Genomic DNA, 49,504 nt, shown 5'->3' with positions numbered 1-49,504 from the left:
GTAGTTAGCTAGACGCTTACGTTTAACTGCACTTAGAGGGGGACTTAACAGTACTCTTTAAAGAAAAACGCCCTAGGCCAAATAGACCTAGGGTCGTTAAGATGAATAAAAGCCGTTACCCTGTTAATCGTAATGCTCCTCCTCTAAAGTGAACAGCATTACGACTGATAGTCGAACTTTTTATTTGATGCTTAATCTTCTTCTATATTCTCTTTACCGGTGGTTTTCTCTGAAGAGTCTATCCGGTGATGAATTGCTGACTTGATCAGCATATATCCGCTAATCGGGGCAGTGATAAGTAAGAATAAAGAAATTAAAATCTCTTTTAGCGTAAACCCATCACCATATTGACTAAAGTACGCCATTGCAGCAAACAGCAAGCAGGCCATACCAAGTGTGGTTGCCTTTGTCGGGCCATGTAGGCGCATGAAAAAGTCAGGCATTTTAACCAAACCAATAGAGCCAACCAAAACAAGTGCTCCACCCATCAAAAGCAAAATTGAAATTAAAATATCCATCATTTGCCCTTACTCGATAATATCGCCACGAAGCAAATATTTACACACTGCAACTGTACTTACAAAGCCCAGTAACGCTATCAATAGTGCTGCTTCAAAATACAAAGATGTTCCCATACTCATACCGTACAAAATGATAAGCGCAATTGTGTTGATATACATTGTATCCAACGCCAATATTCTGTCAGGTACAGACGGGCCCACAACTAAACGCCATAAGTTTAGCAACAAAGCTAACCCAATCATGGCAAAAACAATCAAGATGATCGTATCTAACATTCAAAGATCTCCTTCAAAGGCGCTTCATAACGTGATTTGATGGTCGCTATCAATGATTCTTCATCATCCAAGTCTAAAACATGGATTAACAAAAACTTCTGACATGCTTCCTCTTCATCTTCAATCGTTTCTGGCCATGGATAAACTTCTGCACTTACGGTACCCGGCGTCAAAGAAACTGTACTCGCCAAAATTGTAATCGGCATGGCTTCTTGTAAATCCAACGGTACTTTTACGAACCCCGGCTTTAATTTTTTTGTCGGGCCAAGTATTTTTATGGCTACTTCAATATTCGCTGTCAAAATATCATATAGCACCAACATTAAATGCCTTAAGGCACGAAATGGTCTCACAACCAGAGGCTGCTTGGTTCTAAACGGGTGCGTAATTAATGGGATCACAATAGCCAAAATTACCCCTAGAATAACATGCCCAAGGGCAACGGTGTTATTCAGTAGCAGCCATACTAGAAATAGTAAAAGGCTTCTAAATGGAGTCGGTAGCCATTTATACCTAGCTTCTAATCTCATTTACTTGCCTCCTAATATATGTTGAATAAGGCCGTAAAAGTTATGTAATTCAACTGCGGCAAATTGAGCATAGTCAGACATTGGGCCCGCGAAAATGACCATCAAAGGCGATGCCGCTACAAGTAGTAGTACAGCAACAACCTGTACGGGGTGTGCCTTTTCTTCCGTATTAGCTTCCCCTTTACCTGTATGGTGCCAAAACACCGTACTGCCCGCTTTTGATACTGACACCAATACCGCTAAGCTGGCAATCAAATAAATTGGCCAAAACCAGTGTCCGTGTGCAGACTCTAATGTAGATTTAAGAATCCAAACCTTACCAACAAAACCTGATAAAGGCGGCATACCAATAACCGTTACCGCTGCAAATATAAACGCTCCACCTAAAAACAGTGGCTGAGCAACGGGTCTACCTGCTGTGATCCTATCTGCAACTTTACCCCTTTGTCTGCTAACTAAGTCCGCAATTAAAAACAACGCCGCGGAAACCAGCGTAGAATGTACAAGATAGTAAATAGCCGCTGCGCTGCTATCTATCGTTTGTGCTGCCACCAGAGCAACCAATGTACCCACAGACACAACCACTAAATTAGCAACCATCTTTCTCAAGTCTTGACTCGCTAATACACCAATAGCCCCCATTACAATAGTCGCTATCGCCAACCACCAAAGCCAATGTTGCGCCATATGGCTTAATTCGCCAGCTTGCTCTCCAAAGATCAATGTGTAAACACGCATCATCGAGTACACACCAACTTTAGTCATGATTGCAAACAGTGCCGCAACGACAGGCATGGCCGTCGAGTATGTATTTGGCAGCCATAAATGAAGTGGTAGTAATGCGCCTTTTAATGCAAATACGACAAGGAGCAGTAGACCACCTATTTTGGCGAGATAAACATCATCACCCTGCAACTCCATGACTTTAGTGGCCATATCGGCCATGTTAAGTGTGCCTAAGGTACCGTATAAAATACCCAAAGCTATCAGAAATACTGATGAACCGACGAGGTTCAAAATCACGTACTGTAGTGCTGCACGAGTATTGCGTTTGTCTCCACCGTGCATAAGCAGTGAATATGATGCAATTAACAGCACTTCGAAGAAAACAAACAGATTAAATGCATCACCTGTTAAGAATGCACCATTGACACCCAAAATTAGGAAATGAAGGAGTGGATGAAAGAAGCTTCCTAATTCATCATCACCTGCGCAGCTATACAAGGCACACACTAAGCCCAAAAATGAAGTCAATGAAACCAATAAAGTTGATAGTGGATCTGCAACTAAAACAATACCAAACGGCGCTGACCAATCACCAATTGCATAGACTTGTGTACCATGTGTTTTAACATATGCCAGCAAACTGACCGATGCAATCGTACTAACAAGCCCCATAAGCACAGAAACGTAACGTCTTATCTTAAGGTTTTTCCCACACGGCGGCATCAACATCAGAATTGCCGCCAGCATTGGCAATAAGACAGGTAAAGATGTTAAATGTTGACTCATGCTTTACCCTGCTCCTTAGCTTGTCGAGAAACTGCCTTAGGCTTATCCGGTACTGTGCCATTTACATGGTCATTACCCAGATCAGCACGACCACGAATTGCCAGTATTACAACAAAAGCTGTCATAGCAAATCCAATTACAATTGCCGTTAAAACCAGCGCTTGGGGAAGAGGATCTGCGTAGTTTTCGCTATACCCCAATACAGCTGCTTGGTTCATCGACAGCCTTCCTGATGCAAATAAAAACAAATTCACTGCATAGGACAACATTGTTAAACCAAGCACGACAGGAAAGGTCCTAGCGCGCAAAATCATAAACACGCCACAGGCCACAAGTAGGCCTACGCATGAAGAATACAAAAGCTCCATTAAATGTTCACCTCTTCTTTTGGTGTATTCGCAGTGACCTTACCTAAACTTGCTAAGATCATCAGAGTCGCGCCAACGACGGTAATGTACACACCTAAATCAAATACTAAGGCACTGGCGAGTTCAATTTCTCCAATCAAAGGAATATCAAAATAATCAAACCACGTTGTTAGGAATGGTCGGCCAAATGCCCAACTGCCAAGTCCAGACAACAGGGCAATGGCAATGCCCGAAGCAATTATCTTTCTGTAATTCAAAGTGAAACGTTCTGCAATCCAATTGGAGCCGTGCGCTATGTACTGCAAAATAAATGCAATAGCTGTGACTAAACCAGCAATAAAGCCCCCTCCTGGTAAGTTGTGTCCACGCAAGAAAATATAGAAAGACACAAGCAATGCAAGTGGTAACAGGCTTTGTGAGATAGACGCTAGCAATAATGGGTAACGCTCTTTAGCCCACGGTCTTCCTTCAGAATCACTTCCTGGCATAAATAACGGCAGATGGATAATTAACTTATAAATACCCAAAGCAGCGATACCTAACACTACGATTTCACCCAGCGTATCAAAACCACGGAAATCGACTAGGATCACATTAACAACATTGGTGCCGCCACCACCTGTTTTCGCATTAGCAACAAAGAAATCAGATATAGACGTCAATGGGCGTGTGATAAGCGCGTAACAAATACTACCCACAATGACACCGATTGCTGACGCAATGCCCAAGTCTCTTAACGTTCTAATTGAGCTTGATTCCTTGGGCGTTTTTTGTGGCAAGAAGAACAGAGCCAACATTAGTAGAATAATAGTAACAACTTCTACCGTGAGCTGAGTTAACGCGAGATCTGGTGCAGAGAAACGCGTAAACGCAACAGATACCATTAGGCCAACTACAGAAATCATCAGTAGTGCAACCATACGAGTACGATGCCAAATTACAGTACCAATAGCACCAATCATTAACAGACCCGCTCCAATCCCATTGTGAATATCAACCGGAGTTAACTGGTTTTGACCAACTAACTGACTCATTTCAAACAATGGCCAACCTGCGCTTAGTAATACCACTAACAGCATAAGCATCAGATAACGCTGAAGAGAACCGTTTTCAATGGCACTGATTTTATTTTGGCTCCATGTCACGACTGAGTGCATGGTTTTTTCAAAACCTTTTTTCGCGTTAATAGGTGGTAAAGACGCTTGGAATTGGAATAAGTATCTACGCTGAGTATAGATTAACAAACCACCACAAACTGCTATAGCACTCATCAATAATGGTAAGTTGAGGCCGTGCCAAATTGCGATATAAAACTCTGGTGGTTCAGTTCCCAATACGGAACCCGAGGCGAGCTGTAAAATACCGTCTACAACAAAATTTGGGAACATACCGACGATCAGGCACAACGCTACGAGTATCTCAATTGGCACACGCATATAACGCGGAGCTTCATGAGGCTCTTTAGGTAAATCAACGGGGTCACCGTTAAAGAATACGTCGTGAATAAAGCGAGCTGAATATGCAACAGAGAATGCACCTGCAATCGTCGCGAGAATTGGAATTAGCCATGACATTGAACCGAGTAATTGTTGATGCAAGGTCTCTGCAAAGAACATCTCTTTCGACAAGAAGCCGTTTAACAGTGGTACACCTGCCATCGATGCCGCTGCAACCATCGCTAATGTCGCGGTGTAAGGCATAAATCGCCACATGCCATTGAGTTTACGCATGTCTCGAGTACCCGTTTCATGATCAATGATACCCGTTGCCATAAATAAAGATGCTTTAAACGTTGCATGGTTGATAATATGGAAAATGGCAGCCACTGTAGCCAACTCAGTGTCAAGACCAAACAATAAGGTGATTAAACCAAGGTGACTGATAGTTGAGAAAGCTAAGAGCCCTTTTAAGTCATGCTTAAATAACGCAATGTAAGCACCGACTAACAAAGTCACAAGGCCCGTCAAGCTGACTAAGATAAACCAGATTTCAGTACCTGCTAACGCTGGGTAGAATCGCGCCAATAAGAAGATACCAGCTTTAACCATAGTCGCCGAGTGCAGATACGCACTGACTGGAGTTGGTGCGGCCATTGCGTGGGGCAACCAGAAATGAAATGGAAATTGAGCTGACTTAGTAAATGCGCCAAGTAGAACCAATACCAACGCAACTTCATACAGGCTATGAGATTGAATGAGTTCACGGCTGGCAAGAATAATATCTAAATCATAACTGCCAACAATGTGGCCGAGTAATAATAGCCCTGCTAGCAATGCCAAGCCACCACCACCGGTGATAGCCAGCGCCATTTTAGCCCCTTTACGAGCTTCAGATTTATGCCACCAATAGCTGATCAACAAAAACGAGCTGATGCTGGTTAATTCCCAAAATACCCATAATTGAATCACATTGTTGGACATAACAATACCCAACATTGCAGTCATAAATAACATCAGGTATGCGTACAGCTTGGGCATTGAATCATTTTCACTTAGGTAATAACGAGCATAAATAATAACTAATATACCAATACCTAAAATCATAAAAACAAATAAGAGTGCCAATCCATCCAAACGGAAAGACACATCCAGATCGAGTATCGGTACCCAATCTAAAGTAGCGCGGATCGCTTCCCCAGCAAATACTGCGGGAGCTAAATTGATGGCCAATAAAAGGGCCACAGTGGGTGCAATCAAGGTGATTGCAGTCGACTGATTGCGAGATAGCTTACCTGTAAATGAAGAGAGTAAACTGCCTAACAAGGATATCAAGGGTATCCAAAGCAAAGTCATAAAGAAGCCTTATATCTTCGATGCCGTTCATCACTATTAAACGCACGTTATGATTAAGTTATGGCGATCGTGTTCTGTTTATTTTTTACGTGCATTTTTATCACACATAACGTTTACCAGTTATACTTTATTAGTGTTTGACTTGTCTAGGGTTTCACATACTGGCTGTTGAAATTCTAGACAAAATTAACAAACAATTCAGACTCCATTCATAAATTGAGCGCTCATTTAACTAAAGCTAGATCTCTATTGACAAGTTTGTGGTAATAAACTTGATAATCACTTGGCTCCAATAAACTATGCTCTAATGCCTTTAACCATAAACCTAAATATTGGTTTGACAAGTCAATTGCGTGATATTCCATCTTAGACTGTACTTTACTCGGTTTGTATGATGTCAGCTTACCATGTAAGCAGGTTTTACTAACGTACCAGTTTTTTGGCGGATGCTCTCCAACGTATAGATTTGGCGCCTTTAACCCAGAGGAGGCACACAACCACTTCGCTTTATTGATTGGTACAGGGTATTCATCTTCAAAATGAGTAAAGTGCATCAGCTCATGTACGAATAACTCTAGTCCGTTGTTATGATTCAAAGCCATAACACCATGTCGTACATTAGCGAATCCCGATAGCTCTGACATAACGACCAAATGGCGCGCCTGCGCAAGCGCTGTAGTATCTAATACGTTTGCCAAGCTACATTGAATAAACTGCCCAGATCCTCCCTGACAGTGTAATAGGTCTCCAACATAAACTGGTTTACTGAGACAATATGGTAGTCGCTTACCCAATTCGCTCTGTTCATATGCTCGCTTCAGTTCATCAAGTTTTAGGGTACTCTCTAATGTATCACTCAATAGTAAAATGTGATGGGCGCACTGCTGAGGGTTCTCTTTAAGCATACTTAATGTGGTGATGCCAAGTTGAAACAGTGCATCCTGATTTAGTCCATCGACACCTTTACCCTGCGCAAGCTGGCTCATAGTATAATATGGCTCTATTTTAGGCTGAGCTTTAAATATCTCAGCCATGGCGTGATAGCGTTTTTGCTGCTGAAGTAACGCGAGCAACCTAATCTGCATTGACTCATCGACACCCCGCCAGAACCTCTCAAAGAGCAGCCTAGCTTGTCTATGCTTTCGTTGTTCGGTTAACCGTATAGCCCACTCAAACGAAAAGTGCGAGAAGCCCTGCTTGCGAAGCTGTTGTACTTGTTTGTCCGACATACGGTGGGAGCGTTTTGAAAGTTCAAGGTAGATTGGTGAAGAGATATTCAGGTTTTGACTAGTGTGCGCAATCAGTATCTCAACCTGAGCATCATTTAAATTTTTAAAATTTTGCGTGTAATGGCTGCTGCTAGGAACAGCCACAATTATAAAAACGAAGAATAATGCACACCGATGCAACATAGCACTAGTTTGATGCGTTGGCCAGTTGTTCTTCCCTGATTAACCTTAGCTCCAAACGCGCATACTTGTGCTCAACAAATTCAAAGACATTTGTTGCTAACGTCAACCTAAAAAATTCAGCTGCTTTCAAGTTGTTGCCAGTTGCTCTGTACCGTTTAGCAATATAGAAATAGGCTTCGCATAAACGCTCTGCATACTCTTTTTGAGATTTAACGCCAGTTGATACTTGTGCCAAAAATTTCGCTTCACTTATTTCGTTTAAATACAGCTTCACCAGTTGTGTAGACCAAATCTCATGGCTCAATGCGGTACTATTTTTCTGCAAAGATACTTTTGCCGCTTCAGGGTCAACTGCATGCTCTCCTATATACAGCCACATAACGCGATAAGCGTCATCAGGGGCATTTGCAAGAAAGCGCTTAAAGTCATCCACAGCAAGCTCTGGGCGGCTTCCATAATATAGTGCAATACCACGATTCAAATATGCATAATCATAACTGTCGTCCAGCTCGAGTACTGAGTCAAAACGTTCGTACGCCTCTCCATATTCTTGCCTCAAAGTATGATGTATTCCTAGAAAGTTATAAACTTCTGCCATGTCTGGCTGCAATTTAAGCGCACGATTAAAATCTATTTGAGCTAATTGAGACTGGCCAAGGCTATCGTACAGCTTACCGCGAATATGGTATAGCTCCGCTCGCTGTGAACGAGTCAATTCTGGGCTATTTAAAAGCTCACTGTATCGTGCAATCTCAATTTGTGTACGAGGATTTGCCTGTAATGGCTCTGTGAAAGGAATTGGCAGTACCGATTGTGTTACCTGTTGCTGTGTACTCTGACAGCCCATTAAGCTTAGTCCTAGCAAAGGTATTAGTAAAAATCTCAAGATATGTCCCTCATTGGGCTAGAAAGTACGTGTCTAGAGCCATTAAAGCATAAAAAAAGGGGCCATTCAGCCCCTTTTAACGAAACATATTGTTTCTTTACAAATTATTACTCACCTTTAGGTGCTTGCTCAGCAACTGGCTCAGAAGGCTCTAGCGCTTCTTTGATGCTCAGGCGAACACGACCTTGGCGGTCAACTTCAAGCACTTTAACTTTTACTTCTTGACCAACTTTAAGATGGTCAGAAACATTGTTAACGCGCTCTTTGCTGATTTGAGAAATGTGAACTAGGCCATCTTTACCTGGAAGTACATTCACAAATGCACCAAAGTCTACGATACGGTTAACTTTACCGCTGTAGATTGTGCCAACTTCTAGTTCAGCTGTAAGTGCTTCAATACGTGAAATCGCGTCTTGTGCGCTGTTACCGTTAGTTGCAGCAATCTTGACTGTACCGTCATCTTCGATTTCGATAGTTGTGTCAGTTTCTTCAGTTAGCTGACGGATTGTTGCACCACCTTTACCGATTACGTCTGCAATCTTCTTCGGTGGAATTTTCATTGTGTAGATGCGTGGCGCAAATTCAGATAGCTCTTGTGAAGGCGCTGCAATTGCTTGGTCCATTACAGTAAGAATGTGCATACGTGCAGCTTTAGCTTGGCGAAGTGCAATCTGCATGATTTCTTTAGTGATACCTTCAATCTTGATATCCATTTGAAGTGCAGTTACACCAGCGCTACTACCCGCAACTTTAAAGTCCATGTCACCTAGGTGATCTTCGTCACCAAGAATGTCTGAAAGAACAACAAAATCCTCACCTTCTTTAACTAGACCCATTGCAATACCCGCAACAGATGCTTTAACAGGTACACCTGCATCCATTAGTGCCAGTGAAGTACCACATACAGACGCCATTGAAGATGAACCGTTTGATTCTGTAATTTCAGATACAACACGTACTGAGTAAGGGAATTCTTCTAGGCTAGGCATAACAGCTTTAACACCACGCTTAGCTAGGTTACCGTGGCCTACTTCACGACGCTTTGGTGAGCCGATGAAGCCCGTTTCACCTACACAGAACGGAGGGAAGTTGTAGTGAAGCATGAAGTGATGTTTGTGAGTACCAACTAGGTCATCCATCATCTGTGCGTCGCGCTCAGTACCTAAAGTTGCAGTAACTAGTGCCTGAGTTTCACCACGTGTGAAGATTGCTGAACCATGAGTACGTGGCAGTACACCCGTCATCACGTCTAGTGCACGAACCATGTCTGGTTCACGGCCATCGATACGCTTTTCGCCCGAGATGATGCGACCACGAACAATTTTCTTCTCTAGAGAGCTGAAAAGTTTACCAACTTCTTGTTCATCTAACTCTTCGCCTTCAGTAAGCTCTGCTGTTAGCTTCTCTACAACTTCAGCTTTTGCTTCAGAAAGAGAGTCTTTACGCGCTACTTTGTCAGTAATACGGTATGCATCACCAACTTTCTGCTCTGCAATTGCAGCAACTTTGTCAGCTAGTACAACATTCTTCTCAGGAGCAGTCCACTCCCAATTAGGTTTGCCAGCTTCTGCTTTGAATTCTTCAATCGCTTTAATGATTGCTTGAGACTGGTCATGACCATATACAACAGCGCCTAACATTTCTTCTTCAGTTAGGATTTCAGCTTCTGACTCAACCATCAGTACCGCATTTTCAGTACCTGCAACAACTAGGTCTAGTTTACTTTCAGTTAGCTCTTTTAATGTTGGGTTAAGTACGTATTGACCATCAATGTAACCAACGCGTGCAGCACCGATTGGACCATTGAATGGAACACCAGAAATAGCTAGTGCCGCAGAAGTACCGATCAAAGCAACCATATCAGGTTGGATTTCAGGGTCTACAGAAACAACCGTCGCGATAACCTGAACTTCGTTTACGAAGCCATCTGGGAACAAAGGACGAATTGGGCGGTCGATTAGACGTGCTGTTAACGTTTCTGAATCTGAAGGACGGCCTTCACGCTTTAAGAAACCACCTGGAATACGGCCTGCTGCGTACATTTTTTCTTGGTAGTTAACTGTAAGCGGGAAGAAATCTTGACCCGGAGTAGCTTCACGCTTACCAACAACAGTTACTAGTACTGATGTATCACCGATGCTTGCTAAAACAGCACCGTCAGCTTGACGAGCGATAGCACCTGTTTCCAATGTTACGGTCTGTTGACCAAGTTGGAACTCTTTAATTATTGCTTGCACAAAAATATTCCTTAATAAATATATTAAAACGCCAACAACAACCAATTACAGTCTTAAATAGAACAACCAAAAAAGCGTTGGTACTCATATAGATCTACTTAAGTACTACAATTGGCAGAAGTATCGGCGTTTGCCTAGCACAATGCTAGAACGAGAGTAAGTATACTGCTAGTACACGCACAAAAAAAGGGGCGAATTCGCCCCTTTTTTATTGTCGGATAAAAATCCAACAATTCATCAAATTCTTAGCGACGTAGGCCAAGCTCTTTGATCAACGCAGCGTAACGCTCAACGTTTTTACCCTTAAGGTAGTCAAGAAGTTTACGGCGTTGGCTAACTTTACGTAGTAGACCGCGACGAGAGTGGAAATCGTGCTTGTGGTCAGCAAAGTGGCCTTGTAGTTTGTTGATATCAGCAGTAAGTAGTGCAACTTGTACTTCAGGTGAACCAGTGTCGCCTTCTACACGTGCAAATTTAGCTACGATTTCTGCTTTTTCTTTGTTACTTAGTGACATAATAAACTCCAAATTACATAAATTTAATACTTCAGCCGATCACTAATTCAGCCAAAGCGACAAAGCGGCGGCATTGTATCAGTATTTAAGGCTGCTGACAAAACTATTGTGCACTCGATAACGCTCGCTTGGCTTTTAGATGTCCGTGCTTGTTGCGCTCACCTATGCCAATGAATATATCTTCAGCCATCACTTTGATTACACCCTCAGGTACTTCGCCGACCACAACCGTCTGACCATGGCTAAATGCAATGCCCTGTTCTTGGGTCAAGGTAATCGTTGGTAAATCAACAAGGGCTGTGTCCATTGGTAGTAGCAGTTCATCAATATAAACTGATGGCTCTAGCTCTTCATCTTTAGCTTGCTGTAACTTTGCTTCCAATTGTTCGATGGTTACCATCTTGTCTGATGGGTAGTGCCCCACCTCACTACGATGAAGCATTATTACGTGCGCACCACAACCAAGCTTTTCACCTAAATCATCAACAATCGTCCTTATATAGGTACCTTTTGACACATGAACTGTCATCTGAATTTGTTGTGACTCAACATCATACTCATCGAGTGTAATACTATACACATTGATCTTTCTGCATTTACGAGGCACTTCAATGCCTTCGCGGGCATACTTATACAAAGGTTGACCTTGGTATTTCAGTGCTGAGTACATAGATGGATACTGATCCGATTCACCGTGGAAAGCTTCAACGGCTTGCTCTAGCTGAGATTGAGTAATCTCTACAGAGCGAGTTTCCACAATCTCACCATCAGAATCAGATGTCGTTGTTCTCTCGCCGAGTTGAGCTCGAACAACATAGGTTTTATCGGTATCTAACAAGAATTGAGTAAACTTGGTGGCCTCACCAAAGCATATCGGTAGCATACCAGTGGCCAGCGGATCTAATGCTCCTGTATGGCCAGCTTTTTGAGCAAAGTAAATACCTTTAGCTTGTTGCAAAGCTTTATTAGAGGAAATACCTTGAGGCTTGTGTAATAGCACAATGCCATCCACAGGACGGCCTTTACTACGACGCGCCATTACTCGTCACCATCCTCTACTGAATTTGCGTCATCACCGCGCTTTTCTTTGTCAGTACGGATCACTTCATCAACTAAGTTTGAAATGCGCATACCTTCCATCAGTGAGTTATCAAGTACAAACTTTAACTCAGGCATAATACGCGCGCGAATACGTTTACCCAGCAATGAACGGATATAACCCGTTGCATCATTCATAATTGCTAGATTCTTCTTAGTATCATCGTCGCTTTTACTATTTAATACAGTTACAAATATTTTTGCGTATGATAAATCACGAGATACTTCAACTGCAGACACAGTCACCATACCTAGCCTTGGATCTTTAATTTCACGTTGCAAAATAACCGCAATTTCTTTTTGAATTTGCTGTGCAACACGATCCGTACGAGAAAATTCTCTCATTGTCACCACTTATATAAACTATTGATTTTTATGTTATAAAAATCCAAAAAACACAAACACAAATGGGGGCTAACGCCCCCATTTCAAGGTTTAAACCCAGTTAAAACTACAGTGAACGCTGTACTTCAACAGTTTCAAATACCTCTATCTGATCGCCAACTTTAACGTCATTGTAGTTCTTAACACCGATACCACATTCCATACCGTTACGAACTTCTTGAACGTCATCTTTAAAGCGACGAAGTGACTCAAGTTCACCTTCATAGATAACAACGTTTTCGCGAAGTACACGGATAGGTGCGCTACGTTTAACGATACCTTCAGTAACCATACAACCGGCTACTGCACCAATCTTAGGCGACTTGAACACGTCACGAACTTCGGCAAGACCAATAATCTCTTGCTTGAATTCTGGTGCAAGCATACCTGCCATTGCTTGTTTAACTTCTTCAATCAAGTCATAGATTACGCTGTAGTAACGAAGATCTAAGTTTTCAGCTTCAATAACTTTACGCGCTGATGCATCCGCACGAACGTTGAAACCTACGATGATTGCATTTGAAGCTGCAGCTAGTGTTGCATCCGTTTCAGTGATACCACCAACACCGCTACCCACGATCTTAACTTTAACTTCGTCGGTAGATAGTTTAGTCAGTGAGTCAGAAATCGCTTCAATTGAACCTTGTACGTCCGCTTTAAGAACAACATTAACCTCAGAGATATCACCTTCAGTCATGTTTGTGAACATGTTCTCAAGTTTCGCTTTCTGCTGGCGCGCAAGCTTCACTTCACGGAATTTACCTTGACGGTATAGTGCAACTTCACGTGCTTTACGCTCGTCTTTAACGACAGTTGCTTCATCACCAGCAGCAGGCACACCAGAAAGACCTAAGATCTCTACTGGAATAGACGGGCCAGCTTCTGTGATTTCTTTACCGTTTTCGTCTCTCATTGCACGTACACGACCGTACTCTAAACCACAAAGTACAATGTTACCTTGCTCTAGCGTACCAGCTTGTACAAGTACTGTAGCAACTGGACCACGACCTTTATCTAGACGCGATTCAATAACAACACCTTGAGCCATGCCTTTTTCTGGTGCAGTAAGCTCTAGTAGCTCAGCTTGCATCAAGATTGCTTCAAGTAGGTCATCGATACCTAGGCCTGTTTTCGCAGAGATATGAACAAACTGCGTATCACCGCCCCACTCTTCTGGAATAACATCCAGTTGAGCAAGCTCGTTTTTAACGCGATCAGGGTCGATACCCTCTTTATCCATTTTGTTAACTGCGATAATAAGCGGTACTTCAGCAGCTTTTGCGTGTTGTACAGCTTCTTTAGTCTGAGGCATCACACCATCATCTGCTGCAACAACAAGTACTACGATATCTGTCGCTTTCGCACCACGAGCACGCATCGATGTGAACGCCGCGTGTCCTGGAGTATCAAGGAAAGTGATCATATTACCGTCAGTTTCAACGTGGTATGCACCAATGTGCTGTGTAATACCACCAGCTTCACCGTCAGCAACTTTTGCTTTACGAATATAGTCAAGTGTTGACGTTTTACCATGGTCAACGTGACCCATTACCGTAACAACCGGAGCACGAGGACCTACACTTTCAGTATCACCGCGATCACTAAGTACTTTTTCTTCAAGCTCATTTTCTTTAACAATGATAACCTTGTGACCCATTTCCTCTGCTACATATTGTGCAGTTTCCTGGTCAATAACTTGGTTGATAGTTACCATTTCGCCAAGCTTCATCAGGGTTTTAACAACTTCAGCACCTTTCACAGCCATGCGCGATGCAAGCTCTGATACGGTAATTGTTTCACTGATACGCACTTCTTGCTTAACTTCTGCTGCTGGTTTTTGGAAACCGTGCTGAAGTGATGTAGGTGCTTTTAGCCTGCCTTTTCTACCACGTGACTGCTGAGTGCTGGCCTCTTTAGCTTGTGGCTTTTTCTTCTTCTTGCGACGTGCACTCTTTTCTTCACGTGCATCAGACTCGTCTTCAGCTTCACGTGCAAATGTAGAAGTTGTCATATGATGGTCAGCTGAAGCTTCGCGACGTTTACGCTCTTCTTCTTCTGCTTTCCAACGTGCTTCATTTTCTTCTGCTAGACGGCGAGCTTCTTCAGCTTGACGATTGGCTTCTTCCTCAGCTTTCTTTAAGGCTGCTGCTTCTGCTTCTGTACGAAGACGTTCTGCTTCGATTTTCTCTTGCTCTTGTTGGGCGCTATCCACTTCTATACTCTGCTGTTCTTTCGCTTGACGTTCTGCTTCTGCTTTACGTTTGGCTTCTTCTTTAGCTTTGCGCTCAGCTTCCTCTTTGGCTTTTCGCTCTGCCTCCTGTTGGGCGTTGCGTTCAGCTTCTTCTTTCGCTTTTTGCTCAGCTTCTTGTTGAGCTTTCAATTCTGCTTCTTTGCGCGCAGCTTCCTCTGCAGCTAAGCGTTCTTGCTCTTTTTGCTGCTCGATTGCGCTCTTTTTAACGTAAGTGCGCTTTTTACGTACTTCTACCTGAACCGATTTAGCTTTACCAGTCGAACCAGTAACACTTAGGGTACTCTTGCTTTTACGCTGAAGAGTCATACGTTCAGGGCCATCAGAACCTGTGCCGCCATGTTGCTTGCTCAAAAAGTCAAGCAACTGGGCTTTTTCAGATTCACTGACCTGATCGCCTTTGGCTTTGGAGATCCCTGCATCTGTTAACTGCTGCAGTAATTTATCAACAGTTGTACCAATGTTCTCGGCTAGTTTCTCTATGCTCACGTCTGCCATATTATGCGTTACCTCCCGTTAATAAACTACTCTTCACTAAACCAGCAAATGTTACGAGCAGCCATAATAAAATCGCCTGCTTGCTGTTCAGATAATTCAGTGATCTCAACTAATTCGTCGATACCTTGCTCTGCTAAATCTTCTAGGGTGATTACGCCTTTGCTCGCCATCACAAACGCTAAGTGACGGTCAAGACCTTCAAGGTCTAGCAAGTCTTGTGCAGGCTCAGCACCTTCTAAAGACTCTTCGTCACGTAACGCTTTAGTTGTCAATGCATCTTTAGCACGCTTACGCAGCTCTTCAACAGTTTCCTCATCCAGACCTTGAATTTCTAAGAATTCAGCAACTGGTACATAAGCGACTTCTTCAAGCGTAGAGAAACCTTCATTGATCAGGAACTGAGCAAAGTCGTCATCAATATCCAAGTTATCGGTAAACAAACTGATAAGCTTGTCTGACTCTTCAGCGTTTTTACGCTCCATGTCTTCAACCGTCATCACGTTAAGCTCCCAGCCAGTCAATTGGCTTGCTAGACGAACATTTTGACCGTTACGACCGATAGCTTGTGCTAAATTGTCTGCTTCTACCGCAATTTCCATTGTGCGAGAATCTTCATCCATCACAATTGATGCAACCTCTGCAGGTGCCATTGCATTGATAACGAACTGTGCAGGGTTGTCGTCATATAATACTATATCAACGCGCTCTCCGCCTAGTTCCGTAGAAACTGCTTGCACACGTGCACCACGCATACCAACACACGCACCTACTGGGTCGATACGCTTGTCATTAGATTTAACCGCAATTTTCGCGCGAGAACCTGGGTCACGAGCTGCCCCTTTAAGCTCAATCATCTCTTCACCAATCTCTGGTACCTCGATTCTGAATAGCTCCATTAGCATCTCAGGCTTAGAACGTGTCACAAATAACTGCGCACCGCGTGCCTCTGGTTTAACTTCGTATAGTAAACCACGAACACGGTCGCCAGGTCTGAAGCTCTCGCGTGGTAACATATCTTCACGGTAGATAACCGCTTCAGCATTGTTACCAAGGTCGATGACTACTGTGTCGCGCGATGCTTTCTTTACTACACCGGTAACCAATTCACCTTGTTGATCTTTGTACGCATCCACAACAAGCGCACGCTCAGCTTCACGTACCTTTTGCACGATAACTTGCTTCGCCATTTGCGTTGTAATACGGTCAAACTGAATTGATTCAATTTGCTCTTCTACATAATCACCAAGTTGTAAATCAGGTTCTTCTACCTGAGCTGCCTCAATCGTGATTTCAGAATATGGGTTTTCAAGTGAACCATCTTCTAAAGTTTCAGCAACCTGCCAACGACGGAAAGTATCATATTCACCCGTTTTTCTATCAATAGAAACACGAACTTCGATTTCACCATCATGCTTTTTCTTTGTTGCAGTCGCCAGTGCGAACTCTAACGCTTCAAAAATTTTCTCTCTTGGGACTGCTTTTTCATTGGATACAGCTTCTGCAACCAACAAGATCTCTTTTGCCATAGGTTTTGCCTCGCTTGCCCTGGTCCTTCGCACTCAATCTTAAAATTTGGCGATGATATTAGCTCGTTCGATATTGCCAAGCATAATAAGATGCTCTTGCCCATCAACCGTTAGCGTAATCATATCGCCATTAACTGCTACTAGATCACCTTTAAAATTACGGCGACCATCTTGTGGAAGCTTCGTACGCAAACGTACCTCTTCACCTTGCGCTTCCTCATAATGAGCTTGTTTGAATAATGGTCTATCAACACCTGGTGAAGACACTTCTAAGTTGTATTCATTTGTAATGGGATCTTCTACATCCAAAATAGCACTCACCTGACGGCTGACTTCCGCGCAATCATCAACATTAATGCCATTTTCGTGTTCAATATAAACTCTAAGTGTAGAATGACGTCCAGCTTGTACAAACTCTAGACCACGTAGCTCATAGCCACAGGCTTCAACAGCCGGCTCTAGCATCGCAGTTAAATCTTGCTCGAGTTTTGACACAAATTACCTCCATACAAACAAAAAAAGGGCTTATAGCCCCATAAATTCAGCTGTTCGCTCTTGGGCCCAAATTGCTATTATCTAGCACCAGACACAACAACGCCCCGAACCAAGCGGGGCGTCACACCAAAAACAAACTGTGTGGCCAAAGGCCGAGCTTGGTTGCGGGCTGTATCAGCCTAAATTAAGCTTGCGCTTAAACGCAAAACGCGCATTACGAAGAATGCGCGACCTTTAGAAATTCAGCGATTTCTTACATTGGTTGCGGGAGCCGGATTTGAACCGACGACCTTCGGGTTATGAGCCCGACGAGCTACCAGGCTGCTCCATCCCGCGTCCATATGCAGTGCTACACTGCTCAATTGGCGAGTATTATAGAGATTGTTCCATTAATACGCAACCACAAACTAGATAAATTCAAAACCATGAACAACTTCACCTACCAGGCAAAAAGGCTTTAACAATCATTAACATTGAGCCTTTGTACCTATAGATAATCCATATATACTTCACTTTTATTACAATCAGGAGAAGTTTATATGAAAAACAGAACAGCTCAGCTTACCTTAGCAGCGTTATCATCACTCTTAATTAGCAGCACCGTTGCCGCTAATTCTTGCGCAAGTGCAGGCCCTCAAACCCCACGTGATATTGATAACCTACATGGCGAAAATAAACGTATTTTCAGCATAGCGCCACCCTCTGAGCAAATGAACCTTTGCAATATCCACTTCCACAAAAATGCTGAGCATAAAGCCAAAGACTTTTCGGTATTTGCCGGTGATGGGAAGTATGGTGGCTATCAGTGTAATGCAACCGCAGACTTAACCCCAGCAGAGTTGCGCGCACCAAAGGGCAAAGTGTGTAAGAACGTGAAGCCTGGTGACACCATTGAAGTTCATTGGGTGCACAGCTCTTGTGATGTAAAACCAGGCAAGGGACTTGGTTCATGCTTAAATGACCAATGCGCTAACCCAGATTTGCGCGTAGAAACTCAAGTGTTTCTTGTCGTCAACGATGAAGATGCACTGGACTTTAATGACTTATCGTACGATGGCAACATTACCAATGGCTACCATCAACCGAAACATATACCTGACAATACCGGTAAACCAGTTGAATTCTTAGGCTCCACTACGGGCCCAAGCTACAACGACAAGCAGTGCTCGCCATTACAAGTGACATGGAGCGTTCGCCCGGCTTGTGCAAAGGTTGATATCAACAGTTTGGCAAAGTGGTGTGAAGGCAACGCGTTTGAAGAAGATCATGCGCATGGGGTAAGACAGCTTGTGACAGATCCTAAGCTGCTATCTCCAATGAACTAATTTACCGCTTTGTGTAGAAGTGTATTCTATACACTTCTACATTTCTTTGTTGTTTTGTTTGCAATAGCAAAAAGTTCCAGCCTATACTCAAAATTAGGGCCTATTTTAAAACTGAAGAATACAGCCCCTACGAGAACAATTTCCCAAGTTTTTTACGTTTTGTTAGTTGTACCTATTATTTTAATTATGACGAAACAAATTTGATCTAAACTTGAGCACGGATCCGCTCTAATCGTATTGGAGCGATTATGAGTATTTCACCTTATCAATATCAATTACTTAACCAGACTTTTTCTACCATAAAGCCTAATTTCCACTGCTTTTGTGTCAGTTTCAATCACCGTTTGAACATGCACCCAATGTCAATGCATATCCCCTCTGCCGAACACCAAATTCTAGCTATCGAATATCAATTAAGGGCTTTTATTCAACAAAGCTTACTGCGAATTGCAAACCAAAAGGAATTATGCCGATATATTGTTGAGAATATAGGGTCAATCAAGGCGCTTAGGCCCTCTGTATGTGATATAAAAATACTATGCAACTGCTTTTTAGACACACTTAAAGTGCATTTGGGCAAGCAATATACGTTAGCCGTGCGAAATGCTTGGAAACGCGCCTTACACATTGTCGCTAATGTGATGAAATCGGAGCTATTTGGCATTACTAGTGTCGTTTACCTTGAGCACTTTAGACTGAAAAGGCAATTACACCATTCCTAATCAAGGTGACATTCCAAAAGGGAAGCATTACACTGGCCCTAAATTAGGTTATTTAAGGTGAGTTTATGAAACGTATCGTTATTTTAATGGGTCTGAGCGCAGTATTCGCGACTGGATGTGATGTATTTGAAGACTCCAAAGCCCAAATTGAAGCACAGTACCTGTCAGAAAACCAAGAGTTACAAGCTGTGGTCAAGCAAATTCGTGAACAAGGCTTAGAAGCGATGAGTCAAAGCGCTCAAGCAGGTTCGTTAGCTGGCTGTGTCGTGGGGAAACTAGATGGTGACCCAATGGGTGCTCTGGTTGAGGTTGAAGGTGCGTTACAAGACAGTGCCAGTGTTGCCGATTTAGCCAACTCAATTGCGAGTTTAGGCGACCAAGAGATTAGTTTAGAAACTATACCTGAGTTACTAAAAGCGGGTGCAGAGACGGTTACTTATTTGAAGACACTACTAGAAGCTTACGACCTTGCTGAATTACAAAATCAATTTGGCACTTTACTAGAACAAGGTCAAACAAAAACAGAAGACATCGGTACACATTTACGCGGCTTAATTGAGCAATGTAATTAATTGCCAAATCAAAATGCTCAGGCTGCCAATTGGTGCTGAGCATTCGTGACCAACAAGCATGGGTTAGAACAGCCTCCAGCGACGCTTTTTAGCACGTACTTTGTGCACCCAGTTTACTTCTATCGTAGTTACCGCCAGTGTGTCACTCTGAGCTTTTGAAATAAGCTCATAACTAACGCTTTTTGCGGAACCAAAATTCAATGTATATTCAAAGTTTGCTGTGTTTGCCCAACACTGGATAATTCGCTTCGACTCACTCTCTCTAAGGCAATAATCACCTGCTTGCGGTGCTGAGATTTCAAAAATCACATCAGCATAACAGGTACGTCCTTGGTTAAGAGCAACACATTTACTGGGTGTCGCGTTTAGTATTCCTTTACGCTGTTCTTTTGCTGATAAGCTAAATGATATCAACACGAAGAACATTAAAATTACCTGAGTGAGTCTAAAATACATATTTCACTCCAGTAAAGATGACACGTGCATAGTTAGACTCAATCAATGGGCTACTTTTAACTCCACCTGATCCGACCAATACAGACACGCCTGCACTGTATACCCAATCTTGTGCAATTGGATAGTTTAATTGAGTTTGCACAAATGCTGTTGCACCGTCTCCTGCGGTGAAGCCATACAAATAGTCGTTCACTTCTGACTGGTCAACACCATAAAAGTAGTCATTAAAGTTTTGAGAATAATAATTAGCACCAAAGTTAAGCCATAGGTCCCAGTTTCTTAATTCAAAGTTGCGCGTCGCTTCCATATGAAAAACCCAACCATTGGACTCCCCAAAAACATCGTAAACAAGCTCAACAACAGCTAAATACTCACCAACGTTTTGGTAATATGCGAAACCGATAGACTGGTCGACCTTACGCTTTTTAATGCCCTCTAATTCCTTTACTTTATCATCATTGGAATAGTAACCATTTTCCGAAAATGGGATCTGATAGTTACCAAAAATGACATCGAGCCCCCAATCTTCTCGTTGAACCAATTGATAGCCCAAATCGGACCCACCAAAAAAATCCCCGGAGTGTGTATTGAGGTAAAAGTTCTTATACTGAAGTTTTGCATCTATTAATGGAGCAAGAGAAGAAAACTCATGCTTAGCACCTATCAGCTTGGGCAGTTTAGTATTTACATAAAACGCCCCCAAGCTCAATTGCCACTCAAATTCGTCTTCATCATACCAGGGTTCAGCATGAACCCTCCCCGTGATGGCTAAACACGCAGCAAAGATTACATATACTATTATTTTCATTGTTTATTATCTTTTTTACGCAGCTCTTGTGCCTATATTAAGTCCCAGATCATACCTGAGCACTTCTCATCCAACAAGAAAACATTTTCAATTCAAAAATTAACACTTTTTAAATCACTTTGTCACAAATAAATTTTTAAATGCGTCTTCTCACAATCGAGTAAACATTCAAATCGAGGAAACGATGAAAAAACTCCTTTTTCTTTCTGCGCTTATGGTAAGCACTGGGAATGCGCATGCATTTAGTCAAGAAACGCATAAACGCATCGTTATTGACGCTGTTAATTATATGGCACAAAACCCAAATACAACAGAGTTTAATAAGTTACAAAGTTTTGCACAGTCAAAAGGAATGACAGTGACACAGCTAGGCGAGTTAATGGGCCAGGCCGCCTTCGATGTTGACGACTTTGAAGACACTTTTTTCTGCGGTGCAATCACTGGGGATTGTGTACAAGCTCCGGTCTGGGGCGTAGCAAAAAGTATCGTAAAATATACAAGCTACTGGCACTTCCAAAACCATACCCAAGGTGCAGACCAACATGGTAACGACTTTGGCGGCTACAACTACGACAAACTTACCGTATGGGGAACAATTGACAATATGGCTGCTACTTGGCTTAAGGGAGACTACCTAGATGACGGCCCTGGTGGAGAGACCGGTTGGTTTAATGCCGATGACAGTGAATATAATACCTACGGCGTTACAGAGAAAAACTATCGTATTGATAGCCACTCAAACTACAACATGTATGACGATTTTGAAGAAATGCCATTCCAGCCAATTGATAACTTAGGGCAATACTGGTACCAAAGCTACTTGCAAACGGGTAACCCACAGGTACTAGGATTTGTATTTCATACCACAGACTTACTGCAACCTCACCATACTTGGACGACCTCAGACCTCAATCATGCTGATTGGGAATCATGGGTAAAAGATTACTATGATAGAGAAAACCTTAATGATATGCACTTAGTAGCTCAAGCTATGCAAAACTTTTCTCCTATCAATGCCAGAGAGTCTGATATTCGCCCTTTGCTGACTCAAGGTGGAGCATTTTCATATGCACAAGGTGGGATCGTACTTAATTCAAAAGACCATCATGACAGATTAAATACCGCTAAGTTGGTTATTCCAAATGCTATTGCGATGGTGGTGAATTTACTTAATCACGCTATGGTAGCTCGCTAATGCGCAGTTTTCTCTACCTTATGGCAGGCTTTTTTAGCCTGCCTTGTTTCGCTGCCTTGACCCACATAACGAAAACTGAATTAGACTTGATGCATTCCCTTTATCAAGCGCAGGATAGGGATATCTCAAAGCAGGCGCTCTATAAACGACTTTTAGAAAACCAGTTCCTGATTGCGCAAGCAGATATACGCTCTTTACCTTTAATAGCAAGACATTCTGATGTCGGATTTAGCAATGACTACCATGTGAGACGGTATTTGCAGGCCATGTTGATACATCAAAATCCAAAACTCGTTGAGCAACTGAACAAAGCGGCTTCTTTAAACTGGACCTCAGATCGGCTAATTTCTATCTTGGCTAGATACCCAGATTCCGGTAAATACAGCGAAAAGCAATTACAGAGTTGGTACGACGTAGAGCTGGTAAAATCACCTCGACTAACACTCGGAGACGTAATCAACGATCAGTCGATGCAGGGACGCTTTGCACTGCACAGTGGTGATATCGCACAGCTGCAAACTGCCGTTAATGAGCATGTTCAGTTTCACAATCTAAAAACTCGCGCAAATAAAACGCTTGCCAAACATAGTCTAACTCTAGAAAGACTCAAACTATTAGCACTTGGTGAACTGCTGCGACCGCCTATGCAGACCTATTTAGGCATAAAAGATGAAATGCATGGAGAGCGCAGCGACTATGTTGAAGCAATTAAAGCGTCACTCTCTACCGAAGAAGTAAATCAGTTTTACAAACATAACAAAAAGGATTTTAAGTACCTTGATAACTTATTTGCTACGGCTGTCATTTTTTCAGATCAAAAGCATGCACACACAGTGTTTGAAGAGGTAAAGCGTACATCAATTTCCTCAGCAATGAAGCGACATCGTCTAACTAATCAATTTGCTATGCCTGATAAGACACAAGAGCTTGTCAAAATAACAAGGCAGCATACGCTAACTTGGCTTGCACAATTCGCCTTTAGTAGTCAACTTGGTCAAGTTTCAAGGCCTATTCGTATGCCTAATGGATTGTGGGCCATCGTTTATACTAAACAGCCGACTTTTAAGTTTCATGCTCCTGATAGTGAGACCGTGTACTATAGAGCTTCGCTGTCTTTGACTAGGGAAAAAGCAATAAGTGCTTATGAAAAGTTATTTGCTGATTGGCAAAAAAGTAACGGTATCATGCTATGAATCAGGTGAAATTCGTATTTTGCTTAATATTGTTTAGCTGCATTATCACTTTGGTATGGTGGTTGGCTAACGCCACCATCAAACCGCTGGAAAGTGAACCTTTACAAAATTCAGACTCTGCAAAACCTGAAAGCACTCAACTGTTCACACCCGCTGCTACAAACGAAATATCCATACAACAAAAGCGTCTTCCCACACTCAATACCAAGCTTGCCGTTGCATCGCAGCCCTCCACCAAATTAACATCACAAGAGAATATGTATATTCCGCCTATAACACATGCTGCTAAGGCAGGTTCTGCGCCGAGATATCGTGGCGATCTGAGTGATCATGAGAATTATAACGACTTTTTACTTGAGCAAGAGCAAACAATAAAAAAAGACTATATTGCTGCCGTTGATAAAAAGGTTGAGCGGCTATCCCAACTACTCCAAAAAGGAGTTAATGTAGGTCTTCCTCAGTCGCAGCTAACCGAAGCGAGGGAAAAAATTGCAGCACTAAAAGAAATGAAAGCGCATTTAGAAAAAGAGCTAAAAGCACAACGGTAGCATTTAATTTGGTGTGCTTTAGGCTCGCACACCAATCTCTATTATTTAGTCTCAAAAAAATCTTGCAGAATACGTAAGTAGATCGACTCTATTATGTCCAAATCCGCAATTGAGACATGCTCATTTACTTGGTGAATAGATTCGTTCTTAACGCCACATTCGACGACCTGTGTATCATCATTTGCAAAGAAGCGTCCATCTGAAGTACCACCAGCGGTACTTAAAGCAGGAAAATGACCTATCTCCTTAGATATTGCATGTTCAACAAGCGAAAGAAAACAGTTGTCGTCTTTTTTACCTGTATAAAAAGATTCACAAGGCCGCTCCCATTGTAACTGGGCAGCAAATTTTGCTTGTTGAGTCAAAGACTCAACTATTTCGCATACTTCCTGACTTTTATATGCATGGCTGTAGCGAATATTAAATGTCACTTCACAGCTCGCAGGTACTAGGTTATCAACAATATTGGGTACTGTAATGCCAGTTACTTGAAGCGTAGTTTGAGATCCGGGGACATCTTTCAGCCAGTTAAGAGTGGTAAGCTTTGTTACTAACTCTCCGGCAATATGCGCTGCATTTATAGCTTTTTCAGGGTATGCAACATGCCCAGCTTTACCATAAATTGTTAAACGTCCTGAAATAGCGCCCCTGCGACCATTTTTGATGGTGTCGCCTACGGTTTTGTTTGACGTTGGTTCACCAACTAAACAAGCATCTAATCTTACGCCTTTACTTTGTAAATACTGAGCAATTTCTAAAGAGCCATATTCAGCCTCACCTTCTTCATCGGATGTAATGAGCCAGTAAAAGGTGCCTGCACACGGGTTCGCTGCCACACAAAAATGCCGAGTCGCATTCAACATCGCTGCTATCGATCCTTTCATATCAGCAGCACCGCGACCATACATTACCCCATCGATAACCTGACCAGAAAATGGATCCACAAGCCAGCCTTCTGGCTGTGCCGGCACCACATCAACATGACCTGAATAAGCAAGCGTTGGACCATCACCAAAATGCCGTTTTGCAATGAGGTTTTTTACACCATTACACACGAATTGCTCCACCGAAAAGCCCTGCTTTTTAAGTTGAGATTCAAGAAAACTTAGGGTACCCGCATCATGTGGCGTAATCGAACGAGCTTGTATCAAATACCTTAATACATCGACAGTCGATGAATAAGATCCTGTAGAAGTTTGCAGTGGGTGAGACATCACGATTTGCCATTCAACCTATTTTAGTCCATTAAACGACTTAAAAATGTCCGGTATATGTCTAGTTGATGGCAATTTTATTACTCAAATAGATTTTATGTGGTGCTTTAGCAGATGTACGCACTTAGACATTACTTGCAAAAATGTGAAAACTTAATCTAAATCAAACTTTCAGATATTTCTGAAACCTGACAAAGTAAAGTTGATCTAGAACAGTTTTTCAATTTCTTCTTCCCCTTAATATGGGCACATCAAAAAGATTTACCTTGCATAGGTTCAGGAGATGAAAATGAATAAATTAACAGCTGCATTACTTTCAACCCTGCTAGTAACTGCGCCACTTGCACAAGCTCAATTTAGCGTTAACGTTGGTGCGATTCACGTTAACCCAGCCGATAGCGCATCTGCTATTAAAGAAAATACAGCACTCGGACTGTCGGCAGACTCAGACACACAGCTTGGTATTACTTTCGACTACCAATTCAATGACAACATTGTGTTCGAACTTGTAGCCGCAACCCCTTTTTCTCACACCGTTGAAGGGCAAGGTGGATTGGCTGGTAACGATATAGCTAAGATTAAACATTTACCACCAACACTGCTCGCTCAGTACCACTTTTTCGACGCAAGTGCTAAATTCCGTCCTTTTATCGGCGCAGGTTTAAACTACACAGTATTCTTTGATGAAGAAGCAAGTGCAGCGTTAAAGCAAACTTTACAAACCGATGATGTGAAAGTAGATTTAGACAACTCATTTGGATTAGCACTACAAGTGGGCTTTAACTACGAGATTAATGACAAATGGGGTTTGCATGTCATGGTATCTAAAATGGACATAGATACTGATGCGACAGTCTATGCAAATGGCGTTCAAGCACTGACTTCAGATGTAGAAATAGACCCGTTTGTTGCAATGATTGGTGCAAAATACAAGTTCTAAGTACGGTAGCTGCCCGCAAGGGCAGCAAATTTAGCAGGGATCGCAACCTCAATCCCCTTGGCCACTTAAGTGGCCTTTTTGTTATTCACTTTCTTTTGTTCTAACATCTCTTTCCAATGAACTACTTCATCAGGCAAAGTAGGTACTTCACCATCAAACCCGGCGAGTGCTAGTAGGTCATCTACAGCGACAACCCCTTTTCTACTTTTAAAAACGCCTCGTACGTAAGCAATAGCGTGCAGCCCGCTCGGAGAGTGAAACTTCTGCTCGATGTAAAAGTACTTATGATCCCAGCCAACAACTTGTGTCGTAACAGAAAATTTTTGTAATGGTTTAATGTCACGGATATAGGTAATAGCCGTTGCATTCACTATTGGAAACCACTTCTTTTTTAAAATCTTGCCAAGCAAGCCAATTCGCTCGGTCATCCAAGTTCGAGCAATATCCATCATGGCTAAATAACGAGAGTTGGTCAGATGAAGATTTATGTCACAATCACTTGGCAGTGCTCTAAAGTCAATTGTTGTCGGGTCTAGCATTCCCTCATAGGTTTTGTTCTTTTTAATTTTCCAAAACAATAGCAATAATCGAAAATATAAATTCATGTTTCAAATGGTCTAACCAGTAAATTGTTGAGCCAGTGTATCATAGCTCTTAGTAGCAACAAGCGTGTTCAGTAAGCTAATTCACTTTCTCTTTAAATTCGGCTACTTGCTTAATTTTAGAAACTGAATTAAGTTTTCAGTAACTTCAGAATCAGTGTGTGTTTATGAATAATATATTCAAACTTGGCTTTTTTATTTCTTCTATTTGTTTCAGCTTTAATGCAATTGCAGATTTTGACGTAAATGGGCAAGGTGTCGTTACTTACCCAACAGGGGTAGAAAAGAACTTCGATTTTGGATTTGGTTGGAATGCCAACAACCAGAAGTTTCGCATTGGCAAAAAATCATATTCAATGTCTCAACTACCCGAGTCTTATTCTATTGCGCTAACTTTGAGTAAAGACGGCTCAAAAGTATGGATCCAAGAATTCAACGCAGGTTACATTGAAGAGTTTGAATGGAAAATTGGTCAACACAATCTTAAGCTATCGAAAAGGGCATTTAGCTCGCGAGTAAGGGGCGACTATATCTTAACCTTGAATAATGTGGACTATTTTTTATCGCGTAATAACGTCAGCATCGACGTTCATTTCGAAGAATCTGGTATAAAGTCAGTAAGGCTGGATGGTGTAACAAGAAATATGGGTACCAAGAAGTAGCGCGGCTACTCCTTGGTAAATTGGACTGTTAAACTTTTACCGTTTTACGGTTGATGCCGTACTCTCGCAATTTATTGGCAACTGCTGTATGGCTCAAGCCCAATCGCTTAGCTAACTGCCTAGAACTTGGGTAAGCGGGATATAGTTTCCTCAATAACGTTGCTTCAAAACGTTTCACGGCTTGCTCTAACGTTCCCTCAAAATCAGACTCTAAGTACCCCAAATCATGAGTAAAAGTAGGCAACTGCATATTTTCAATGCGCAACTCTTTGTCATCCAACAAAGACACTGCACGATAAATGGCATTTTCTAATTGGCGCACATTTCCGGGCCATGGGTATTGCTCCAGAAACTCTAGGCACTCAGGGTGTAATGCAGGCACAGCTTGTCCATTTTGTTGTGCATACTTTTGAATAAAGTGTTCAGCCAGCGGTTTAACATCTGCTTTGCGATCCCGCAAAGGGGCAATCTCTAGGGTAAGTACATTAATTCTGTAATAGAGGTCTTCACGAAATCCCCCTTCTTGCACCATAGCGGGTAAATCTTTTTGTGTCGCGGCGATAATGCGAACATTCACTTTTACTTCGTTCTCATCACCTACCTTGCGGAAAGTCCCGTCTTGTAAAAAGCGTAGCAATTTAGTCTGTAACTGCTCAGACATCTCACCGACTTCATCAAGAAAGACGGTACCACCATCAGCCTGTTCTAATACTCCCCTCTTAGAAGGCACATTGTCATCAAAGCTGGCGTAACCAAATAGCTCTGACTCTGCCACATCATCAGGCAAAGAAGCACAAGACAAGGCAATAAAAGGTTTCAATGAGCGATTAGAAGCATAGTGGCAGGCCCTAGCTAACAGCTCTTTACCAGTACCTGTTTCACCAGTGATTAAGATGGGCGCTTCAAGTTGGGCCATCTTGCGTGCTTCTCTAACAACTCGCCGCATTGCTGTACTTTGGTTATGAATAGTAGCAAAGCTTTCTTGTCCGTAGCGTCTAAATGCACTTACCTGTTGTCCCAAACGGCTTTGCGATTTGATATTAATAACTGCACCGGCGAGGACGTCACCCTCAGCACCTTGAGGAACTGCAATTGGAAGGATGTCTGCTATATAATCTTCACCACCAACTTCGACTCGTGTTGTTTGACCCAGTACTTCTGCACCTTCTAACCAACGCGTAAAATTAAACCCTTTTAGTAACACATTAATGCTAGTCCCGATCACTTCATCTAAGGATAAGTTTAAGTCTCTACAAGCAGCATCATTACAATGCCTAACACCACCTTTTGCATCGATAGATATCACACCATCTGGCAATGCACTCAAAAGTGTATTTAGTTCATTGTGCTCGCGCTCTGAAGGCAAAAAGGCTGTAGTACGAACATCTTCAACACCATCAATTAACCTTATTTCAGGCATGATTTTTTGAAATTGCTCAAACTCAATCGGCGGAAAACTGACATACATACGGCAATTTACAGAATCAACCTCAATCCCCTTTAGGTCAACTCGATAATTTACCAATATATTGAGAATTTCTTGTGCAATCCCAATTCGATCGGCGCAATGGATCTCTAAACGCATCTGTTCCTCAAAACGGTTTTTTACCTCTGTGCGAATCATACTCTAAGAATAGTCATCAGCCTAGCAAATTGTAAACATTTTTGGACAGATATTTTGTCCATCAAAAATAATAGTAATGGACTACAATAAATATATGAAAAACTTGGTATTTAACTAGGTAGAAAAGATTGCATGCCAAACCCATTGCACTTTATAATACTAAATAACTAAACAATGTTAAAATGAATGGTGAGAACAATGAAAATAGTAAAAAAAATAACCTTAGTTCTAACAACCATTCTTCTTAGTGCATGTTCTGTAGAAGACCCATATGAGACAGGCCCTACTCAAAGCCAGCAGCAAGAGCAAGCTGCACAAGATAAAGAAAACGCCCAATCTGTAACATTCACAGTGACCATTAAAGATGCAACCGGTGTGATTGTTAAAAATGCGACCTTAAACATCTCAGGAACAACCTATACATCTGATGATTTAGGGAGAGTACCGCTGCCTGACTTACCACAAGGCAACTATACCATATCCGTGAATAAGCCTGGCTTTCAAAGCTACTTGACTACATTGCAAATAGACGATGAAACAGAGTCTTTTGACCTTAATATCGAGAGTAAGCCGTCGCAATCCGTCAGTTTATTTTTTGCAGGTGACACAATGTTTGGTCGACGTTATATGGACCAATCGTTAATAACCATGGGAAATTTTTTACCGGATGTCGAAGATGCATTAATTCGAGCAAGTTCGGCTGCTGAGAATGCAATCGCACTAACACAACACGTCAAACCTCTAGTACAAAGTGCTGACTTTGCTTCAGTTAATTTAGAAACCCCCATTCTCAGCATCCCTGTAAGCGTGCACCCAACGAAAGAATTTGCATTCTTTTCCCTACCAGAGACGCTACAAGGCCTTACAGAAATAGGCGTAGATTACGTCGCACTGGGTAATAACCATGTTTATGATTATTTGCAAAATGGACTTGATGACACTCTAAAGTACGTCACAGAAGCAGGACTACTGCACAGTGGAGCAGGTAATAATGATAGTGAAGCCTTTGCACCTCTTATCACTACTGTGAACGGTCTTACCGTGGGGATTATCTCAGCGACGTCGATAACCGGTGAAGATAACCCTATTGACTACATAGCAAGCGGACAAAAAGGGGGAGCAGCCGACTTAACAGATACAGCCAGTGTCATCAGTGCGATGGAAAGTACGATAGCCCAAAGCGACTACGCGGTTGCACAGCTTCATGGTGGTGATGAATATTCTTACGCTCCGACTCGCTACATCAGTAATCGATTTGACGTGTTGGGTGCTGAAAGCCCTGATCTAATGATTGCTCACCACCCACACGTTGCTCAAGGGTTTGGTTTAATTAATGGTACTCCAGCTCTTTTGGGGTTGGGAAACTTTGTTTTTGAACAAAATCGTATCGAAACTTTATTGGGTGTGGCTGTCATTGTGGAAGTGGATCCATCGTTGGAACCCAAAACAAAAAGTGCCCGTGCGTATCCGATCTATCTCGAAGACTATCAACCCAAATTGGTTACCGGCTTTTTAAGCGACTACTTAATACGTAGACTTGGGGAGTTTTCTGACTCAAATGTTGCTGTCATACCCAAGCAAGGCTTTGCAGAAGTCCTATTTGCTCAAACAGTTTCACCGACAGCCAGCCCCCCTGTACAAGTTACTCTTCCGGCAGGTCAACATATTGTTGACTTGAGAGCGTATGCACCGAGTGATGCGTTTTTAACCAGCATACAAAGCTCTGAGTCTGTAGATATGCGCATGGGGCGAGATTTAATGTTATTTGGTGATTTTGAAGATTGGGATAATGACGACGAGTTCGGCGAAGTTTCTCGCTGGGAAAACGACAGTGACAACATTACACCTTGCCTAACGGGTGCCTACCGTGGCCGTCAGGGCATGTGTTTAGTGCGAACGCAATTCGACAACCGCCCCTTGAGAATGCCATTCAAACATACTATTCGGACGATGCCCATTACGCCTGGAGATTCCACGCTTTTGGCCTATCACGACATGAGTTTATATGGCTACAGTAAAGGAGAGAATGCGGGCGCGTTAAGTGCCGAAATGTCTATTTTAACCTCTGAAGATAACCTTGTGTTCTCAGAGCAAACTTTACAAATAAAAGCAGAGGGTAACTATGACTGGCAAACGTTTGAACACTCCTTTAGCTTGCCCGAAGACTCAAATGTAATAGGGCCTGAAAACCTGCCGGCAAGGGCAGTTAAGCTCACATTCCTACATAGCCCACCAGCTGATGGCGAAGCCACACTGATGTTAGATGATATCGCACTGATATCATGGCAAAAAGATATTATACTTACCGATGGTGCGTGGGCTCAAAACACCATGCATGGTATGGACTTTTTACAAGTTAATAGCCAAAAGGATGTCACAATTAGCCTTACATTCTCGTCTTTCCAATAAAAGGATAATTGGTAGTGTCGATCAAGCAACAGTTTTTCATCATAAAACGGCAAAAGACCTTCTGGTCTACGATGTTGTTGGGCATTTTGATACTGCTTGTCACTTTAAGTGGTACTCTACATAGACTGAATGCGTTTATATATTTGGAATTCAACCAACAATTGAATCGGCAAGATACGCAAGTGGTGGTTATTGAATCAAACAACTTACTGACTCAACAAAACCAAATTATCACCCGACTCAGAGAGCAAGAAGCCAGAGCCATTGTCATCTTTAGCCATGTTTCAGGTGAGCAACAGCGTTCTTTTGACAATGTTTATTTTCCATACGCGGACCCCAGATATTGCCTGCCTTCACTTGAGTCGTGGCTAGGGTATGAAATCGTGCTAAAGCAGACACCCTCTGGCTGTAAGAGCGTTTGGCATGCCGTTTTAGGTGATAAAGACGATCCACAAGATAAACTACTCGACTTTTCGTTATCTCCTGCTGCTTTGACAAAGTTTAATGCATCACGCCTGCTCTCAGGAGATGTCTTTGATGCGCAAGTTAAAGACAAACTCGTACTCGTGTCGCAAAAACAACTAGAATTTGCGTTGCAGATAAGAGCACCTAAAATCGACATATTTAACGATCCTATTTATCTGCATGCCTATATTGCAGATAACTTGCTTGAGCAAAACCTTGTTGCGCAAATGCCCCTGCTGCAATCAAGTATATTGCAACTCATAATCTTAACTCTTCTACTGATCACCTATCAGCGCAGTAGTTTCAATATTGCCCTGCTCATTGCGGGTGTAGTGGTTACAATTAGCTTGTTAGTGGCGTACTTAGGCGTGCTTTGGTTTGACTATTTTTTACCGATTGGCCAAATTATTTTCACCACTCTTGTGACTATGCTATGGGTGTTTTTTGCGCGTAAGTGGGTTGAAGAAATTGAGCTCAATGACATCATAAGCAATGTTCAACAACGTATGATGGGACGTTACCTCCCGCAAGCATTTAGCGCACAAACAAGCCCTTGGGACGCCATCATTACATTAGTAAATCAACAATTGGCGTTAAGCCGTTCTATCTTTTTGGCTCGGACAGAAGGCGATCACCGTCTACATGAGATACGCGCTATTAATTGTAGTTTGTCTGACATACACGAAATGCGAAGAGACTACGAAAGACCGCCCTATTCCGACGCCATAAAAGCATTTGGTGCAATCCATATCACACGGCCTTTTTTCAATGACTTGTCCGAGTCAGAAGAACAGTACGTTGTACCTCTTATGTACGCTGGCGACATTCGTGGTTTTTGGGCGATGACCGTTGAACCAAATGAATACTTTGATGAAGAGCGATTTGTACAAAACGTTAACCGCTTTGCCAATCAGATCGGTGAACTCCTGTTCCATTTTCGTATTTATGAAAACCAACAAAAAGCCAATACCAGCGCTTTAACTAAAGTACTTACACTCGCATTGCAAAAGCCGCTTAGTCGACAAGTAAAGTCTTCTATAGGCGATATGGAACAGAAGCTCTCGACGTTAGAACATGTTTTCAATCAAATTCATACAGCTGCCATTATGTTCAATCTATTTGGCCAAGTTGTACAAACAAATCAAAAAATTGAAGAGATTGCTAAACATAATGAAATGTCCCTCTTCGAAATGACCGCGCTAGACTTATTGGAACGCGTCACTCACTTAGACAATGAAAAAGCCAAAGGTAAATTGCGCTACATTACGCTACAGCAAGGAGAGCTATATATGCCCGCACAGGTGGGGCAAGCTACTTTTATTTTGAGCATTCGTTCATTGCGTGCTTCACGCACAACGAGCAGTATTGGCGAACCTTTTGAGGTCGGAGGCATCCTATTTGAATTCATTGACATCTCTTACTTGGTTCAACAACTAGATGATCCGACTAAGTTATTGCGTCAGCTTCAAATGCAACAAGCCGATCATGAAGAGTCTTCTGAAATTAAGGCTCAGAGTTAATGGACTGGGCTTTACAGCTATTCCCTAGCGGCAGTGGCCTGGGCCAATCGGTAATCACCACCGTATGGGTTGGTATCGCCGTGGTCTGTATGTTGAATTTAAGGTTTGGCTTTCCGCTAACTGGGCTAGTTGTACCGGGATACTTGGTACCCTTGTTTATTGTCACGCCTGTTTCTGCGGTGGTTATATTAATTGAGGCGATTGTCGTATACGTAGTCATGCTTTCGACAGCCAAAATATTGATGGAGCGCTTTGGATTCAGTGAAATGTTTGGCAGAGACCGATTTTTTGCCATTATTTTGATAAGCATTCTAGTCAGAGTTGTCATGGACACATTGCTGTGGCCACTTGTCGCACTCTACCTTGCCCAATGGGATATCACTTTTGACTACTCTAGCCAACTGTATAGTTTGGGGTTAGTTATCATCGCATTGACCGCCAATGTCATGTGGAACGGCGGTTTTAAGTATGGAATGCGGGTCACTTTAATCCAGTTGTTTCTAACATACTTGTTAGTGCGTTATGGCCTGATGCCATTTACTAATTTTAGTATCGCCAATTTAGCAATCATGTATGAGGCGGTTGCGGCTTCGATCATCGCAGCACCGAAAGCTTACATCATTTTGGTAATAACGGCGTTTATAGCTTCTCGGGCCAATATAAAGTATGGCTGGGAGTTTAACGGTATTATGTTGCCGGCATTACTGGCATTACAAATCATGCAGCCGACTAAATTACTGACTTCTTTCGCAGAAACAGCAGTGATCCTATTCATTGGGGGGTCGATTCTCACCTTTACCAAATTGCGCCATGCAAATTTTGAAGGGGCAAGGTTACTGCTCTTTTTCTTCAATATTGGCTTTGCTTACAAAATTGCTTTGAACTACCTCGTTGTAAACTACTACCCCACGCTAAAAGTCACCGATACATTTGCATTTGGTTATATGCTCTCGACACTCCTTGCGCTGAAGATCTATCAGAAAAACGCACTTGGATTAGTCATCAGAGCCACTCTTCAAACGTCGATTGTTGGTGGTTTAGTTGCAATCACAATTGGCTTTTTAATCATGTTTGTGCCGGCCATATTTAGTTATAAGCCGACAGAACTGAGTGTCGTTAACAATACAGAGATTGAACTGAGTCAACAGATCAGTGCATATAAAAGCTTTTTGTATACCGAGCAAACCGACCATGTATCAATTAGTCAATATCAACAAGCACAAACATTACAAAACTTTATCAGCGCGATTCGCGTACTAAATCGCGATAGACAAGATCTGGATAATATTCGGCTTGCTCGAAGGTTGCTTGCTCAAGCGCAGTTTACTCTGCAACAGGACGATAAATATTTATATATCAAAGACGCCATGAGCAGCACCGTACGTGGCTTTTTTGCCCTTGCGAAAGCCCCAAGTAGAAACCATATAATCAGTGTGCCACACCCTTCTAGTGAGCGTGTTGCCAGTGATGCTGCAGGGTTGCTATTCCAATTACTAGATAGTAGTGCACTGGTTCTTGGTACTCAGTTCACGCCTTCTATCGCAACCCAACAAGTATCACAACAAAGTGCATACTATCGCGCTTTTTTCTCCGTTGTCGAGGATGTCGAAGTGCTACAAATACGCTCTGTTAATCAATACACCCGCATTGATTTGCAACTCAGCCCTTTCGGACTGCAGAGTCAATTTTGGATCTATAATCAGCTACCGGCTTCTTTATCACAACGTGAACTCACAAATTTGATGGGCTTTGAGCGAGGACAATTTGGGCTCCTGCATCGCAACAGCTTACCCACGCCGGACTTCACAGGTAAAATGGTCGAAGCTTTTATTGATGGCCAAAGTTACTCAAATTTATTGTCTGAAGTGGTTCTTAATACCAGTACATCTTCAAATTCTAAAGTCACTTTTACAGATGCTTCATTAAGCGAGATCATCGATGAATTTTCTCTACATATTAGCGCTAAAGGAAGTAATCACTACAAAGAGTTAACCAATAATGAAGCCGCGCTTTGGGAGTTCGAGATTCTAGGGCCCCTCTACACATTGGTTTATGAGCAAATTGACAGAGAATTTAGTCAGGACGAGCTGAACCGCTTAGATCGCATAAACCACATTGCGAATATGATGGGATACCAGCTGCAAATTCTTGATAATGCACTAGAGCAGTACATTGTTATTGCACCCATCAACTCAGCACAGTACTACCAACAAGGTCAGGGGCTTTATGTCATAAATATGCACCCAGAAGCCATGCTCAATATCCAAGTGCCACGACCTTTATTCGAAAGTAATACATTAAAGTTTTCCGGCGACCTTTTTGCACGCTCAAATGCCAAAGCACTGCTAATTGCAGGCGCTCACCCATATGCAAATGAATTGGCCAATGTGATGGCTCCAGGCAATGTACGAAGCCTGTTTAATGTCGTACACCAAAGTACGTTGAGGCACTTTGCCCAAACACCAATATTAAGCTTACAGGTAAGAAGTCATAGTGCGCCGTCTTATATAAGACCAAGCGCCATTGCATTTCAGTTTACACAGCCCAATGTGCAACACACGGGCACTTTAGCTGAGCTACAAAAGACACTGCTGAACTTAGGTGTTTCGTCACAGGTCGTTGCGGGACAAGCTCAAACGAGAGGTCTAGAAATTGGTACATCCCCTCAATCGGGATATCGATTATTTAGTCCTCGTAGTGAACTAGCCACGCTTTGGCTCGCTTCAGATTTCAAACAACATTTTGCTATTTCCGAACAAGCTTTATTGCAGCGTCTAATTGCGGTTTCTCATATCCCTGAGCTAAAGACACTGAGAACTTCCGTGTTAGGTCCAGACGATTGGCGACACAATAACACAGCGCTATCAATTAATGACATCACAGCGCTCACTGAGCAATATGCACAAGATCAGCATTTGCCTTTGTTAAGTCAATTTTGCCAAACCCACAGTCAATGTCGCTTGCAAGCAGTCCGACTAGAACGCAACCAGCAGCTGGCACTCACCATAAAGCTAGACGATAAATTAATCGCAATCTATACACCTACCAGCAACAAAGTACTGTCTCTCGAAGACTTTAATTATGCAGCCGGAGGTATTCAACATGTATTGGATTAAGAAAATCCTCCACGCGCTATTCGCAAGTTCATTGGTACTGGTAACGCTTTGGGCATGCTATAACGGCTATGTTTGGCTCTCATCAGCAGAGCGACTCGAAGAGCGCAGTGAAGAAGAAACACGTTCTGTTGTGCATTGGCTACCTGAAGATAAATTTGTCTCTTTTAATTTTTCCAGCTCTCGGACACTTGCAATACGCCTACTATCCAACGCTATTTTTGACGGTCAGCAAGCCTTTGATGAACCTGTCAATTACGCAATTGAATATCAATTACTCGACCAACAAGGTCAGGTATTAGTAGAGCATGTTTACCACCACGCTTCAAAACTGGTACTCGCTGCACAGGAACAACAAGTTAAACAAATCATCGAGGATAGAAAAGCACTTTCAGTCGCTTCAGGCCAATCCTTTTATGTGGATACCTCTATCTACCCAAGCGCTAGTCAAATAAGATTAAAGCTCATCCCTGAGGAAGATACCTTACGCGGCGTCGTAGTTCGACTGCATGCCAAAACGCCAGCTGATAATGATGGTAGCCAGCAGATTTGGTTGAAATTACCTGTAGAGTGGCGAGATAGAATGCTCAATTACCATACTTTAGGAGGGAATGCGCTAGCGCAATGGGAGCTCAGTAACGCAGTGAGTTTTGACTGGCAAAAACTCGCGCCACAGGGGATCCCAAATATAGACTTTGTGAGCGACATTCTTTATGAAACATTGCCTTATAACGTCATTACCTATGACTTTTCGGCGCAGCAGCTGGACTTGGACAGCTTTTATTCCACCCATGAACTCACAGCCACATTTCGAGTTTCGAACAATGAAGATTTGATTTTCTCCAGTTCAGCACCACTTAGTACGCTACGCATCTCATGGCATGACCTGAAACAGCTTAGCTCTCCAAAAGAACTCAAGGCTGAATTCGCAGCTGAAAACCTGTATAAAATTAAGGATATAAAGCCCGGTCTCATTACGGTGCAGTCTAGTTTGCCAGCACTGACACAATGGCGACAAGGAGAACAACCTGTGGTACCACTACACAGCTATTACTATATTATGGGACCGACTACCCCAGTTACCTACTCAGTAACTGGAAACAGCGATATTGTTATGGACTTCAGAAATTTGGATACTCAATGCTCAGAAGTAAGCATTACTGTGTTTAACAACGAAGAACAACCGATTGAGCGCTACAGGCTTGAATTAGAATCCCTGATATCGCAATACGACAGAATGATCACACCAGAAACACAGCGCCAAACCATTAATGAGAGCCAAAAATATTTTCTAAGACTGCCTCGAAATTCTGCGAAAGTGACCATTTCAAGTCAAGATAGCGTGGCTGTAAAGCTTCAAAGCCGAAATCAGAATTTTCATTATCAAAATGTATTATGTGATCAACTTTGTGAGAACCCTTTGCCAAGCTTTATAGAGATTGGCGCTTGGTTCGCACAAAAGGCGGTCAATGAATTTACCTTCACTGAGTTGCAGCAGATACTGAAAGTAAGACTATTTGAAGCACCGCCGCTTCCCGTGATCAAAGAGACTAGTTACGTTTCTGAATCACTATTTGATAGGCACCCAATTTCCAATACAGCACTTGTGTATAGTCCAAGCAGCTACTTTGAACCACCTCAAGTGCCCTCCCCCGCACACTTTCGAAAGGTATCTGATCCGCAAAAGTTATCGGTGGTTCAACATGGTGAACTAAAAACGCCTAAGCTTATCGCCATTAATAACCAAGTACCCAAATACTCTGAGGCTGACTTAAACGCAAGTTCACTCTCCGTGGTATCTGCAGATAAACATGGTAATACACGCTCGATATACACAAACACTGGTGAAACAAGAGACTATATAAAAACACGGCTATTTAAAATTGCTCAAGGCGAAACCTTGTCTTTACGATATGCCAACAGAACCAGACCAGTATCCATCGTCATTAAACCGTTTTTATATCCCGTGGCTTCGCAGAATAATACAGCATTGGTAATCAACACCAACCTCTTTGCTCAGTATCAAAAAGGCCTAAGTGAAGAGTATACAATTGCAGCCAAAAGGTTTGCTTTGATGCCAGCTAAGAGTGAGGCTTATATGCTTCATCCTCAGTCAACGGATGTTATCAGTTACCCACCCATAACGATAAAAATAGGTTCTGACATTCAATCACTTGAAAAATTTGCCATTACAGCTGAACATGATATGTGGATTACCATTTTAGAAGAACACAATGCAAAACCTTTAACCCCTTTATGGTGGCAGAATGAAAATACATAATATAATCGCCATAACACTCTTGCTCTGCGGTGTATCTTCAGCCGCAGCACAAATCCAGATCCAATGGCAAGATATAGATAAATGGTTTCTACAGCCCGCCAGTATCGGGCCTTGGAAATATCAAAAAACGGGTTCTAAAAACAATGCGGTACATTCACTTATAAACGCCACAAATCAGAATGGCGGTGGTGTTTTGTTGTACCGTGCGACAAATAAGCCCTGCTTTGTGTCTGTGCCACATCAGTATCATGACAAGTATACACTAACGATTGGGCGTACTCTTTTTGAATCAAGTTGCAACCTCATGGTCCACAATACGCACCACCGCCACAGCGAGAGTCCAGACTCCAGCCCTATGGATTACTCTAAACGAAAATCAGGGCTGCATGTCGCAGCGGTAAAAGCGTTTCATCACAGATACCCTAACGGGCTAATATATCAACTACATGGGTTCAACCAAAAAAAGCGTAAAACGACACAGGGCAAAAATGCTGATTTTATTTTAAGTCAAGGGCGCAGCTACAATGCTAAATTATTGAAAATACAAACATGTTTGCTTGCCCTTAGCAAGCATACCTATATATACCAAAAGGATGTATTTGAGCTGGGTGGCACTAAAAATGTGCTGCATAAAATAGGGTTAGCCCCCCACCGCTTTATTCACATAGAAATTAGTAAGCCAATGAGAAAAAGACTGAAGTCACACCCTGTAAGTATGGAGCAATTCAATTTATGCCTCTTTTACTCTGCTTAGTACTTTTATTGGGAATAACACTCAAACCAGCGATAGCGCAAGAAGCATATTTGCAGGCTGACGTCAGTTGGTACGATGCACAAACCCGACAACTGTCGCGCAGTGCAGCCGATATCACAATAAAGAAAAATCAGACAAGGTCATTATTCTTGCCAGCAGGCCAGTGGTTATCTGTGGACCCAAGCACACTAGAAAAGGTCGATTTTTGGCAAGGGCAAACATTTTATGCCTTTGCTCAAATAGATAAGGATCAATGGTTGTGTCGTGAAAATAGCTGCCAGTTGGCAGCAACTGAACGAGCACGCGTGATAAAGTTGAACAATGTAACGGAAAATCCGATACAAATTCATGTCTGGCGTGGCTACCAACATGACCACAGAGATCCTTTTCGTCGGGCAGTAAGTTTGCCTTTGCCTGGGAAAACAGTAGAGTTAGCACAAGAGCGTAATGTTCTGTATCCGCTGAGTAACTCGCAAAGTGTGAAAGTTTTCTTCAAGCATGCAAAGAAGCTAAAACTAACAGTGCACAGAGATCTATATGACGTTAGCGAAGGCGGGAAGGTATTTGCATTAGTCAATGATAAACCTGTGAGCATCATCAATGTCTCCAGCGCACAGGCTCAAGAATACAACAGACATAAACTCGGTATCGCAAATGTGGATTATTTAGCAGTACCGGCAAACAGTTATTTGACCCTACAAAGCCACACCAAAACATGGGTAAAGTTAGAGCAAATGCACCGTGGCATTTACGATGTAGATGCAGCGATAAAGCAGCAAGAGAAGCTATTTAACCCGTATTGGGTTAACAATCTAGATGAGTCACTCACTCAAATTTATCTCGAACACGATATATCCGCCTTAGTGCAATTTAGGCCAGAACAAGCGACTCCTTTAGCGCTTAGGCGCTATCAAGACCTAGTTAGCACCGTTTCAACTGGCAGCTATCTAACGCCGATTAGTCCATCAAACCAGTCGATTGCAATACACAGACGTAAAGTACCATTATACCAGTCATTAAGAGAGGCCAAGCAGCAATTATTCCAAAGTCGTGTTAACAATACCCTGTTATTTGCTCGACTTAAAAAGTCACTTCACTTCGACTTAAGTCAGGAGCAAAGGGTTAATCCTCGGGCTTTACTGTACATCAGAAGTAATCGCAATACCGAGTTGGTTGTAGATGTCGATGGAGAACGCACCAAATTATTTGTAAAGGCTAGGCAAGGGTTTGTACCACTGCAAATTGATGTTGCTATGGACGCAAAGCAAATTTCTTTGTTTTCAGCCAGCGAGGCTAATCTAGATGTTGCAGTGCAAATAAGAACACTACTACCGCTTCCAAACAATGAGCTGCTTTACGCACAGCCTAAAAAGTTAAGCGACAAAAGTGCAGTTACAGCTAAGCTACTGACACAAATACAACAAACAAAAGCAGACAGTTATCTTAACAACCTTTCTGCGTTTAAAATACCTTTGTTATCGGAGTCAGATGCTTTTGCTGATTCAAAGCAAAATAATGCGGCGGCACTATCTCATTGGCGTTATCAATTAGGTGAAGTTGAGTATCTTGTAAATCAGTCACCAACCGAAGCATTGCCAAAATTAAGAACGCTAATCAACAGCCCCTATTCAGAAATTAGATTGCGCGCTTGGCATCTGCGGCTAGAGATACTTTCCGATCTAAATCAAAACAACGCGGTGCTACGTTATTTGTCAGCTCTGCTGCAACAGCCTGACCAGATGCTCAGTGACTTTGCTGCAAATGCATTGCTCATACGATATCAACAAAGTAATCAGGTTTTTAATATTCAAGGATTATGCGCCTTAAAAGCGTCTTTAAAAGGTTGCCCACAGTTGGTAATGAGCACCTTATTTGCACAAGGTAAGTTTCTAGAGACCTTATGGCTTGATCACGATACAAAGTTGTTTTCTGCACAAAGTCATAAACTGTATCAGGGTCTAGGCTATGCTAGCTACACGGAATACACACAAGAAGATTTACCTAATTATGATCTAAGTTACTTTGAACAGGTTCAATTAATTGGCGATACAGCGACTTACAAAGCATTTAAAGTTGGCAAGTCACCACTTACGTTAACAGCACACTCTCCTGTCAATATCAAAATAAATGCCCGTGTAGAAGGACAGAGTGATGACGAAAATGCCATCAAGTGGTTACACGTAGACACACAAACCAATAATTATTTTATGCCCCTATTTAGCGATGTACTGTCTACGACTTCTGTGAAAACACCAAACGAAGAAAATATACTCTCTATCGCTTCGAGTAGCATGATCGCTTTAAAAGCAGGAGAAACACTCACGCTTGGTAGCAACACGCCGATATATTTGCAGCTTCAAACTTTTGATTCTAAACACTTTGACCCTTATTCAACGCAACAGTTGAGTCAGTTTGAACTAGGCATGCCATTTATGAACCTCTTGCATCAGCAGTCCGGTACTAATTTAACTTCGTTGACCACACTGCTCAATAATGCACTGTACAGACTCGAAAATAATACTTTGAAAGATTATGAGTTTACCGCGTTGTTCTCTAAACTCAGTACATTACAAGTGCCCTCACAACTTGCCAAGCTCCATGATCGCGTTCAAAGTTATGGACATTGGGTCGCGGCCGAACAATACGTGAACTATGCTGGCACACAGCTCGTCGATTTATCTGCGATTGAGTCTCGCAGTATCGCAGAACAAATTAGCCGACATACGTCACAAGTCGATAACGCCAAAGGCCTCACAATTCGGCCATACCATACTTTGTCTCTAGACTTTAGTGCATTAGAGTCACTACAAACACGTTTGGTGTTTCACTTTTCTGATACAGAGCTGATTTCTAATGCCGCGGCACTAGTTGCAATAGAGACAACTAACGAAAAAACGGTATGGCCAATTACAGGCAGAGAGAGCACATTCGGTTTAAAGCAATCGGAATTGGGCAGTGGTATCGTTAAAATTCGTTGGCTAAACCCCTATTTGTCACAAGTTTTGCAAGTTGAAGTACAGGTGCAAAATAAAAAAAATTGGCAAAATATAGAGTTGGACCAAAGGCAGTTATTTTATTATGCGAGCAGCACGCAGCCTGTGTCCGCAGCGCTTACAAAAGATGCACTGGTGAAAATTGAGTACATCAAAGACAACCTGCGAAAAGAGGCGGTAGACTTTTATCCAGCAGGGGTCATCTCCGTTCCCAATAGCTACTCGCGATTGGCAAGACTCTTTACATGGCAGCTCAATTTAAACCGTCAAAAAATCGCTGTAGCACCACCAATAACACCAATTCCGCTCAAGCGGCCAAAGCTCCATTTTGACAGGCTAGCTCGGCACTTTAACACACCTTTGATCAATGCCAATGGCAATAATACTCACATTGAAGGCTTTGTCAGTTACGATCGAGATGGCATTTTCCAGACTAGCGAGCCTATAGAGACAGCTCATAGACTTGATATTGGAATGCGGCTTAGAAACCGCTTCAAGCAACACTGGTACTTGCTCGAAGGTGCGTATCGAGTTAATAACTTGCGCTATGAGTCATTGTCACTCGATGGCGTCTACAACTGGTTAGATGATGATTCCCCATGGTACTCTGAAATGGGGCTTTATAATCGCTGGCAAGAGACAACGACGAGCCACGAAACACACCTCACAAGTCATCTTGATACTACTATTGGCCAAAGTTGGCGAGATGATACATCTGTAAGACATCAATGGTGGTGGCAACCCTACTTTTATTACACCAGCATCGATAAACAAGAATATCTTGATGACCCACTCATCAGCCAAGATATGTATAACTTTTATCGTGCCCAGCATATGCATGGCTGGCAGGCCGGTTATAGAATTCGTTATCAACCTTGGGTTGATAGTCAATTTAATGGGCAGATCTCAGGCGTATCGAACGAAGATTGGACGAGCCTAGATACCGTCACGTTTAGCGGTAGCTGGCAACAATATTATCAAGGGCATATTTTTAATGTTGGGCTGAGCAGTAGCTATGTATTTGCTGATGACCATCGCCCCAACGCAACATGGCAATATCTGACTTCAATTGGCTGGCAAACACTATTTGACTTTAGCGAACATACCGCAGGTTGGATCAGCCTAAATTGGACACAAGACTGGTTTAGAAACAATCACAATGTACGCTTAGAAATAACACTTGGCAACCTGCAGAACACCGGTTTTGCCCCCTTTGCGCATGACGAAATTATATTTGAGTCCCTACAGTTAACACACTTCTTGGAGCAAGATATTAATGGCAGATAAGACCCTCAGGGATCAACTCCAAGATTTACTGTTTGCAGACACCGAAAAGTTTTGGCTCAACCTATACCAGCATAAATATCAGCAGCTTGTTGACGAACTCAGCGAATGGGAGCTAGTTAAAAACAAACCAGATCATGAGCAAACTTCCTATTGGCAGCTTTTGCAAACTATTGCGTTTTTTCGCCATAAAATTGAAAACCATTACGGACAACTACAAGCAATTGATGCTGATTACAAAAATTTTATAGAACGGTTAAATAAAGCAGAGCTGAAAGCAGAAAAGGAATTGCACATACTAAAGTATGCCGAGCAGCTTGGGGCAACAAGGCTGCAACTTCAGCAAGATAAAGCTGCTTTCTCAAGATGGTTTGACGAAGGCGCCGTTATTTCACGTTACCAAAGTAAAGTCGCAGAACTAGAACAAAACCTAAAATTTTTGATTTCAAAGCTTGGGGCGTTAACGAATCGGTATTTGCGATTGAGTAAAGATGACCTCAGTGCGGCATGGCAAAAGCTAGATTTACAGCCTTTCTTCTTACATTTATTGGCAAACAGCAATAGCGTTCATATACGACACGGTATGATACGCGCCTTGGTAAATCAGGTTTCTTTGATCCATGAAGTCAGTGCAGATCCAGAACTAGATGCAGATTTGGTCGCGCAACTCATTGAATTGCTTGAAGCAGATAACACGCCTTATCTGGCAGTAACCGATATTTTAGAAATCCTCATCCACCAAAGGCCCACTTTTATCCGCAGTTTTATGTGGGCAAAAGTTGCTGAGTCGGTAAACGATTACGCTGAAAAGCCAAAGAATAATGATCAACTGTTTATTCTTGCAGCACTGCCCCGTGTACTCGTGCAACAACGTGAACTGACCGACTCAGATATAAAATTGTTAATGCAGCTTAGCAGCCACCCTTACCCAAGAGTACGTCAAGCAACTATTGAGTGTACGCCTTATTATGAAGATGAATTTGCAGTGCGGTTGCTAGAGAATAGATTCAATTCAGAAACAGCTAATGCAATTCGTTTTACATTGATTAAACAGTTGACAGCGGCGAGGTTCGGCAAAGACAACTTTGCGATGCGCCATTGGCAGCACTGTATTCAAGGAGAAGAAAGCTTTGAAATAAAGCGCATTGCTTTGGAACAGAGTGCTCGATTAATGCTTAACATGCAGTTAGAAACTGACGAGCCTGAGCACGTCTTTGAGGAGTTTATTCAAATACTCAATAAACAGCTAGAGGTGGAACCAAATATTGCTGTAAGGCGTTTTATCACACGTACTCGAGAGCAACTCAACAGCTTTTACTTACAATCTTTGGTCGTAACGATTGAAGACCAAATGAGCCTCAATCAATCCGCAGTTTTAGAGACAAATCAAAATATCGACGACGTAGGCAGAGCACTGAGTTTTATCGCGCAGTCTGAAGAAGACTTTAATGGCTACCAACAAGAAGGAAAGTGGCAAATTAAGCTCGGCACTTCAAAAGGTCGGCGCTTTTGGCGTATATGGCATGAGTTTTTTACGCCAAGTACGGATAAGAGGCAGAGTTTTAGTCATACGCAAGCTAAAAAGCCATCGGCCCAATTATATGTACCAAGTTGCTCTACTGCTGAGATAAGTGAAACAAATGTGCCAGGTGAAGCACTTTATAACCTCAAAGAGCATTCATCACGACCCTATTTACCCTTACCCGACTATTTGCTGTCGGTTTTGAGCCAAGATAATATTAGCCCTGAAGCGAAAAGCTACACTCCTGACGGTATAATAACCATTGTGCGCCCTCCTTCTCTGCTAAAACGTTTGCGTGCGTACTGGCGTATCTCGTTGCGCTTTTCAGCGCTCGACCAAATGCGTAAAGGCGGAGAAATTGAACAACAAAACTACCTTGAAGCCATCAGAACATTAGGCTTTACAATTAAATTTAGCCCTTACGGTGCGACACTCAATGCACACTTCCCTGTAGAACAAGGTATTCAGAAGTTATTCGGGAAAGCCTCTATCAGTACTGCACTTATCAATATTGGGCTAGGGTTTAAAGAGTATTTATACTCAATTTATCAAAACAGTATTAGCCAATTGGTGTTTTTCGTCTGTGCCTTTATGGCGTACTTTTGGTCAAGGCATATAAAGGTCAGCCAGCAAATTCGTAAAAATCGAAAGCACATTCCAATTTCTATTGGGGGTTGGGGAACGCGCGGCAAATCGGGGACTGAACGATTAAAATCTGCGCTGTTCAGCAGCATCGCCTTAAAAGTCATTACTAAAACGACAGGATGTGAAGCGATGATGATCTACGCAACCAGTGATGGCGAGCAGCACGAGCTTCCTTTATTTAGGCCCTTTGACAAAGCTAGTATCTGGGAACAGAGTGATGTACTAACCTTCGCTAAATCAGTAAAAGCAGATGTTTTTTTATGGGAATGTATGGGACTTACACCAAGGTACGTAAGGATATTACGCCGCTGGATGAACGACAATTTTGCCACCATAACAAATGCGTACCCTGATCACGAAGATATTTTAGGGCCGACAGGTCTGGATGTAGCGCGCGAGATGTCTGCATTTATCGGTACTGACACTCAGGTTTTCACGGCCGAGCAAACTATGTATCCCGTTCTAAACAAATCCGCTGAGCAAAAAAACTCGACGCTTATTCAGGTGCACTGGGGGGACGGCTTTCAAATCACCGATGATATTCGTGCGCTTTACCCTTACGAAGAACACCCTGACAATATTGCTTTGGTCTGTAAAATGGCACAGTACATAGGTATCAACAAAGACTATGTATATAAAGAAACAGCAGAACGGATAGTTCCTGATATCGGGGTTCTACAGCACTTTGAACAAGCGCCAATAGGAAACCTGACACAGTCATTCGTCAACAGTATGTCGGCTAACGAACGACTCGCAACAATTGAAAATTGGCGACGTTTAAACTTATTCGATATGAGCCAAAAGCCCAAAGTACAGACCATTGCACTTATAAACAACCGCAATGACCGAATTGCACGAACGAAAGTGTTTGCACATATTTTGGTAGAAGACCTAATTTTTGACCATATCGTCGTAATTGGTACTAATGTTGATGGTTTTTTAGCGTACTTTAATCAAGCGCTACAGGCACGTATAGCCCGAATCGCAGCAAATAACGATAGAGAAGATTTGGTAAAGCTGTTAAAGCAATTTAAATGCTGGGTTTCAGATCAGATGCTTTGTGACAAATTCACTGCCTTATTACCTGATGTCAAAATTGATATCCAAGACCTTCACGACATAAAACAAATTGACGCTTTGTTTGAACAACAGGTGAGCAGCCAACGACAACTGTCACAGCTGAAACAACTCGCTGCTGATTGGCATATGGCGCACCAATTAGTTGCCATTGAAGATTTAAAATCAAACGCTAAAACACTTACTGATAGATTAACTGCGCTTTTGAATAGTCGTACACATTTGGTTGAAAACCCCTATATTAGCGCCAATGAGCTAACTTTGAAGTTAGCTCAATTAGGGATAGATGGCCAACATCAGCTCATTGTTGGTATGCAAAATATAAAAGGGGCAGGTCTAAATTACGTGTATGCATGGCAAAAATGGCATCATTTACATCAAACTTGTGACCAACTTCTCAGCCCAAATATAAGTCAGGCACAATTTAGAAGTGGATTACTTAAACTCTCACAAATATCTCGTATTGGCGTAATTGAGCACGACTACTTTAATCGTTTTCTGGCTCAACTTAGCAAACTTCCACACGCGCAAAATGAATTTAGCCAGGCGGAAATAGCCCACCTTAAAGAGCACTTACAAAGCGATGAAGATGACCAGCAGGGCGAAACTGATGATGTAAAACAAAACCGAATAACCCGGTTTTTATTACAAGTTGTTGAGTCTTTCCTAGATGCAGGAGCAGCCGTAAAACGTAAAAAAACTGCACAACAGGTTTATAAAGATATCGCCATGCAACGAATTACCATGGAAAAAGCAATTGCTGTACTCGCTGCACTCAACCGGAGTCAGAAGCCTGGCTGGTTGACCCTACAACAGAAACGAAAAAAGCTCACCTCAGGAAAAAAGTAGTACTTTTTAATTAAATTAGGCTAAACTTTATTCCAAGGAATAATAAATTCCAGTCATTTTTTGTATTTTAATTGACCTGAGGTCCGATAACTAGGAAAATAAGATTAGAAGCAATCAATTAAATTAACATTTTACTAACAACGGATGTTGGGTAATAGTTGGGAGTAGCGTATGAAGTTATTGAAGTCATCTGTTTTATTAATCACCGCATTAACAGCAAGCCAATCTGCATTAGCTGACAATAATCTAATTAACAATGGATCTTTTGAACAATCGGGTAATATCACAGGGACTTGGAAACTTTTTAATGAACTACCTGGCTGGCAAAGAAGCGGCGCTCGTTTTGAAATTCAAACTAACCGCTTAGGCCTTATTCAACCGCAAGAAGGTAGTCAGTATCTAGAGTTAGACTCAACCAGTAACTACAGTGTATTTCAAACAATTGCTACTGAAGCTGGTAAAAGATACACAATCAGCTTTTACTATTCACCACGCGTAACGAGCAACGGCCAAACAAACCAAGCAACTGTTAGCTGGGATGGGCAAGTTGTCGCTAACTTAAACGGTACTTCTCGTGGTTGGCAACATATCACAGTAACTGTGACTGCAAATACTGCGCAAAGCACACTGACTTTCAGCGGAAGCGGCACATCAGACTCGTATGGAGCGCTGATTGATAACGTATCTGTTACCGCAGACTGTGTAACCGGTTTATTTGGTATCAACAATTTTGGCGATGCTGGCAACGGCTATATATTCAACTTTGACGTTGAAAACGGCACGTACAGCAAAGTCTCTGGTGTATCGCACACCGCATCAAACATTGCTTCAAAAGATGGCGTATTGTATTTCATGGAGCAAAATGACAAATCAACTAAAGCGTCTACGCTTTGGTCTCTTGATTTAGATGGTAATGTGGAGTCAGCGTTGGCAAATGCAACGTCATGGCCTATATACCGCTCTGCTGTTAGCGATGATGGCTTATCTCTTCGCGCGACAAGCAAAACCTACATGTACGACTATGACTTAACAACCGGTGCAAAAACAGTGCTAGGTAAGTTGAAGTACGAAGGCGACAACTTTAGTCATGGTGATATCGCATACTCTGCTGACAATAATGTGCTATATGTGCTAACAGGCAAAGCACTTTACACTCTAGACACCGCTGATATGACGCTTACTGAAATCGGTAAGCATGGTGTAAATTGGGCATCAGGTTTGGCGATATCAGATGACGGTACACTTTATGTATCGGGTCGCCAAAGTGGTCAAAATGCTAAAATTTATACATTAAATCCAAATACTGGGGTTGCGACATATGTAATGGACGGCCCTGAGCATATTAACGATTTAACCTTTGTCGACAATTATTGTCGTTAATCACAACTTGTTGAAACAAAAAAGCCAGCTTTGAGCTTAATGCCAGTCAGTTA

36 protein-coding genes and 1 tRNA gene are annotated in these 49,504 nt (G+C 42.3%); 16 read left to right on the top strand and 21 right to left on the bottom strand.

All coding sequences use genetic code 11. The features are described 5' to 3' along the window. Window positions 1-191 precede the first annotated feature (191 nt). The 16 genes from N482_RS07250 to N482_RS07175 form a co-directional block, all read right to left on the bottom strand. Window positions 192-521, bottom strand: a complete 330-nt coding sequence (locus N482_RS07250; protein ID WP_063370915.1) for a Na+/H+ antiporter subunit G — start codon at window positions 519-521, stop codon at window positions 192-194. 6 nt (window positions 522-527) lie between these two features. Continuing rightward, window positions 528-797: a K+/H+ antiporter subunit F gene (locus N482_RS07245; RefSeq protein ID WP_063370914.1), complete on the bottom strand. Its 270-nt coding sequence runs from the start codon at window positions 795-797 to the stop codon at window positions 528-530. Next, a complete protein-coding gene (locus tag N482_RS07240) occupies window positions 791-1,327 on the bottom strand; it encodes a Na+/H+ antiporter subunit E (RefSeq protein WP_063376400.1) in 537 nt (178 codons plus the stop codon). Before N482_RS07240 ends, N482_RS07245 begins: the two co-directional genes overlap by 7 nt. Next, complete coding sequence (locus N482_RS07235) at window positions 1,328-2,839, bottom strand: monovalent cation/H+ antiporter subunit D (RefSeq protein WP_063376399.1); 1,512 nt, start codon at window positions 2,837-2,839, stop codon at window positions 1,328-1,330. Further along, window positions 2,836-3,207: a Na+/H+ antiporter subunit C gene (locus N482_RS07230; RefSeq protein WP_063376398.1), complete on the bottom strand. Its 372-nt coding sequence runs from the start codon at window positions 3,205-3,207 to the stop codon at window positions 2,836-2,838. Before N482_RS07230 ends, N482_RS07235 begins: the two co-directional genes overlap by 4 nt. Continuing rightward, complete coding sequence (locus N482_RS07225; RefSeq protein WP_063376397.1) at window positions 3,207-5,999, bottom strand: monovalent cation/H+ antiporter subunit A; 2,793 nt, start codon at window positions 5,997-5,999, stop codon at window positions 3,207-3,209. The genes N482_RS07230 and N482_RS07225 overlap by 1 nt, the downstream gene beginning before the upstream one ends. 224 nt (window positions 6,000-6,223) lie before the next feature. Then, complete coding sequence (locus N482_RS07220) at window positions 6,224-7,411, bottom strand: hypothetical protein (protein ID WP_063376396.1); 1,188 nt, start codon at window positions 7,409-7,411, stop codon at window positions 6,224-6,226. A gap of 4 nt (window positions 7,412-7,415) precedes the next feature. Next, on the bottom strand, window positions 7,416-8,297 hold the full coding sequence (nlpI, locus tag N482_RS07215) for a lipoprotein NlpI (RefSeq protein ID WP_081227815.1): 882 nt from the start codon (window positions 8,295-8,297) through the stop codon (window positions 7,416-7,418). A gap of 107 nt (window positions 8,298-8,404) precedes the next feature. Further along, on the bottom strand, window positions 8,405-10,534 hold the full coding sequence (pnp, locus tag N482_RS07210; RefSeq protein ID WP_063376394.1) for a polyribonucleotide nucleotidyltransferase: 2,130 nt from the start codon (window positions 10,532-10,534) through the stop codon (window positions 8,405-8,407). A gap of 245 nt (window positions 10,535-10,779) precedes the next feature. Then, window positions 10,780-11,049: a 30S ribosomal protein S15 gene (gene rpsO / locus N482_RS07205; RefSeq protein WP_063355435.1), complete on the bottom strand. Its 270-nt coding sequence runs from the start codon at window positions 11,047-11,049 to the stop codon at window positions 10,780-10,782. 103 nt (window positions 11,050-11,152) lie between these two features. Beyond that, complete coding sequence (gene truB / locus N482_RS07200; protein WP_063376393.1) at window positions 11,153-12,088, bottom strand: tRNA pseudouridine(55) synthase TruB; 936 nt, start codon at window positions 12,086-12,088, stop codon at window positions 11,153-11,155. Next, window positions 12,088-12,492 carry a 30S ribosome-binding factor RbfA gene (rbfA, locus tag N482_RS07195; protein WP_063376392.1) on the bottom strand — a complete coding sequence of 135 codons (405 nt, stop codon included), beginning with the start codon at window positions 12,490-12,492 and terminating at the stop codon, window positions 12,088-12,090. The genes truB and rbfA overlap by 1 nt, the downstream gene beginning before the upstream one ends. 106 nt (window positions 12,493-12,598) lie before the next feature. Continuing rightward, on the bottom strand, window positions 12,599-15,277 hold the full coding sequence (gene infB / locus N482_RS07190) for a translation initiation factor IF-2 (RefSeq protein WP_063376391.1): 2,679 nt from the start codon (window positions 15,275-15,277) through the stop codon (window positions 12,599-12,601). Between the two features lie 26 nt (window positions 15,278-15,303). Beyond that, on the bottom strand, window positions 15,304-16,803 hold the full coding sequence (gene nusA / locus N482_RS07185) for a transcription termination factor NusA (RefSeq protein WP_063376390.1): 1,500 nt from the start codon (window positions 16,801-16,803) through the stop codon (window positions 15,304-15,306). 39 nt (window positions 16,804-16,842) lie between these two features. Continuing rightward, window positions 16,843-17,298, bottom strand: coding sequence for a ribosome maturation factor RimP (gene rimP / locus N482_RS07180; RefSeq protein WP_063370902.1), 456 nt, complete (start codon window positions 17,296-17,298; stop codon window positions 16,843-16,845). A 259-nt stretch (window positions 17,299-17,557) separates the two neighbouring features. Continuing rightward, window positions 17,558-17,634 (bottom strand) — tRNA-Met (locus N482_RS07175). A 203-nt stretch (window positions 17,635-17,837) separates the two neighbouring features. Here N482_RS07175 and N482_RS07170 point away from each other — a divergent pair. The 3 genes from N482_RS07170 to N482_RS07160 all read left to right on the top strand — a co-directional run bounded on the left by N482_RS07170 (window position 17,838) and on the right by N482_RS07160 (window position 19,917). Beyond that, window positions 17,838-18,623, top strand: a complete 786-nt coding sequence (locus N482_RS07170; protein WP_063376389.1) for a delta-class carbonic anhydrase — start codon at window positions 17,838-17,840, stop codon at window positions 18,621-18,623. 248 nt (window positions 18,624-18,871) lie between these two features. After that, window positions 18,872-19,345: a globin gene (locus tag N482_RS07165; protein WP_063376388.1), complete on the top strand. Its 474-nt coding sequence runs from the start codon at window positions 18,872-18,874 to the stop codon at window positions 19,343-19,345. 65 nt (window positions 19,346-19,410) lie between these two features. Next, the gene (locus N482_RS07160) at window positions 19,411-19,917 is read left to right on the top strand and encodes a hypothetical protein (RefSeq protein ID WP_063376387.1); all 507 of its coding nucleotides are present in this window, start codon (window positions 19,411-19,413) and stop codon (window positions 19,915-19,917) included. Between the two features lie 63 nt (window positions 19,918-19,980). Here N482_RS07160 and N482_RS07155 read toward each other — a convergent pair whose 3' ends face one another. Together N482_RS07155 and N482_RS07150 are read right to left on the bottom strand one after the other, a co-directional pair. Further along, window positions 19,981-20,373 carry a DUF3019 domain-containing protein gene (locus N482_RS07155; RefSeq protein ID WP_063376386.1) on the bottom strand — a complete coding sequence of 131 codons (393 nt, stop codon included), beginning with the start codon at window positions 20,371-20,373 and terminating at the stop codon, window positions 19,981-19,983. Continuing rightward, the gene (locus N482_RS07150; protein WP_063376385.1) at window positions 20,363-21,181 is read right to left on the bottom strand and encodes a MipA/OmpV family protein; all 819 of its coding nucleotides are present in this window, start codon (window positions 21,179-21,181) and stop codon (window positions 20,363-20,365) included. Before N482_RS07150 ends, N482_RS07155 begins: the two co-directional genes overlap by 11 nt. A 184-nt stretch (window positions 21,182-21,365) precedes the next feature. On the opposite strand from N482_RS07150, the gene N482_RS07145 reads away from it, so the two are divergent. Genes N482_RS07145 through N482_RS07135 form a run of 3 tightly spaced genes read left to right on the top strand, consistent with a single transcriptional unit; the run spans window position 21,366 to window position 24,117 of the window. Beyond that, a complete protein-coding gene (locus N482_RS07145) occupies window positions 21,366-22,376 on the top strand; it encodes a hypothetical protein (RefSeq protein WP_063376384.1) in 1,011 nt (336 codons plus the stop codon). After that, window positions 22,376-23,569 (top strand): peptidylprolyl isomerase, encoded by a 1,194-nt coding sequence (locus N482_RS07140; RefSeq protein WP_063376383.1) that lies wholly within the window; start codon window positions 22,376-22,378, stop codon window positions 23,567-23,569. The genes N482_RS07145 and N482_RS07140 overlap by 1 nt, the downstream gene beginning before the upstream one ends. Continuing rightward, the gene (locus tag N482_RS07135; protein ID WP_063376382.1) at window positions 23,566-24,117 is read left to right on the top strand and encodes a hypothetical protein; all 552 of its coding nucleotides are present in this window, start codon (window positions 23,566-23,568) and stop codon (window positions 24,115-24,117) included. The genes N482_RS07140 and N482_RS07135 overlap by 4 nt, the downstream gene beginning before the upstream one ends. A 41-nt stretch (window positions 24,118-24,158) precedes the next feature. Here the strand turns inward: N482_RS07135 and dapE are convergent, their stop codons facing one another. After that, entirely contained in the window at window positions 24,159-25,331 is a 1,173-nt protein-coding gene (dapE, locus tag N482_RS07130; protein ID WP_063376381.1) for a succinyl-diaminopimelate desuccinylase, read from the bottom strand. Between the two features lie 289 nt (window positions 25,332-25,620). Between dapE and N482_RS07125 the strand changes: the two genes are divergently transcribed. After that, window positions 25,621-26,271 (top strand): OmpW/AlkL family protein, encoded by a 651-nt coding sequence (locus tag N482_RS07125; RefSeq protein ID WP_081227813.1) that lies wholly within the window; start codon window positions 25,621-25,623, stop codon window positions 26,269-26,271. A 65-nt stretch (window positions 26,272-26,336) separates the two neighbouring features. On the opposite strand, the gene N482_RS07120 is transcribed toward N482_RS07125, so the two are convergent. After that, a complete protein-coding gene (locus tag N482_RS07120) occupies window positions 26,337-26,876 on the bottom strand; it encodes a thioesterase family protein (protein ID WP_063376379.1) in 540 nt (179 codons plus the stop codon). 164 nt (window positions 26,877-27,040) lie between these two features. Between N482_RS07120 and N482_RS07115 the strand changes: the two genes are divergently transcribed. Continuing rightward, entirely contained in the window at window positions 27,041-27,535 is a 495-nt protein-coding gene (locus N482_RS07115; protein ID WP_155730535.1) for a hypothetical protein, read from the top strand. Between the two features lie 28 nt (window positions 27,536-27,563). Here N482_RS07115 and tyrR read toward each other — a convergent pair whose 3' ends face one another. After that, window positions 27,564-29,120 (bottom strand): transcriptional regulator TyrR, encoded by a 1,557-nt coding sequence (gene tyrR, locus N482_RS07110; RefSeq protein WP_063376403.1) that lies wholly within the window; start codon window positions 29,118-29,120, stop codon window positions 27,564-27,566. Window positions 29,121-29,357: 237 nt separating this feature from the next. Between tyrR and N482_RS07105 the strand changes: the two genes are divergently transcribed. The 8 genes from N482_RS07105 (at window position 29,358) to N482_RS07070 (ending at window position 49,451) form a co-directional block, all read left to right on the top strand. Further along, entirely contained in the window at window positions 29,358-31,568 is a 2,211-nt protein-coding gene (locus tag N482_RS07105; protein WP_155730534.1) for a CapA family protein, read from the top strand. A gap of 14 nt (window positions 31,569-31,582) precedes the next feature. Continuing rightward, the gene (locus N482_RS07100) at window positions 31,583-33,553 is read left to right on the top strand and encodes a hypothetical protein (protein ID WP_063376377.1); all 1,971 of its coding nucleotides are present in this window, start codon (window positions 31,583-31,585) and stop codon (window positions 33,551-33,553) included. Next, window positions 33,553-36,669: a poly-gamma-glutamate biosynthesis protein PgsC/CapC gene (locus N482_RS07095; RefSeq protein ID WP_063376376.1), complete on the top strand. Its 3,117-nt coding sequence runs from the start codon at window positions 33,553-33,555 to the stop codon at window positions 36,667-36,669. The genes N482_RS07100 and N482_RS07095 overlap by 1 nt, the downstream gene beginning before the upstream one ends. Beyond that, window positions 36,656-38,947 carry a hypothetical protein gene (locus N482_RS07090; protein ID WP_063376375.1) on the top strand — a complete coding sequence of 764 codons (2,292 nt, stop codon included), beginning with the start codon at window positions 36,656-36,658 and terminating at the stop codon, window positions 38,945-38,947. Before N482_RS07095 ends, N482_RS07090 begins: the two co-directional genes overlap by 14 nt. Next, complete coding sequence (locus N482_RS07085; RefSeq protein WP_063376374.1) at window positions 38,934-39,701, top strand: hypothetical protein; 768 nt, start codon at window positions 38,934-38,936, stop codon at window positions 39,699-39,701. Before N482_RS07090 ends, N482_RS07085 begins: the two co-directional genes overlap by 14 nt. Next, window positions 39,680-43,981, top strand: coding sequence for a hypothetical protein (locus N482_RS07080; protein WP_063376373.1), 4,302 nt, complete (start codon window positions 39,680-39,682; stop codon window positions 43,979-43,981). Before N482_RS07085 ends, N482_RS07080 begins: the two co-directional genes overlap by 22 nt. Then, window positions 43,971-48,071: a hypothetical protein gene (locus N482_RS07075; protein ID WP_063376372.1), complete on the top strand. Its 4,101-nt coding sequence runs from the start codon at window positions 43,971-43,973 to the stop codon at window positions 48,069-48,071. Before N482_RS07080 ends, N482_RS07075 begins: the two co-directional genes overlap by 11 nt. Window positions 48,072-48,242: 171 nt before the next feature. Further along, window positions 48,243-49,451, top strand: a complete 1,209-nt coding sequence (locus tag N482_RS07070) for a DUF642 domain-containing protein (RefSeq protein WP_155730533.1) — start codon at window positions 48,243-48,245, stop codon at window positions 49,449-49,451. Window positions 49,452-49,504 lie beyond the last annotated feature (53 nt).

It is taken from the genome of Pseudoalteromonas luteoviolacea NCIMB 1942 (assembly GCF_001625595.1).
Lineage (GTDB): Bacteria > Pseudomonadota > Gammaproteobacteria > Enterobacterales > Alteromonadaceae > Pseudoalteromonas > Pseudoalteromonas luteoviolacea_A.
The sequence above is the reverse complement of the archived record's forward strand: the minus strand, read 5'-3'. Positions and strand labels throughout refer to the sequence as shown.

What these genes read in the sequence shown, in the direction of transcription:
- N482_RS07225 (WP_063376397.1), bottom strand. Translation starts at nt 5,999, where the DNA reads ATGACTTTGCTTTGGATACCCTTGATATCCTTGTTAGGCAGTTTACTC.
- infB (WP_063376391.1), bottom strand. Translation starts at nt 15,277, where the DNA reads ATGGCAGACGTGAGCATAGAGAAACTAGCCGAGAACATTGGTACAACT.
- nusA (WP_063376390.1), bottom strand. Translation starts at nt 16,803, where the DNA reads ATGGCAAAAGAGATCTTGTTGGTTGCAGAAGCTGTATCCAATGAAAAA.
- N482_RS07140 (WP_063376383.1), top strand. Translation starts at nt 22,376, where the DNA reads ATGCGCAGTTTTCTCTACCTTATGGCAGGCTTTTTTAGCCTGCCTTGT.
- N482_RS07105 (WP_155730534.1), top strand. Translation starts at nt 29,358, where the DNA reads ATGAAAATAGTAAAAAAAATAACCTTAGTTCTAACAACCATTCTTCTT.
- N482_RS07150 (WP_063376385.1), bottom strand. Translation starts at nt 21,181, where the DNA reads ATGAAAATAATAGTATATGTAATCTTTGCTGCGTGTTTAGCCATCACG.
- N482_RS07115 (WP_155730535.1), top strand. Translation starts at nt 27,041, where the DNA reads ATGAATAATATATTCAAACTTGGCTTTTTTATTTCTTCTATTTGTTTC.
- N482_RS07090 (WP_063376375.1), top strand. Translation starts at nt 36,656, where the DNA reads ATGTATTGGATTAAGAAAATCCTCCACGCGCTATTCGCAAGTTCATTG.
- N482_RS07240 (WP_063376400.1), bottom strand. Translation starts at nt 1,327, where the DNA reads ATGAGATTAGAAGCTAGGTATAAATGGCTACCGACTCCATTTAGAAGC.
- dapE (WP_063376381.1), bottom strand. Translation starts at nt 25,331, where the DNA reads ATGTCTCACCCACTGCAAACTTCTACAGGATCTTATTCATCGACTGTC.
- N482_RS07235 (WP_063376399.1), bottom strand. Translation starts at nt 2,839, where the DNA reads ATGAGTCAACATTTAACATCTTTACCTGTCTTATTGCCAATGCTGGCG.
- N482_RS07250 (WP_063370915.1), bottom strand. Translation starts at nt 521, where the DNA reads ATGATGGATATTTTAATTTCAATTTTGCTTTTGATGGGTGGAGCACTT.
- N482_RS07170 (WP_063376389.1), top strand. Translation starts at nt 17,838, where the DNA reads ATGAAAAACAGAACAGCTCAGCTTACCTTAGCAGCGTTATCATCACTC.
- rpsO (WP_063355435.1), bottom strand. Translation starts at nt 11,049, where the DNA reads ATGTCACTAAGTAACAAAGAAAAAGCAGAAATCGTAGCTAAATTTGCA.
- rbfA (WP_063376392.1), bottom strand. Translation starts at nt 12,492, where the DNA reads ATGAGAGAATTTTCTCGTACGGATCGTGTTGCACAGCAAATTCAAAAA.
- N482_RS07160 (WP_063376387.1), top strand. Translation starts at nt 19,411, where the DNA reads ATGAAACGTATCGTTATTTTAATGGGTCTGAGCGCAGTATTCGCGACT.
- N482_RS07085 (WP_063376374.1), top strand. Translation starts at nt 38,934, where the DNA reads ATGAAAATACATAATATAATCGCCATAACACTCTTGCTCTGCGGTGTA.
- N482_RS07125 (WP_081227813.1), top strand. Translation starts at nt 25,621, where the DNA reads ATGAATAAATTAACAGCTGCATTACTTTCAACCCTGCTAGTAACTGCG.
- N482_RS07075 (WP_063376372.1), top strand. Translation starts at nt 43,971, where the DNA reads ATGGCAGATAAGACCCTCAGGGATCAACTCCAAGATTTACTGTTTGCA.
- N482_RS07120 (WP_063376379.1), bottom strand. Translation starts at nt 26,876, where the DNA reads ATGAATTTATATTTTCGATTATTGCTATTGTTTTGGAAAATTAAAAAG.
- tyrR (WP_063376403.1), bottom strand. Translation starts at nt 29,120, where the DNA reads ATGCGTTTAGAGATCCATTGCGCCGATCGAATTGGGATTGCACAAGAA.
- truB (WP_063376393.1), bottom strand. Translation starts at nt 12,088, where the DNA reads ATGGCGCGTCGTAGTAAAGGCCGTCCTGTGGATGGCATTGTGCTATTA.
- N482_RS07135 (WP_063376382.1), top strand. Translation starts at nt 23,566, where the DNA reads ATGAATCAGGTGAAATTCGTATTTTGCTTAATATTGTTTAGCTGCATT.
- N482_RS07070 (WP_155730533.1), top strand. Translation starts at nt 48,243, where the DNA reads ATGAAGTTATTGAAGTCATCTGTTTTATTAATCACCGCATTAACAGCA.
- N482_RS07080 (WP_063376373.1), top strand. Translation starts at nt 39,680, where the DNA reads ATGCCTCTTTTACTCTGCTTAGTACTTTTATTGGGAATAACACTCAAA.
- N482_RS07220 (WP_063376396.1), bottom strand. Translation starts at nt 7,411, where the DNA reads ATGTTGCATCGGTGTGCATTATTCTTCGTTTTTATAATTGTGGCTGTT.
- N482_RS07095 (WP_063376376.1), top strand. Translation starts at nt 33,553, where the DNA reads ATGGACTGGGCTTTACAGCTATTCCCTAGCGGCAGTGGCCTGGGCCAA.
- N482_RS07145 (WP_063376384.1), top strand. Translation starts at nt 21,366, where the DNA reads ATGAAAAAACTCCTTTTTCTTTCTGCGCTTATGGTAAGCACTGGGAAT.
- N482_RS07155 (WP_063376386.1), bottom strand. Translation starts at nt 20,373, where the DNA reads ATGTATTTTAGACTCACTCAGGTAATTTTAATGTTCTTCGTGTTGATA.
- N482_RS07230 (WP_063376398.1), bottom strand. Translation starts at nt 3,207, where the DNA reads ATGGAGCTTTTGTATTCTTCATGCGTAGGCCTACTTGTGGCCTGTGGC.
- N482_RS07165 (WP_063376388.1), top strand. Translation starts at nt 18,872, where the DNA reads ATGAGTATTTCACCTTATCAATATCAATTACTTAACCAGACTTTTTCT.
- N482_RS07245 (WP_063370914.1), bottom strand. Translation starts at nt 797, where the DNA reads ATGTTAGATACGATCATCTTGATTGTTTTTGCCATGATTGGGTTAGCT.